This window comes from Polynucleobacter sp. P1-05-14, from assembly GCF_018881675.1.
Lineage (GTDB): Bacteria > Pseudomonadota > Gammaproteobacteria > Burkholderiales > Burkholderiaceae > Polynucleobacter.
The window spans coordinates 230,687-284,676 of the sequence record NZ_JACVPV010000029.1 but is presented as its reverse complement, the minus strand read 5'-3'; the positions used below and the strand labels follow the sequence as shown (position 1 = coordinate 284,676).

The window sequence follows — 53,990 nt, the reverse complement described above, 5'->3', positions numbered from 1 at the left end:
GCTGCTTTCTCAACTATGGATGCAGTGTGCACCTTATTTATTGATCAGTCTAATGAATCATTATGATAGTATTTATCTAATTATTCGATAAAGGAGGGAAAATGGCCTATTTACCGTCTTTAAGGCAGCTGGGGTATTTCGTTGCATTGGCAAAAGAACTCAATTTTACGCGCGCAGCACAGGCTTGTTTTGTTGGCCAGTCCACTTTAAGTGCCGGCCTGAAGGAGTTGGAGGATGCGCTGGGAATCCATTTGGTGGAGCGTGATCGACAGAATGTATCCATCACTCCAATAGGTTTGGAGGTTCTTGAGCGTGCCAAGCTCATCTTGGCGGCATCTGAGGATTTGGTGGAGTATGCAGGCGCAACCGGCAAGCCCATGACTGCCACAATTCGTTTGGGCGTCATACCCACTATTGCACCATTTCTATTGCCAACAGTGCTTCCGGAAATTCGTAGCCGTTTTCCAGAACTTAAAATCACACTCAGAGAAGATCTCACTGCCAATCTCCTTTCCAGATTAGCTGAGCATAAATTGGATTTTGCTCTGATAGCACTTCCATATGATGTTGAGGGTCTTCTCGTTCAGGAATTATTTGACGACCATTTTTGGTTGGTTGCGAAAGAAGGTGATCCCGCCTTGAAGGGAAAAGAAGTGACCTTACCTGCCAAGATGGCCGAACGCCTCTTGCTACTTGAAGAAGGGCATTGTCTACGAGAGCATAGTTTGCAAGCGTGCAGGCGCACTGACATTCGTAAGGCTGAGGGGATGGAAGCCACTAGCTTGTTGACCTTGTTGCAAATGGTGGAGTCTGGACTTGGCATTGCTTTACTTCCCGGAATGGCAGTTAAAAGTAGTCTATTAAATAACTCTGAGTTAGTGGCAAAAGAGTTGGCCTCACCAGCGCCCAAGAGAGTGATTGCCTTAGTTGCAAGACCTTCTACCGCGCACACTCAAGAATTTAATGCGCTGGCAGATTGCATACGCGAACAATTTGGAACCGCATAATCACATGCTCAGCAAAATTTGTTAATCCTTGTTACAGTCAATCCTCTTTTTACTCATTTAAAAGGCAGCAAATGTCAGGCAAAGAAATTATGTTCACCCCGGTAAATCTGGGAGCACTTCATTTAAAAAATCGTTTAGTGATGGCACCGCTCACGCGGATGCGTGCTGTTGGTGGTGATGTTCCTAACCCGTTAGCGAAAACCTATTACGCACAACGTGCGAGTGCTGGACTCATTATTACTGAGGCAACACAGATTTCTCCATTGGGTAAAGGTTACCCAGCGACGCCTGGAATTTATTCGCCCGAGCAAACCGCTGCATGGAAAGAGATTGTTGAGGCAGTTCACGCTAAGGGTGGTGCGATTGTTGCGCAGCTATGGCACGTAGGCCGCATCTCCCATTCTTCCTTGCATCCAGAGCAGGGTGCACCTGAGGCGCCTTCCGCAATTGCTGCGGCTGGTCAAACCTATGGCGCAGACTGGAAGTTGCATGATTATGAGATGCCAACCGCGATGAGTTTGGAAGATATCGCTCGCTTGCTCAAAGAGTTTGAGTTAGCGGCACAAAATGCAAAATCTGCAGGCTTTGATGGTATTGAAATTCACTCGGCTAATGGCTACTTGTTAGATCAGTACTTGCAAGACAAAACCAATCAACGTACGGATGAATATGGCGGTTCGATCGACAATCGTCTACGCCTATTGGGTCAAGTCATTGAAGTTGTAAGTAAAGTATTCCCGAGCGATAAGGTAGGAGTTCGCCTTTCACCATACGGCACTTTTAACGATATGGGTGATAGCGATCCAGTAGCGTTATTCACTGCTGCAATTAAGAAGCTCAATGGCTATAACTTAGCTTACGTGCACATGATTGAGCCACGTTCAACTAGCGCTGGTGGTGGCGATCAGGTCTTGGAAGATGCCCCGATTACTTCAGAGATGTTCCGTGCCGCTTATCAAGGACAATTTATTACTGCTGGTGGCTATGACCAGGCAATGGGTGAAAAGGTGCTAGAAGATAGCTTGGCTGATGCGGTAGCTTATGGCCGTCTCTATATTTCTAATCCAGATCTAGCAGAGAGATTTCAGCAGGGTGCCGCACTAAATCCATATAACCGCGCTACTTTTTATGGTGGCGAGGAAGTGGGCTACACAGATTACCCAACTCTGTAATAGAAGTCCCAGATTCTGGGATGGTTGCTAATAAATCCCGCTCTTAATAAAGCGGGATTATTTTTTGTCTTCAGGGTCTTTAAGAAGACCGTATTGGTTTGCTGCGAGTAAAAAGGCAATAGATGCGCAACCCATAGCAAAAAATTGCCATTGATGCAGCAATGCGGTGCCCACCACCGTCATTAGGACTGTCCAGCCTATTGCCATCTTGGCTTTTTTAGAGAGAGGTTTCATTTTAAGCATCAACTTTATTCAACATACGACGAAGTGTATCGTCCTTTACGACGTAATGTTGCCACAAGCCTGCTAAAGCATGAATGCCAATCAAAAAGTAGAGCGAGTTTCCTAGGAATTCATGGATGCCTTCAACTACTTTTTTCATCTCTGGATTAGGGGTGACTAGTTGAGGCCACACCAGGCCAAAAAAGTAGATTTCTTTGCCGCCATACTGAAAATACAGGATGCCAAAAATAGGCGATATCAAGAGCAGGGCATACAGCAGCCAATGCATGACCTTGGCTAATGAGATGAACAAAGTCTTTGGGTTTGTGGGCTCGGGAACACCATAAGTCAAACGGATGATGAGGCGAAGAGCCATAGCTATAAAAATGAGCTGTCCAATAACGCCATGAATTGATTTGCACAGCTCACGAGGCTCGCTGCCTTTGGGAAATTGTCCTTTGAGCTCAATCACTGCAAAAGCAGCGACAACTAGGAAGAAGACAAGCCAATGGAAGAATATGGAGGCTGGGTGGTATTTGGTTTTAGGCATTACATGAGAATGTTAAGTGGACTCATCACAAATGATAATGAATCTCATTAACAGCATTAATGCCAGGGGCTTTACCCCTTAAAAAGGCAATTCAAGCTCAGTTATTAAGTCTGACTTTAGCGCTAAGCTCATTTACTAAGCCGCGTTTATCTATTTGTGAGAGTCTAAGAGCTTCAACTTCGAAATCTAATTGCCCGGGATGGAATTCCTCGTCATTCTGAAGGTGGATGACATAAGTCCACACCAGTTCACGCCCCCGGTTTTTAAAAACATCGACTACTCGTTTCATTTAGACCGCCTTTGCGCTGAAGCTTATTGATTGCCGATAGATGGACTGGTAATCTTCATCTGCTGGCTTAAGTTAATTTTTAGTGCCACTAAGTTCCTCGCTTCAATGCGAATGACGCCGCCTCGTGGGCTATCAATATCAGCAATCAAAAAGAAAGATACTGAGATAACAAAAGGAAAGATCATAAATAGAGCGATGTTCTTCTCAAAATTCCGAGCGCCAAATCCGACTAAGAGATTGGCGCAAATAGCGATTGCTGCCATCAATGCCCAGGCCGTAAGGGGGATACGATTCCACCAAGCTGCTTGTACATAGCCTTGAGAATTCAAAACATCATTCATACCCGCGGCAACTAGTGCAATAGAGGCAGTGTGTTGCGTGCGAACAGTTGGAAGAATCTCATTCCAGAGGGCAGTTTGCAATTGATCTGTTTTACTGCGAATCTCTTCAATCTTTTCTGGGGTCTGCTTGGAGTAAAACAAAATACGTTGATCTACATATTGAAGCAAGAGACCCTTCGTTGCGTCAGCCGCCTTTGGTGGCAGTAGATCAGCCCTTAAGAATTCGGTGCCAATGGCATTTGCCTCGCCTTCCTCAAAGATCTCTCGCTGATCATGGCGATTGATAGCCATTGAGAAGGTAAAGCCAATAATTAAGGCTAGCAAGGTTAAGGTAGCCGTCTGAATAATGCCAAGATCTGCGGATGTCTCAGTATCTTTTGTGCGGTAGCGACTCAGTGCGGCATATCCAAACCAAACAGAAAAGGCAAACACTATAAGTGAGATGCCAAAGACAGCAAGAGGGTGGTTGAGGATGGGGAAAATTTAAAAGGTTCCTGGATACAAAATATCTTTAGTCACATTCTGAATATCGCGATGGCCTGTGAATGCCATGGTGATATCCAACTCATTGTGAATTAACTCTAAACACTTAGTGACACCAGCTTCACCCATGGCGCCTAAGCCATATAGGAATGGGCGGCCAATCATCGTGCCGCGCGCACCCAAGGCCCATGCTTTTAAAACATCTTGACCCGAGCGAATGCCGCCGTCCATCCACACTTCAATATCTTTGCCAACGGCATTCACAATTCCAGGTAAAGCCTGAATACTAGAAATCGCACCATCTAATTGACGGCCACCATGGTTAGAAACAATTAAAGCATCGGCGCCAGAGTTTGCCGCTAAGCGCGCATCACCTTCATCTAGGATGCCTTTGATAATTAATTTTCCGCCCCAGAGTTTTTTAATCCATTCCACATCACCCCAATTGAGGCCCGGGTCAAATTGTTCTGCAGTCCAAGAGGACAGTGAAGACATATTACCGACACCAGTAGCGTGACCAACAATATTGCGGAAGGTTCTACGTGGTGTCATAGCCATACCCAAGCACCAGCGGGGCTTAGTCGCCATATTGATCATATTGGCAATTGTCAGCTTAGGAGGTGCGGACAGGCCATTCTTTAGGTCCTTATGGCGTTGACCTAAGATTTGCAAATCCAAAGTTAAAACCAGTGCTGAACATTTGGCTGCTTTAGCGCGCTCAATCAAACGCTCAATAAAGCCGCGATCTTTCATGACATAAAGTTGGAACCAAAAGGGTTTTGTAGTGTGCTCTGCTACATCTTCAATTGAGCAAATACTCATAGTAGATAAGCAAAATGGCACACCAAACTTTTCAGCAGCCTTGGCTGCCAAAATTTCACCATCGGCATGTTGCATGCCAGTAAGGCCTGTAGGTGCCAGTGCCACCGGCATGGCAACTTCTTGACCAACCATGGTTGTCTTAGTGGTGCGGTTAGTCATATTGACCGCTACACGCTGACGCAATTTAATCTTTTGAAAATCGGATTCATTGGCGCGGTATGTTGACTCAGTCCACGATCCTGAGTCTGCATAATCGTAGAACATCTTGGGGGTGCGCTTTTGATGGAGGACCCGCAAGTCTTCTATATTGGTAATGATTGCCACAATGTATCCTTCTTTTTGATGCTATTTTGTAGAAGCAAAAGCTTAATTTAAGCTCTATCTTAGCAATACCGGGGATTTGTTTCTACAATGCTAGGTTATCCCTTGCTTGGGGACCTCAAATAACTACTTCCCCATTAAGCCCCTCTGTATGTACCAACTGAATTTCGCCACCATTGCCTACTTGCTCATAGCCACCGCTTTATGGGCGGGTAATGCAATCGCCGGGCGAGTATTGGTTGGAAGTATCTCCCCTATTACCTTAAGTGCGGTCCGCTGGGGATTGGCCGCCTTACTTTTGCTTCCTTTGGGTTGGCGTGTGCTGATGCCGGGAAGTGCCTTATGGCAAAACAAGAAACGTTTCCTTCTCTTGGGTTTATTCGGGGTAGGTAGTTACAACGTACTGTTATATCTCGCTCTTCAAACATCTACCGCTATTAACGTCACCTTGATCGGCGCTAGCATGCCAATCTGGATGCTATTCATTGGTGCAGTGTTTTATCAAGTAAAGCCTAGCATCTTGCAGATGATTGGCGCAGTGGTGAGCTTATTAGGTGTGGGTATTGTGCTTACCCGTGGAGATCTAGCGGCCTTACTGTCTATGCAATTAGTAGTGGGCGATCTTTTAATTATGTTGGCCACAATCTTGTGGGCTTTTTATAGCTGGATGTTGAGTCGTCCGGGTTCTAGTTCAGAGCGTCAATGGCCATGGGCTGAATTTTTAATGGCGCAAGTAACAGTGGGTCTGTTGTGGACGGGATTTTTTGATGGTTTTGAAATTGCAGCTGGGCATGCTTTTCTGGATCTCAATTGGTGGACCGCCTCTTTAATTGTCTTCGTGGCAATTGGCCCGTCCTTAATTGCTTATCGTTGCTGGGGCCTAGGTGTGAATGGGGCGGGGCCTACGGTTGCCGCCTTTTTTGCTAATTTCATACCCTTATTTACTGCGCTGTTATCGGCCGCCATTCTGGGTGAACCCCCCCAACTATTTCATGGGCTCGCCTTTGGTCTGATTGTGGCGGGTATTGTTATTTCCTCGAAAAAGGAAAAGTAAAACTGCCAAAACTGGCAAAAACGCCCTTTTAAGCAGGGTTTTGGACCACAGCCCCCAAGAAAGCCTTAAATCAGTATCATTTAGGGCTAATCACAGAAATCCCTAGGAAATTACTATGCCAGGCTTACTCCCCAATGTTGATCCAGATGGTTTATTAGAGTTCTCGGTTGTTTACACCGACCGCTCCTTAAATCACATGTCTGAAGAGTTCAAGCGCGTGATGGTCGACATTTCGAGTGTCCTTAAGGATGCTTATAACGCTAGCTCTGCAGTCATCGTGCCTGGTAGCGGAACTTTTGGTATGGAGGCGGTAGCTCGCCAATTCGCTAACAATGAAAAATGCTTAGTCTTACGTAATGGCTGGTTTAGCTATCGCTGGACGCAAATCTTTGATTTGGCCAACATTACTAAAGACGTGACGGTTATCAAAGGGCACCAATTAGAAGATTCAACGCAGGGCGTATTTGCACCAGCTCCAATTGAGGAAGTGGTTGCCTATATCAAGAAGGAAAAACCAGCAGTGGTATTCGCGCCGCACGTAGAAACTTCTGCCGGCATTATTCTTCCAGATGATTACCTCAAAGGAGTCGGTGAAGCAGTACGCTCTGTAAATGGTTTGTTTGTATTAGATTGCATTGCCTCTGGCGCAATGTGGGTTGATATGAAGGCTTGTAATGTTGATGTATTAATTACTGCACCTCAAAAAGGTTGGAGCAGCTCCCCTTGCTGCGCATTGATCGCTCTAGGCGACCGAGCACGTGAGCGCATTGATGCAACCCAAAGCAGCAGCTTTTCTATGGATCTCAAAAAGTGGCTTCAGATTATGGAAGCATATGAAAAGGGTGGTCATGTGTATCACACCACCATGCCGACTGATGCCTTAAAGATTCTGCGTAATGTGATGAAAGAGACTCAGTCGCTTGGCTTCGCTGCATTGAAGGATAAGCAAGTAGAGTTGGGTGCAAAAGTGCGCAACCTATTGGTCTCTCAAGGCTATAGCTCTGTAGCCGCCAAGGGCTTTCAGGCCCCTGGCGTGGTCGTAAGCTACACCAAGGACCCTGATATTCAATCTGGTAAGAAGTTTATTGCTCTGGGTATGCAAACAGCTGCAGGCGTTCCCTTGCAGTGTGACGAGCGTGCAGATTTCCGCACCTTCCGTCTTGGATTGTTTGGTTTAGAGAAGTTGGCAAATGTTGATCGCACAGTTGGACATCTTGCTACCGCATTAGAAAAAATTACCGAGACTGAAGCGCAGCCTGCGTAATCAAGCAATATAGTTCAGCATTAAGAAATAAAGGCCATCATCTGATGGCCTTTATTACATTCTAGGGTGATAACTAATTTTATCTAGCTAAGGGATTAGGAGTGGCTTCACCGATCTTATGCAGGGTGTTGTTATCAACGTGATGAAATAACGCTGCTTGATCTTTAATCTTCATCACCGTGTCTTGTTCATAAGACCAAGTGCCATCATCGTGAATTGAAACTTGAATATGAAATTCAACTGTTCTGAAGGCGTAATCTAAAAATGGATTGGATGAGATGCCTGCGCAGCGATCATCTTCCTTTGCATGCAGTTCAAATTGCCTTGCATTTATAGCAGCATTACCAGAGGCCATCGTAATCATGCCCCGAGGAATACTCAGTGTATGAATGATGTTGCCAGTTGCAGGCTCCCATAGCCAATACCCCACTTGATCATGATAGGTCTTTACTTGATCGGGTTTGGTGATGTGGGTGTGGTATCTCAAACCATAAAACAGCTGAGGACCATTAGTTTGGGGGTCAATTGGCTGAAGCTCAATTCTTTCTACATAAGCTTGCTTCTTGGGCCCTTCTGCTTTGGGCTTTACGTCTAACCCACGAATACCTTCCCAAATCCCAGCCATGCCAGTCAAGGGCCCAAGCTGGTCTAGGGTATTGACGGAGTAGCCTTGGGGTTCGGTAAAAATGTCGTTTGGAAAATCACTCATCAGCAACCCTTAAAAAATGAAGCATTTTTCTCAAATTTTTGAGTATTATTAAATTATCCACAAACTATCTTGGAGAATTACATGATTTCTCGTATCGCGCGCTTGAGCCTGGCAACCCTGATTTCTGCTGCTATCGGTATCGCCCCTATCTCCGTGATGGCTGCTGATCCAGCTCCTGCAACTGCACCAGTAGCTGCACCTGCTGCCGCTCCAGTAGCCGCACCTGCCGCCACTCCGGCTGAGAAGTCTGCTGAGAAAAAAGCAAAGAAAAAAGCAAAGAAAGAAAAGAAAGCTGAGAAAAAAGCAAAAAAGAAATCTAAAAAGAAGGCTAAAGCAGCAGCTGACGCCGCAGCTCAGTAATACACTTAAATGAGTCCCTCTTAGTTGAGGGGCTCTGCACCATCGAAGTCATCAGATCTTTTGGGGTCTGGTGACTTTTTTCTTTGCGCATCATTGCGTACTAACAACCACATTGCAGCCATCACCAAAGTCATGCCGCTAATTTGCGTCCAAGTGATTGGTTCCGCAAGAATGAGGTATCCCATGAAGATAGTGGAGACTGGGCCAAGTATTCCAGCTTGAGCTACGAGTGGAGATCCGATGCGATTGATGGCAATAATAATCAGCAGCATTGGAATAACGGTGCATAAGCTGGCATTCAGCAGGCTAAACCAATAAATGGGTAGAGGCTGTTCAAATATAGCCATTGGGTTATGGATGGTTGATTGCGCTATGCTCAAAAATGCCGAGGCTGAACTGGCATAGACAACTAAGCGCACGCTACCAATACGCCTTACCATTTCTCCAGCACCAATCATGTAGGCCGCATAAGAGCAGGCGCTGCCGAACACGAGAGCCATGCCTAACCAGGCATCAATGCCGGTGGAACTCGCATCTTGAATAAAGACGATAAACACTCCAATGTAGCCAACGATGAGTGAGAACCACTGTACTTGAGATACGGGTTTCTTTAAAACAAAATAAGAGATTAATAAAACAATGGTTGGCGTGAGGTAAAGAACAATTCTCTCCAGGCCAACTGAGATGTATTGAAGTCCCAAGAAATCAATATAGCTTGATAAAAAGTAACCTAAAAATCCAAGAAAGAATAATTTTGCGCGATCAAGCCAAGTGATGGGGTCCATTGCCTTACGGCGGGACTCCCACCAGAATATTCCCCAGAACAAGGGAAGTGCCATGAGCATGCGTAAGGCTAGAAGCGTCTCCGCATTTGCACCATAACCAAAAGCGAGCTTGACCAAAATCGCTTTGCCAGAAAACAGCATGGAGCCTACTCCGGCCATCAAAATGCCATAGAGGTAGCGTCGGTGATGATGTGCTGCGCTTACTGAATGCATAACGATTTATAACAGCTTATTGAGTAGCGCTCGCATTTCTAAAATGGTCTCGGAGGGGGTTAGGCCTATAGGCCCAATCCCTTTATTCACTAAGCTATCTGCAGCGCTAGCGTGTAATTCAACTGCAATCCCAGTAGCTTGCCATAAATCCAGTTGATGCCGAATTCCTTGGGCAGCAATGGCAGCAATGCTTCCCGTCAGAATATCCCCCATGCCTCCAGTGCCCATTCCGGGATTTCCAGCAAGGCATTGAACCGGAGGATGTTGTGGAGAGGCAATCAAAGTATGTTGTCCTTTGAGGACAACAATCGATTGAGTGAGCTCAACCAATTGTTTAATTGCGCCCACACGATCTGATTGCACTTCTTCGGTTGTGATCTTCAAAAGTTTGGCTGCTTCACCAGGGTGAGGCGTGAGAACAGTCAGCCCTGGAAGTGCTTGATTGCGAACTTGTAGTTTCTCGAGTAGCTCGGGAGATTCGCTGATTAAGTTGAGGGCATCAGCATCAATTACCAGTGGAATGTCAGGATATGAAAGTGTTGCACCTAGGCATTGAATTGCTAAAGCGGATTTCCCAAGGCCTGGGCCAATAGCAATAACATCGGGCTGTGCAGCATTCAATGTTTCATGAATATTATCTGTCGCAAGGCGAATCATGAGTTCGGGGTGATCGATATCTGCGCGTGCTGAAGCAGGATCTAGAATTTCTAAGATGGTCCACCCGGCGCCAAGATGTAAACAAGCATTGCCCGCCAAAATTAGAGCGCCCGCCATTCCTGGTGCGCCACCTATTAAAACAACTTTTCCTGCATTACCTTTATGTTCTGAAGCCTCACGCTCAAGAAATTGAACCAATTTAAGGGCGTCAAGGGTCGCTGGTTTGATAGTCATATCAATAGTATCGCTCTGATTTCAGGGGCTCTTGAGCAAATTATAGGAAAGAGTATGCTGAGCATATGAAGATCCAATTTCTTGGTGCGGCAGGTGAGGTAACAGGCTCTCGCCATTTGGTTGAGGTCATGTTATCTAGCATGCCAAGGCGTTTCATGGTGGACTATGGCATGTTTCAGGGTGGCCGCGAGGCAACAAATAAGAATCTCGAGCCTTTACCATTTCCACCAAAAGATCTCGATTTTGTAGTGCTAACGCACGCGCATATTGATCACAGTGGTTTATTACCTCGTCTATGTGCACAAGGTTTTGCTGGACCGATTTACTGCACAAATGCCACCCTCGAATTATTGAAAATTCTTTTGCTCGACAGCGCGCATTTGCAGCGCACAGATGTGGAGAGGGCCGAGAGAAAGATCAAGGCAGGAAAGTGGCGTGGAGAGGTGCCCGTTGTGCTGTATTCCAGAGAAGAAGTTGAAATGACTCTAGCCCAGTTTGAGCCCTTGGAATATGGGCAGTCATCAGAGTTGATGCCTGGAATCCAGTTGGAATTTCATAATGCTGGACATATTTTGGGTTCTGCTATTGCTGTAATCGATATTGCAGAAGATGAGCTTGAGAAAAAGCGCTGTGTATTTTCAGGTGACATCGGCATGAAGGGTAAAGTCTTAATGCCTGACCCTGATCTAATTCAAGAGGCTGATGTTGTTGTGGTTGAATCTACTTACGGAGATCGATTACACCGCAGCTTGCAAGATACCGAGGATGAGTTAGTTGAGGTGATTACCTCAACCATGACCGCCCATGGCAATGTAGTAATGCCAGCTTTTGCAGTAGGCCGCACCCAAGAGATTTTATTTCTCTTAATCGACTTAGTGAGAAGAGGACATCTACCCCATTTAAGTATTTGGGTTGATTCGCCTATGGCCACTGCAGCAACACATCTCACACAGCATTTTTTCTCTCAATTAGATGGCCAGTCTCAAGCTACTTTTGAATGGTACAAAAATAACCCAGAGGCTGTGGATCTTCGCTTTATTGCGGATGTGGAAGAGTCAAAAGCCTTAAATAAAATTAAAGGTGGAGCAATCATTATTTCGGCGAGCGGCATGTGTGATGCTGGTCGTATTGTTCATCACTTAGCCAGTAATTTGCCACGTGCTCAAAATGCCATTGTCATAACTGGATTTCAGGCTTATGGAAGTCTGGGTAGACGATTGGTGGATAAGGTGGAGAAGGTTCGACTATTTGGTGAAGAGATTCCGGTTAAGGCCTCGATTCACACAATTGGTGGTTTATCTGCTCACGCTGATCAGGCGGGTTTACTAGACTGGCTTAGAGGATTCAAGCGGGAACCAAGTGCTGTCTTTGTTGTGCATGGTGAACCAGAATCATCATCAGTTTTAGCTCAATGCATCAGGGACGAATTGCATTGGACTAAGGTCATTATTCCTGAACGCTTGCATTCTTATCGGTGCTAACTCAATAATCTTATTTAGTCGGCTACTTTTGCGCCTTGGATATTGTGACGTTTCATAGCGTCCGCCACAAACCCAGACTGCTTGAGTTCCGCGATGACATTGCTTAAATAGGCGTTTGTACTTTCATAATTGGCTCTAGCCTTCGGAATGCCAATCGCTTGATTGATCACCATGAAACGACCGGGCAGCATCCGTAAGCCCCCATAGCGCTTGGCATCACTCTCTAGCTGCTGTTTGACACCTGCTGCAACATTGCCTGTTCCAGACATAAAGTCATCCACTACGGCTTGTGAGCTAGCGGCTCTTAATAGGGCGGCATTTTTAATCTCACGCGTAAGGTAAAGATCATAAGCGCTGCCTTTGCCTACGACAATTTCATTGCCGGCAGCATCTACTTCATCATTCGTCTTTAAAGCAGAGGAGGCCTTCACCATATAGGCGCCTTCAATTTGTATATAGGCTGGGGTATAGCTAATATCAGCGCCACGAACTGGGTCGATCGCCACAAATACCAAATCAATTTCTCCGGTCTTCACTGCATCGACTGTTGCCCCTGCCGTTTTGAATGGGATCAGTTGGACGGGTAATGAAATATGTTTCCCAATCTCATTGGCAATATCAATGGTTACTCCGTATAAGCTTTTGGAGTTTGAATCCTGATTGGCCAGAATCGGATTGCCTAAATTAATGCCGACGCGCAGAACGCCATTTGGCGCAAAAGAAGTTAAGGTGGATTGGTCAATAGTTTTCATAGTCTTAGGTGATTGACTTATAGCGAGTTGTGATAAGCACAAAAGCGTCAGAGATAGGAGTGAGGAAAATATCAGCTTCATTAAAAGATGGAGATAAAAAAACCGCGGCGGACCGCGGCTTTTTGTGCAAAAGAAGGAATTACTTCTTAGCGTCAGCCGCTGGAGCAGCAGTAGGTGCTGTTGGAGCAGCGGCGGGAGCATCTTTCTTAGCTTCTTCCATATGAGTAGCTTCTGCACCATGCTTCTCGCCGCCCATATCCACGTTGCCGTCGCCTTTGAGGAGTAAGTAGGCGGTGGCACCAATTAAGACTAGCACCATGATGATAATTGAACGGTTGCTCATTGCTTTTCCTTCGATTTAGTTGAGATTCAGCCAATCTTAACTCTGCTTAAGTGCTAGGTAAATCCTGATAAGCCCTAAGCCCTCATATCCTTGGTTAATCTAGGTGTTAATACTGATTTAGTTCACAGAGTAAGATGACCCTAAATAGATGTCAAAAGGTTGCAATATGAGTCCAAAACTCCCCATTAATAACTCACAGACGATTACTGAGTTTTTAAATCTACACAAGAATCAAATATCGGAAGAAGATTCCGAGGATTCTTATAAGTTTGCTTTTGGTGACGAGGCTTTTTTGTCGCGCAGGGAAACGATTGGCATTCGTTTTGAATTGGAGTTATTAAAGCCAGAGATCCTACTCAAGGAGCATGGTATCGAACATACGATTACCGTATTTGGGTCGACTCGATTTATCAGTCATGCTGAAGCATTAACTCTGAAGGAAAATGCAAAGACACCAGAGAAGATTGCAGATGCCAACAGAGCGCTTCTGCATAGCAAGTATTACGAGTCAGCCCGAGAGTTCGGCTCATTGGTTGCTCATTACAACGCTACTCAAGAGAATAACTTTAATAAACTTCATATTTGCACAGGCGGCGGCCCCGGAATTATGGAGGCTGCTAATCGAGGTGCATTTGAAGCGGGCGATAAAACCATTGGTTTTAATATCAGTCTACCTAGGGAGCAGCACCCCAATCCTTATGTCAGCCCCGGCTTAAGTTTTCGCTTTCATTACTTCGCGTTGCGCAAGATGCACTTCATGTTGCGTGCTAGAGCGATTGTTGCCTTTCCTGGCGGATTTGGGTCCTGTGACGAGTTATTTGAGGTGTTGACACTGATTCAGACCAAAAAAGTCGTCCCCATCCCCGTGATTCTGGTGGGCAAAGAATATTGGAATGAGATGATTAACTTTGATCACATGGTGGAATTTGGTGTGATTGATCAAGAGGATATGCAAACCATTCACTTCTCAGAGACTGCCCAGGAGGCTTGGCAGGTGATTCAGGATTGGTATCAATTGGGTTAAGAAGTACTCGCCTGTAAAATCCCACTATGAATCCAGCGCAAACTAGCATCGCCACATCTCTAGATCTTCCGGGCTATCTCTTGGGTGGTACCATGCTTTTATTGGTTATGATTTTTCATGGAGTGGTGCTGCTGCAGATTTCGAAGCGCTATGAAGTCAAAACTTTTCTATATTTGGCCGAAAAGAAATACTCTGCCGTAGCTCTCTGTTTTTACGCAAGCATCTTCTGCTTATTCTTAACCCATATCGCTGAAATACTGATTTGGGGTGTTGCTTTGTATGCATTCAAGTTGTTGCCTGCTCTGGGGCAAAGTATTCTATTTAGTGGTAGCACCTATACTGCAATGGGATTTATGGAAGATATCCTTCCTGATGGCTGGAAGATGCTGGCAGTGATCATCGCTTTTTCTGGAATGTTTTCCTTCGCATGGACTGCATCAGCCATGATCTCCATGACTAAGAACTTCCGCCAAGCCTATACCAAGCTTCATATGAGAAAGCTCAATATCTCATCTGACATCATTGATCGTTTTGAGTAATGCATGAGTAAAACTTGGGATGCCATCATTATCGGTGGTGGAGCAGCTGGCTTATTTTGCGCAGGAGTTGCTGGCCAGTTAGGAAAAAAAGTACTTGTACTGGATCATGCTGAGGTATTGGGTGAGAAGATTCGTATTAGCGGTGGCGGCCGTTGTAATTTCACCAATCTTCATTGTAGCCCAGCTAACTTTTTATCTCTCAATCAGCATTTTGTTAAAAGTGCACTCGCTAGATACCCCTCAACAGAATTTATCAAGCTGGTGACATCCTATGGTATTAATTACCATGAGAAACATCAGGGTCAATTATTTTGCGATGAGTCTGCCAAACAAATCATTGATCTATTGTTTGCAGAGTGCGCCAAGGGGAATGTGACTGTTCGTCATCCAGTCTCAGTGCAAGCGATTGAGCAAGAAGGTGATCGATGGTCCATTCAAACGAATGCTGGCACTGAAAAATCTAAGTCAGTCGTTATGGCAACTGGAGGGTTGCCGGTTCCCGCCATCGGAGCCACGGCCTATTCATTGGATATTGCCAAGCAGTTTGGCTTGAATGTGATTGATCCTAGGCCCGCTTTAGTACCGCTCTCATTTACTGCAGATAACTTCGGCGATCTCAGTGAATTAGCTGGTCTAGCTGTCCCAGTCAGAATCGCCTCCGGCTCTAAGGGATATCGATATGGCGCCTGTAGATTCAATGAGGACTTACTTCTGACCCATAAGGGCTTATCTGGTCCCGCAGTTCTTCAGGCTAGCAGTTATTGGGAAGAGGGCGAACCGATTCACATCGATTGGCTTGGCGCAATTGAGCGTCCTGGAGGATTTAACTGCGATGAGCTTTTTAATAATGAAGAGAATCGCTTAAAGCTTACCGAAACGATTTTGGCTTCTGTGCTTCCTCAGCGCTTAGCTAAAGTATTTGCAGAGCAGCGCAATCTAATGGGTCGAAAATGGGCCGAAGTCTCTAAAAAGGATCGTCAAGCTCTCAAGGAGCTGCTCACGAACTGGTCTGTAAAGCCAGCGGGTACCTTGGGTTGGAAAAAAGCTGAGGTCATGTTGGGTGGGGTGGATACAAAAGAGTTGGACGGTCAAACGATGATGTCGCGCAAACACCAAGGGCTATTCTTTATAGGTGAGTGCGTTGATGTCACTGGTCATTTGGGTGGGCAAAATTTCCAATGGGCATGGGCCAGCGGCTATGCTTGTGCGCAATCCCTATAAATTTCTCATCGCACCAGGGCTTACTTCAGTTTTTTCTTCTTTTCACGCGAGCGGATATTTAAAAGCTCAACAGATAAAGAAAATGCCATAGCAACGTAGACATAGCCTTTAGGAATGTGAACGCCCATTCCTTCTGCGATCAATACCACACCAACAACAGTCAAAAATGACAGGGCCAGCACTTTAATAGACGGGTGGCGCTGAACAAAATCCCCGATGGGTTTAGCGGCAATCAGCATGATGAGCACCGAAGCAAGGACTGCTGCGATCATGACGCTAATTTGATCCACCATACCTACAGCTGTAATCACGCTATCTAGGGAAAAAATAATATCTAGCAAGCCAATTTGTAAAACAGAGCCAATAAATAAAGAGAGCATTGACTTGGCGCGGTCTTTCCCCTGAGAGTCAATTTGTTCATCACCATGTTCACCCACCTCTACTTCAATATAAATTTCTTTAGAAGCCTTCCAGATCAGGAAGAAGCCACCAAGCAATAAGATTAAATCTCTGCCGCTAATCAGGTGGTCGGAGATACTTAAGAGGGGATTGGTAAGGCCCATTACCCACGATAGACTTAGCAATAAAAGAATGCGGGTGACAAGCGCAAACAAAAGACCAAAGCGGCGCACCTTCTCCCGAATTTCAGAGGGGAGTCTGTTGGCGATAACGCTAATAAAAATGATGTTATCAATGCCGAGAATAATTTCAAGGGCAGAGAGTGTCAGAAAGGCAATCCAAGTATTGGGATCACTCAGGAGCTGCATCGTGCTTTCGATCATTTTCTACTTTACTAATGTAACTATTGATGAGAGTTTAGCGAATAACACCAACCCCCTATTTCAATTTAATGACCACATCATTAGTTGGGTTGATTTCTCATCCAGTCGGCAGTATTGAAAAAGGATTCTTCTAATTGCTTGGCAACGTTGCCATCAATCCCGCAATCTTCCATGGCCTTATACATGCAAGCAAGCCATTGATCTCGTTCTTTTAAGCCAATCTTGAATGGCAGATGCCGAGCCCTTAGCATGGGGTGGCCATATTTGGGTGAGTAGATATCAGGACCGCCCATCCAGCCGGTGAGGAAGAACTTGAGTTTTTCCCTAGAGCCGGAAAGATCTTGCGGGTGCATGGACCGTAGATCCTCAAAATGGGGTTCTAGGGCCATTAAATCGTAAAAACGATCTACTAACGCGTCAATTTGGTCTATGCCGCCAATGGACTCATAAATGGATATTTTTTCACTCATTTTGTCATTTTAATGCGGTAAATTCGGGGAATTGGCAGTTCTTCTATTTCGGTATAGAGTTAAATGCCAAAGCTTTATTAACCCTTGTTTATAGGAGTGTACAAATGGATGCAAAAGAACTTCAAAAATGGCAGCGTGAAAAAGCAAAAGAATTATTCGATTACTCACATACTTTGCTTGAGGCGGCAAAAAAATTAAGCGAGCATCATATGGCGGAGATTGAGTGGGGCATGAAAAATGCTCTCGATAGCGCCAAGTCAGCCGCTAAGAACGATTTAGCTAAATTAAAAGACTTACAGGAAGAAGCTACAAAAGAAACTGCGAAACGTGCAGCCGCATACCAAAAGAAGGTGAAAGCAGTTTTAAAAGAACTCGGCGAAGGTGCTGCTGATGAAACGGAAAAGCATTTAGAAAAGGTTCGTAGCTCTTTGGTAACATGGCTTGAGGATGCTGAAAATAAAATGCCAGCACATGCTGACAAGTTATCCAAGGTAGTTCATGAAATGTCCACGACAGGACAAAATATGTTCAAAGAAGGGCGTCGTATTGTTAACCAAGTTGCCGAGACTGCGGAAAAGAATATCGATGAACTAGTTAAAAAATCCGGGGGCAAGAAGAAGGCTGATGAATAGGCCTGATTAAGCCAAGGAAAAACAAAGCCGCCTCACAACTGGGGCGGTTTTTTATTTCCAACCTTGTAGCCATAACTCACTGTTGATGAGATCGCGCCATGCGATTTGTGTGGTTTTCTTGGAATAGACTGCTTCAATTTCCACAAACTCAATTTTTTCGTTTGGTGGTTCTGGCAGAATTACTTTACTCACCAAGAAATGCTTTTGTTTAGCAATCGGTTGAACTGCGGTCCATTTGGTGAGGAGTAATTTCTTAGGGCTGAGTCGATTCATCGGTAATACATTCCCATTCTTTTTTATAAGGCAGTGCACTGGAATTCTTGACCATTGATCAAGAGCGCACCTGAGGAGGGTGAGAATACGGTCTTCGATTGATCGGTTTGACCTGAGCATTTTTCATCAAAGTAGCTTTGGGCGCCCAAACTTCCGCAATAATCAAGTGCCACCCCCTTAAATTCCATTTGGGCCTTTCGGAGCACCATGGAAACTTTAGACTCGGAAGGGGCGCTACAACTCCAAGTAGTGTATGTCTCTCGACCACAGGCACTAAGCCCGAGAAGGATCGCAAGGTAGAAGGCTAGACGAATTTGGGGGGGATTCTCAAGGATTGCACCCCTAGAGGATAGCGATATTTCCAATATTTCGCCCAAGAATCAGGTTTGGTATTAATATTTACTGCAGATTGTTTAATAAACAACGCTTAGTCTTAATAAGACATTTAAAAACAAAAATATTGAAGGAGACGCTGTGGATACAAATCGGAGAGATGCGCTTAAATTAGGTGCATCTGCTGCTATTAGCGGTATGTTTATTTCTAATGCCATTGCTGCTACTGATGGTCAGCCGCCGATTGTGGTGGAGCCACTAACCGGTAAAGCAGGTCTTAGAATTGCTAACTATTTGCCAAAAATGGGTGCCACCTCAAGATTGGGATTGGTTACTAATGACGGTATGGTGGTTGATATCCCTGCGGAAGCGGCTCGTCAAAAAGTACAGCTCTCATTCGATCCTACCTCAATGATTTCATTGGCTGCCTCTGGCAACAAAGGCTTGAGTGAGTTGGCAACATTATTTAAAGGTCGTGGAAGTAATTTAGCCAATGTGAATAATGTGGTTTTGCTATCACCTATCCCTAAGCCACAAAGCAATATTTATTGCGTGGGCTGGAATTATCTAGACCATTTTGAAGAAGGCCTCAAGCATCGCGCCGATACTGCTGTGAAGGAGTACCCAAAGGTTCCTGTGCTCTTTACTAAAGGCACGCAAACTATGAATGGCCCATTCGATAACATTCCTTATGATGCCGGCATCTCCACCATGATTGATTGGGAGGCTGAGCTAGCAGTGGTGATTGGTAAAAAAGGCAAGAATATTTCTGAAGAGAATGCAATGGACTATGTCTTTGGCTATTCTGCCTTCAACGATACTACGGCGCGTGATATTCAGCAAAAGCGTCAGTCCGGCCAATGGTTTAAAGGCAAGAGCTTGGATGGTCATGGTCCAATGGGTCCATGGGTTGTTACTGCAGGTGGTGTCAATTTAGATGACACTCGCATTATTTGCCGTGTGAATGGCGTTGAAAAGCAAAACGCTAGTTACAAGCAAATGTATTTCAAGATCCCGGCAATTATTGCTGAGCTATCGCGTGGCTTAACATTATTGCCAGGCGACATTATTGCAACTGGCACTCCTTCTGGGGTAGGCGCAGGCAGAACTCCTCAGGAGTTTATGAAGCCAGGTGATGTTATGGAAACAAACATCACTGGCATTGGCATCATCCGCAACAAGATTGCTTAACTGATTAACTCAGTAAGCTTTCAGAACAACAGCAAGGACCTAGAGAACCCAGAAGTGATGAGTTCCGTCCTTGCCCAGTTGTTCCACTAAACCAAACTCCCAATCAAGATAGGCCTGCATTGCTGCAGGATCTACACTAGTGCCTTCATAAGGGCGCTTATAGCGATCCAGGGGAGGTGAGGCTAAATGACTCGGACCTTTTTCTAGATCTAATCCTGCCCTTACCCAGGCGGCATTACCGCCTGCCAAAACGAGTACCTCAGCTTTAGTCAAGACTTGCACTTCCTGGGCAGCAAAAAGACTTAATTCAGCTGGTGCGCTGGTAATAACATAGCGATCTACCTGAGGAATTTTTTTCATTGCTTCAGTAAGTTGAGAACGGAGTGCATACCAACTTCCAGGGATGTGTCCTTTCACGTAGTTGGCATGTGTGCTGAAATCGATTGCAATGGTATTGCTATCGCTCTTAAGCCAATTGGAGACAGTAGCAGCATCAACACTCTCCATTTTTGGAAGGTCGGGTAGGGGCGCTTTCCAGATTCCTTTTTCCTTGAGATCGGAGGTATTGACTCCATCAAGAACATAAACATCCCAAGCCATTTGCGCCAACCAAGATGCGGGCATATTAGCGCGCACGCCACCACCACTTGGGTCTACCAACACTACACGTGCGCCACGAACTGGAGCAACCATATCCGTTTCTTGTACAAGCTGTCCGCCTGGTACCGATCTAAAGCCAGGAAGATGACCTGCTTCATACTCTTCCGGAGTGCGCGTATCAAAGAAATAAGTCGTTCGATCGGCTTGTGCTTTCCATGTCTGTATATCGCCAAGGCTAGCGCGCTTAACGCCGGCTCGATCAGCAACACTGCGAGCGCGTACTGCTGCTTCATTTCTTGTGTCGTCACTCACTTCCTGAAACTTTCTGCTTTGTCCCTTATCCAATTCTTGGCCGGCAAGCGTCCAGCCAATCGTGCCATTACGTAGCGCATTAACTTTGTTTGGAATGCCGGCATTAATCAGCGACTGAGTGCCAATAATGCTGCGAGTTCTGCCGGCGCAGTTCACAATGACCTTCGTCTTTGGGTTGGGTGCTAACTCTGGAAGGCGCAGAACCAGCTCTGCACCTGGAACGCTAATACCGGTGGGAATGCTCATCGTGTTGTATTCATCAAAGCGGCGTACATCAACAACAACGACATCTTCTTTGTCATCGATTAATTGTTTTACTTCTTGCGCTGATAAAGAGGGGGTATGGACCTTGGATTCTACAAACTCACCAAATGATTTACTGGGAACATTCACATCTTTAAATACTTCACCGCCAGCTACTTTCCAGCCTTGAACACCTCCCTCAAAAACCGATACATCGGTGTACCCAAGATTGATTAAGCGTTGCGCAGCTAATTGAGAAAAACCTTCGCCATCATCAAGGGTGACGATAGGTACATTTTTCTTTGGTAGCTTTGCGTAAGCATCAATCTCTACTCTGGAAAGAGGCAGGTTTGCGGCAAAGAGGGGATGCTCTTGCGCATGAGGATCTTCTTCGCGCACATCTAAGAATGCAATTTCTTCTTTGTTGAGGAGTTTATTGCGAACGAATGAGTGATTTTTAGTTTGAATTGCCATACTGTCTTTTGTATTTTTAATTGAATGATTATCTTTTAGTCTAACTTGGCGCCAGATTTTTTGACTACCTCACCCCAGCGCACAACTTCTTGATTGATATAGGCAGCCAGTTCAGGACGCGTCATTTTTGGTACGCTTGCGCCCATAGATGCCCAGCGTTCCTTAATATCAGGAGAGGCAAGTGCTATTTGTGTTTCTGCGCTCATCTTGTCAACGATGTCTTTGGGTGTTCCCTTGATTGCCCACAGAGCATACCAACTTGATACAATGAAATTAGAGATCCCTAGTTCTTGAGCGGTTGGCACATTTGGAAACGCATCCACTCTTTTGGAGGTTGCAACCGCAACCGCAATAAGCTGCCCATTCTTAATGAATGGTGCTGCACCTGCCAAGGTATCAAACATCATGTCCACTTGACCGGCGACAAGGTCTTGAAGGGCTGGCCCAGTTCCACGATAAGGAATGTGGGTGATAAATAATTTGTTCTGTAACTTAAATAGCTCACCTGTTAAATGCTGCGAAGTCCCATTGCCTGTAGAGGCGTAGTTATATTTTCCTGGATGCTTACGAATCTCTTCCATGATAGATTTCAAATCATTTTTTGGAAACTTGTTTGGGTTTACAACAATGACATGAGGAACGCTACCAATGATCGCGACTGGCTCAAAATCTTTGGTGATGTCATATGAGAGGTTGGTATACATGCTTGGGGCAATAGAGTGATGCACTGCACCAAGAAGCCAGGTATAGCCGTCCGGCGCCATTTTTGCTGCAACTGCAGCACCCAGGGTTCCACCTGCACCACCTCGGTTATCAACCACGATGGCGTCATTCAGTTGGGTTGAAAGCTGCTTTGCTAAGGGGCGCCCAAAAGCGTCCACAGCCCCACCTGGTGGGAAGGGGTTAATAAAAGTAATTGGCTTGTTGGGGCTTGGCCAAGAGCTGGTTTGGGCATTTGCTGAGAGTCCAATTAGGCTGCCAATAAGCAATAGAAGGAAATTTCTAATCATTTTTTGTCTCTAGTTTATTTATAGTATTTGTAGGGCTATTTTGGCTGAAGCCGCCAATATAAGAGTTATCCCTGATTTAGGGGGCGATTTTCTATGGTTTTTATAGGGATATACTGATCCGGCTGTCGGTATAAATATTCATTTGTTAATAGGAGACGAGATGTCACAACACGATACATTGTTGGCTGCTTTTGAAACATACAAAGCTGAAAACGAAAAATTCATTGAAAAAGGTATTAAGGCATCTGCTGCTCGCGCACGCAAGGCCTTGCAAGAAATCGCCGGTGCCTGCAAAGAGCGCCGCAAAGAAATCACTGCCGCTAAAGAGGCAATGGAAGCTAAGAAGTAATTCTCACTTCGGACTGATTGATAAGCCTAGCTTTTGCGAGCTAGGCTTTTTTATTAGTGACTTGCACTTACAGTACTTTGCTTAAATAGCAATGCTAAACAAAGTTAGTTTCATTGCTTTGCTACGAATAGGAACGAGCATTTGATATTCGGGGCTATTGGCCCAAGCATGAACGTCTTGCGCGTTGGGAAACTCGAGCTCCACAAAAGATCTGAAGGACGCAATTCCTAATTCATTCCAGAATAATTCTACAACTGAGCCACGGTTCTTGATAGAGCCCTTGTAGAGCTCAACCGTTTGCCCAACTTGAGAACGGTATTGCTCAAAAGCGCTTTGATCCATTAACTCCATCAGCCCAATGACCTTCACCATCATGACTCCTCATATAGATTACCTAATGCTAAGAGAGTATATCCACGCTATAGTTAGGTCATGAATACAGAGCAATTTCAACGGTTACTTGAGCAGGAAGGATTTCCTGAGCCGGTAGAGGTTGAGCAAGCCCCCAATAGTCAGCTTAGTAATCACGAGCATCTATTTGAAGTAAGGGCGCTAGTGATTCAAGGCAGTATCGATATCACTATTCATGGAAAGAGTAGGGCCTACCAGGCTGGTGATGTGTTTGAGTTGGGATTTAAAGAGGTGCATTCCGAGTCATATGGGCCTGAGGGGGTGAAATACCTAGCCTCTAGAAAACAATAAACAATATTAAGAAATTGAGAGTGATATGAAAATCGGTTTTATTGGACTTGGCAATATGGGCTTACCAATGGCCCTGAACTTATTAAAAGCAGGACACCAAGTTACAGGTTTCGATTTGGTAAAGAATCAGCTTGATGTTTTTGCAGCTGCAGGAGGTAGCGTTGCAGCAAATGCAAACGACACTGCAAAAGATGTCGATGTTTTGATCAGCATGCTGCCCGCCTCTCGTCATGTGGAGGGCTTATATCTTGGTGATGCCGGTTTGTTGGCAAGCGCGAATCCTAAAACATTGCTCATTGATTGCTCAACGATTTCGCCAAAGGTAGCTCAAATAGCTGCCGCTGCCGCCAAAGCAAAAGGCTTTGCCATGATTGATGCGCCAGTCTCGGGCGGAACTGCAGGTGCGCAAGCGGGTACTTTAACGTTTATGGTCGGTGGCGAAACGAGTGCAGTGGAGTGCGCACGTCCTATATTAGAAATGATGGGCAAGAATATCTTTCATGCTGGCGGCAATGGGGCGGGGCAGACCGTTAAAGTTTGTAACAACATGATGTTGGGCATTCAGATGCTGGGAACAAGTGAGGCGCTGCGATTAGGCATCGCAAATGGCCTAGACCCCAAAGTTCTATCTGACATCATGTCTAAGAGTTCAGGGCGAAACTGGGCTTTGGAGCTTTATAACCCATGTCCAGGCGTCATGGAAAATGTCCCATCCTCAAAAGGTTATGCTGGTGGTTTTGGTGTAGATCTCATGCTCAAAGACATGGGGCTGGCAGTTGAGAATGCGGAAGATCTGGATGCTAGTGTTCCCCTTGGGAAATTAGCGCAACAACTCTATGAGAGTCACAGCAAAGCCGGTAATGGCCAACTGGATTTCTCAAGCGTCTTTAATTTAAAAAAATAAATTAAAGACGCTCCGTAGCCCAGACAGATCAACTCTGGAGGGTCTCAAAATCCTAATTGCAGCTTGGTTTAGCGGTTAAAGCTTCTTTTAGGTGGGCTACTACGCTTGGCAGGAGTCTTCTTCGCTGGAGCTCCAACTGTTCCGGCAGGTCTTGGCTTGCGAGATTGCTGGTGTTGCTGACTACGCAGCTGAATCGGTTGCGCCACGGCATTTGGATCTGGTTCAAATCCAGCAATCACTTCTTGAGGCAACTTTTGCTTAATCAGTTTTTCAATATCTCTGAGCATTTGATGCTCATCAACGCACACCAGGGAAACTGCTACGCCATTTGAACCTGCGCGACCAGTACGCCCAATACGATGGACATAATCTTCAGAAACGTTTGGAAGGTCATAGTTCACTACGTGAGGGAGTTGGTCAATATCAATACCGCGTGCAGCAATATCGGTGGCAACCAATGCGGTTAACTTACCTGCCTTGAAATCAGCTAAGGCTTTAGTACGAGCAGATTGGCTTTTATTGCCATGAATGGCCATACTGGTGATGCCATCCTTTTCCAGCTGAGTAACTAACTTATTCGCGCCATGCTTAGTGCGGGTAAAAACTAGTACTTGCTTCCAGTCGTTAGTCTTAATGAGATGGGCTAGCAGGGGATGCTTGTTGGTTCTATCTACTGGATGAATCAATTGGGCAATTGCTTCATTGGCGCTATTGCTACGAGCTACCTCAATCAACTCGGGCGAATTGAGTAAGCCATCTGCTAATTGCTTAATTTCGGTAGAGAATGTTGCTGAGAACAAAAGATTCTGGCGCTTTTTAGGTAAGGCAGCCAAGATCTTTTTAATGTCTCGTAAGAAGCCCATGTCTAACATACGATCGGCTTCATCTAATACGAGAATCTCAATATCGTTGAGTGATACGCAATTTTGTGACATGAGATCAAGCAGTCGACCTGGCGTAGCTACCAATATATCGAGACCGCCAGCAATGGCTTTGATTTGCGGATTAGCGCCAACTCCGCCAAAAATCACAGTAGATTTTAAGCCAGTATATTTTCCATAAGTGACAACAGACTCTTGGACTTGAGCAGCTAACTCACGAGTAGGGGTCAAGATCAAAACTCGTAATAATCTTTTGCCACTAGATTTAGGGGTGCTGCTTAAACGTTGCAGAATTGGAAGCGTGAAGCCAGCTGTTTTTCCTGTGCCGGTTTGTGCGGCAGCTAAAAGATCGCCACCTTTTAAAACGGCAGGAATCGATTTTGCTTGAATTGGGGTAGGGCTGGTGTAGCCTTCTTCAGCAATAGCGCGAAGAATGGGTTCTGATAAACCAAGATCTGTAAATAACATAGGGGCCAATAAAGTATTGACCCGTATTCAATTAAACGACTATCCCGGTCAATGGGGTGAGCTGCCACGCTGGAGCGTTTGCAGTAAGAATCTCTATTTTAAGTCATCAACCTCAAAAGCTCGGTAATTAGAGAATTACGCTGGATTCCAGAGATTTGGCACGACAGTATTGGCATAACCGGAGACGAATGACTTTTCTGCACCGGTTTCAGGGTTAAATACCGAGCGATGAATGCGGCCGATATTGCCACCATACACGTGAATGCTGATTGAAGTTTTGTCGTGCAAACTATTCTCGACCACATGAATGTCGTGAGTATCTGGTGATACGGTATCAACGTGCCCGGGCAGGCTGACACATGCATTGCCTGCTTTGAAGCTGGAATCTGCTTGGCGATAGTAGGGTGTGCCGGTTTCTTGACCGCGCAACTGACCAATCATTCCCCAAACGGTGTGATTATGCAAAGGCGTTTTTTGTCCGGGGCCCCACACAAAACTCACTACAGAGAATCGATCCAATGGGTCTGCATAGAGAAGATATTGCTGGTAGTACTGCGGGTGCGGTTTAGTGAACTCTTCTGGCAACCAATCATCCACTGCAATCAGCTTCTCTAATATTTTCTTGCCTTCAGTAAAAACGATCTCTTCACTTGGCTTTTTCTCGAGTAGCAAACTGAGTTCTTGAATAAAGGTCAGTAATTTTCCGTCAGACATTTTTTGCTCCATTACATACATCACTCATCTTGGAATACACAATCAGGCCATGCCTTAGGTTTGAGTGTGTTGGTATCAACGCAAACGATATGCAGCAAGGCGCTCGCAATAATTTGGAATTCTTCGCTGTCATGAAGCTTTCTTTGCGCAGTCTGTTTAACGCTCACCTGGGTGCGGCCGCGATGTTCAATCACTTGGTCTATGTAAAGCAAGTCATCTAGACGCCCTGGTTTATAGAAGTTCATTGTGAGTTCGCGCAACGGCATCACCATATTAAATTCATTCTCGAGTTTGGTAGGGCTTAAGCCTTTTTGAGCAAGCCACTCTGCACGGCTGCGTTCAAAAATCTCTAGATAACGTCCGTGATAGACAAAACCTGCTGCATCTGTATCTGAGTAACAGACTCGATGGGTATAGATAAAGGCGCTGGTATTTAGATTGGTGTTAGAGGTCATCGGTTATTAAATTTATTTTGACAATACGAGAATCATATTACGATGAGCAATACCAGCCTCATCATAGGTGGGCCCCTGTACCTGAAAGCCTAGTTTTTGATAGAAAGGGATGGCGGCTACTTGGGAGTGCAAAACGATAGACTCTGCCCTTTGAGATTTAGCGAGGTCAATCAGCTTTTCCAGGATCTTCCTTCCAATTCCCTGATTTCTAAATTGCGTCAAGACAGCCATACGTCCAATTTGGGATCGCCCGCCACCCAGATCCACCAGTCTTCCAGTGCCAATACAATGTGACTCCAGATAGGCTAGGGCATGAGCGGCAGAAGGGTCGAATTCATCCAATTCAAGCTCGGCTGGGACTCTTTGCTCTAGGATAAAGACCTCTTGGCGCACCCAAAAGGCGTCTACTTCAGCCTCTTTCCACGGTTTTATTAGTATTTCCAAGATGCCCAGTGCCTCCAAGTGCTGTTTCCATCCAATTTACCAAATAAAGGTAAATATGAGCACAGTTCGAAGCTGTACAAAAAGCGCCTCATTCCATGGTTACAATGAATTGTGGCTCTGGATTGAGCCCATTCGTAACCTTTTACTCAATTAGGAGTTATCTTGAAGAAATCTTTATTAGCTGGTTTATTTGCTGCAGTTGGCATTACCTTTGCAAGCTCTGTTTTTGCACAGCTTCCTGCAAAGATGTTGCCTTTAGCTGCGGACGTTGTCGTTTTGAGTGCAACTGTTGATTCAGTAGATGCAAAGAAGCGCATTGTTGTATTGAAAGATGCTAACGGTAATTTGGCGCAGATGAACGTCGCTAAGTCAGTAAATGATTTAGATAAAGTTAAAAAGGGCGACGTATTCTTGGTTGAGCATGCTCAAGCGGTTGCGGTTGGCTTGACTGCTGTTGGTAAAGGTCAAAAACCAGGCGTCTCAGGTGTGCGTTCTGTAGTGATCGCCGGCAAAGGCGCTACTAAGCCTTTTGAGGAGACAGCAGAAACTGTTTATGCAACTGTAAAGATCTCAACCATTGATCAAAAGACACGTATCGTAAGCTTCACATTACCAAGTGGCGAGAAGCAAAAAGTTAAAGTAGATCCAGCTGTTTTGGGCCTTGAGAAATTCAAAGCTGGTGATGACGTCATGGTTGAGTTTGTTGACGACACAGCAATTGGCTTCGTAACACCAAAGAAATAATCAATACTAAGTAGCCTATAACTGGTCAGTAGGACGGTTGTAAAAAAGCCCGCAAATGCGGGCTTTTTGTTTGATGCGGCTAGATTATTTTTTAGCGTTCGGAAAGAAAAGCTGCTCGCCATCAATCTTGTAGCTAGCAATAACATCTTGACCATTTTTCGAAATGAGCCAATCAATAAATTCTTGACCCTGTGCTTTTTTCACATGAGGGAACTTAGCTGGATTAACCAACATCACACCATATTGATTGAATAGCTTTGGATCGCCTTGCACAAGGATCACGAGGTCACCACGATTCTTAAAGCTGAGCCAAGTAGCGCGATCGGCCAAAATATAGCCATTCATTGCAGAAGCAGTATTCAGAGCAGGCCCCATACCAGAGCCTGTTTCTTTGTACCAAGACTGATTGGAAGAGGGGGTAATGCCTGCACCTTTCCAGTAGCGAAGCTCTGCAGCATGTGTACCGCTTTTATCTGCACGTGATACAAAAGGAGCTTGTGCAGTAGCAATTTTTTGGAGTGCAACTTGAATATCCTTACCACCAGCAATTTTTGCTGGATCTGATTTAGGTCCAATGAGTACGAAATCGTTGTACATCACTTCGTAGCGTTTAGTTGAAAAGCCTTCTTCAACAAACTTCTCTTCAGCAGGTTTGTCATGAACAAACACCACGTCTGCATCACCACGGTGGCCAATATCTAGTGCCTGCCCAGTTCCAACAGCCACAACCTTAACTTCAATACCAGTCTTCATCTTAAAGATAGGGAGCATGTAATTGAAGAGGCCAGATTGCTCTGTGGAGGTAGTGGATGAGACCACAATACTTTTTTCTTGGGCGAAAGCCTGTGAGCCGTTGAGGGCAATGGCCGTTAGGGTCGCTAGAAGTAGGTTGCGGATTGATTTTTTCATAGGCGTGCACTGAGTAATTTATTAAGGTAATATCATCGCATAATTATTACCACTTGAATATGCAATCAATTACATATGCAAATTGAAGTTAGACCAACCTTAGTATTAAATAATCAAGCCAAAGGCGGGGTCCCTATTGATTTGGTTTGGCTGTCTCAGCTGTTAAGGGATATCGGTCGCGGTAACTCGTTAATTTCAGCAAGTAAAAAATCCAGCACCTCTTATCGAAGCGCCTGGGGCAAGATGAATGATGTGGAAGCTGCGCTTGGCATGCCACTCATTACGAGGACTAAAGGACATGGCTCAAAGTTAACAAAACTCGGCGAGTTTTTAATTGAGTTTATTGATGAGATGCAAGCGGGGTATATTGAGCATGGAAGCGCATATCAAGATACCTTACTTAAAGAAATTAAAAAGATTCAAAAGACTGATAGTAGAAAATGGAAGTTTCTCTCTAGCAGTGATTCCATCATTCAAAGGGCCGCCGCAGAGATTAAAGGCTTCGATTTGAAGATTGCTGGTTCGGGAGAGTCCCTTGAAAAGCTTCTGAGTAACGAAGCTCATATTGCCGGATACCATGTATCAGATGAGCGAAGCTCAAAGGCTATTCATCATCGCTTGTCAAAAAATGATATTCAAATATATCCTGTCATGAAGCGCACACAAGGCTTGCTGGTGAAAAAAGGAAACCCCCTCCGCATCTCTGCTCTCTATGATTTGGTGAATCCAAAAATTCGCTTTATTAATCGTCAGATCGGCTCTGGCACAAGACTACTACTTGATGGTCTGCTGATAGAGGAGGGTATTGATCCTTCTGAAGTGAATGGCTATCTGCATGAAGAGTTCACTCATTCAGCGGTTGCGAATGCTATTTTGGCCGACAAGGCTGATGTAGGTTTGGGCGTGAAAAATATTGCTATTGAAAATGGTTTGGGGTTTATACCGCTTAAAGATGAGTTATTTTTCATCGCCATGCATAGGGAGATGGTTGCTCAATCAGAGGCCTCCAAATTAATCAGGAAGATAAGAAGCTATTCGGGAGATACGCCTGGATATAAGGCTGTAGGCCTTAATCGACAAATTGAGGGTTGGTTGTAACGTAAAGAAGTAGCTACTGTGTAGTAAATATAACTATAAATAGGAGGCAACATGTTTCATCTATTAGATAAAGAAAGAACGATTGCAGGACCAGGCTTTAATCGCTGGCTTGTGCCACCGGCAGCGTTAGCTATTCACCTGTGTATTGGTATGGCGTATGGCTTCTCAGTGTTCTGGTTACCGCTATCTAAGGCATTGGGTGTTTCACTAGGCGGTACTGAGGCAATTAAATGTGCTGCCGATGTTGGCTTCTTTGCGCAACTTTTCACAACTACTTGTGACTGGCAAATTTCGACCCTAGGTTGGATGTATACATTATTTTTCGTGTTCCTTGGTATCTCTGCTGCTATTTGGGGCGGCTGGTTAGAGCGCGCGGGTCCACGCAAAGCGGGTGTTGTAGCGGCTTGTTGTTGGGCTGGTGGCATGCTCTTTTCTGCCTGGGGTATTTATCTCCATCAATTCTGGATGATGATTCTCGGCTCAGGTGTGATTGGAGGTATCGGCTTGGGGCTGGGCTACATCTCACCAGTTTCAACCTTGATTAAGTGGTTCCCAGACCGTCGCGGAATGGCAACTGGCATGGCCATTATGGGCTTTGGCGGTGGCGCAATGATTGGCTCACCATTGGCCGCAATGCTCATGAAGAACTTTGCAACGCCTACCAGTGTCGGTGTGGCACAAACATTCGTGGTGATGGGTGTGATCTATTTCATCTACATGATGATTGGCGCAATGAGCTATCGCGTGCCGGCGAGCGATTGGAAGCCTGCTGGTTGGACACCTCCTGTTGCTGATACATCTAAGGCGATGATCACTACACGCAGCGTTAGTGTTAAGAAAATCTGGGGTATTCCTCAATTTTGGTTGGTTTGGATTGTGCTAACTATGAACGTTTCTGCTGGCATTGGTGTGATTGGCATGGCATCTCCAATGCTCCAAGAAATTTTTGCTGGTAGCTTAATTGGTAATGCATTGAAATTTGGCGAGCTCGATAAGGGTCAGTTAGTGGCGATTGCTGGTATTGCCGCTGGCTTTACTGCGCTGCTGAGCTTGTTTAATATTGTCGGCCGTTTCTTCTGGGCCAGCTTGTCAGATAAGTTGGGTCGTAAATTAACTTACAGCATATTTTTCATATTAGGTGGGGTGTTGTATTTCAGCATTCCCTCTAGTGCTGCTGCAGGTAGTTTGGTTCTCTTCGTTGGTGCCTTCTGCATTATCTTAAGTATGTATGGTGGAGCCTTTGCTACTGTCCCTGCTTATCTTGCTGACTTGTTTGGTACTCAAAACGTAGGCGCAATTCATGGTCGATTGTTAACTGCTTGGTCTACAGCAGGTATCCTGGGTCCAGTGATTGTGAACTACATGCGTGACTATCAACTAAGTCTTGGAATTGCGAAGAGTCAGGTGTACAACCAGACGATGTACATCCTTGTAGGTATGTTAGTTATCGGCTTGATTGCTAATTTGATGATTCGCCCAGTTGCAGATAAGTGGTTTATGACTGATGCTGAATTAGCAGAAGAAAAGCGTCTTGCCCATGAAAAGGCAATGGGATCGATTGTTAAAGGGGAAGCTGGCCATGAGCATACCTCTACTTTGACAGTCATTTTGGCGTGGGCATTTGTAGGCATACCACTTGCTTGGGGTGTCTATAAAACCTTCTTAAGCGCTTTAAAGTTGCTTGGTTGATCAGGTTTCTAAGCATCGATAACCACCCTTCGGGGTGGTTTTTTATTTCTATCCGCTAGAATTAACTCAATCATGTTTATTCGCCCGATTTCCCTATTCGCATCGCTGCTTTTATTTACCAATCTTGCCTTTGCACAGACCTCAACTGTTGCCGTTGCTGCCAATATGAAAGATGCTTTTAACGAGATTATGGTTGCCTTTAAGGCTAGCGGTAAAGCAGAGATGAGAGTGGTCTATGGTTCATCCGGTAACTTCGCGGCGCAAATCATGAACGGCGCTCCATTCAATCTTTTTATTGCGGCAGATGAGCATTTTCCGTTGGAGCTATTTAAGAATGGTAAGACGGTAGATGAGGGCGCTACATATGCGATTGGTAAGCTTGCCTTAATTGCCAAAACCTCATCTGGGATTCGTTTGGCTGACAGCAAGACAGAAATTGCTCGGGCAATTGCACAAACAAACAAAGTGGCAATTGCTAAGCCAGAGCTTGCTCCTTATGGTAAAGCTGCGGTTGATTATCTCAAGGCAGAAGGCCTATGGGATCTGGCTAAAGACAAGCTTGTCTATGGAGACAACATTGGCGTAGCTACAACATATGTGGTGAGCGGTGCGGCAGATATTGGTTTTACTGCCTTATCTTTGGCCAAATCTCCAGAGGTCGCAAAAGAAACTAGCCTCCTTTTGGTCGACGCTAAGTTATACGAGCCCATTAAGCAGCGCATGGTGCTAATAAAAGGTGCGCCCCAAGAATCAGTGGATATGTATCGCTTTATGCAGGGACCCCAAGCCAAATCCATTTTGCAAAGGTATGGATACATCACACCTTAGTAGCTAATTACTTGGGTGCTCTCATGTACTTCAGCATCTCTTGTAAAGCTCCTTGCGGCGACTTCTCTAGTTGCTCTACTACTGCGTCATAGTCTTCGGCCGGCCGGTTCTGGCTTAGCTTAAATTTACCCACCAAACTACCGACCTCAATCTCGATGCCAATGATGGCCTTGAGCATCATTTGCACGTATTCTTCTGGGGCGTCGTCTAACTTCCAGTTAGATTGATAGGTTGGTTCGTGAATGTTGGTCATTTGCGATACATGACTTCTTAGCCACTGTGCATCCTCAATCAACTTAATGCTACCTTCTGCATGAACCGCAGCATAGTTCCATGTAGGCACCACTTTCCCACTCTCTTGTTTTGATGGATACCAAGATGGGGTTACATACGCATTCGGTCCATTAAAGATTGCTGTAACTGATGTGTTGCTGCTGCTCGCCACCCTAACAAGCGGATTCATTTTGGCGACATGTCCATAAAGCTTGGTTTTATCTGGGCTCAACATGAGGGGTAGGTGATTGATTTCAAAATGGCTATCCAGATTCACAACAATAGTCGCCAATGGATATTCAGAAATCAGCTGGGCTAATACCGCTTGATCTTCAACTAAAAAATGTTTTGGTATGTACATAAGAGGCTAGGCAGAATGGGTAAAAGGTTGTATTTAATAAGAACATAGCAGAGATTGAGCTCTTGTTCTTAAAATTCGTACTCCACCTGCATTCTGATGGTGTTTTTTGGTGATGCGGTGGTGGTTCCCCAGAGGTAGGCTACGTTGTATTTCAAAGCTTCCTTGCGGCCCAGTTTGGTTTTTCCAAAAATGGCTGGCCCCGCACTAGATTGTTGCTGTTCATTGGTGTTCCAGTTATTAACCTGTCCTAGCCATGAGTAGATCTGTGCTCCAAGCTCCAGCTCTGGCTGAAGGCGATACTTCACCTGGCCCTGGTAGCCGAAATAAGTACCCTGATTTTCGGTGCCCGTGTAATGTCCTTGCATCAAGACGTTGAGATTGGCGACCCACTTTTTCCATTCGCTTTGAAATAAGAAGCCGTACTTGGCTTCATAGCCTTCATTACGATTTTGAGGACGCTCCAACTCAAGCAAGAAGCCGATGTCCACTGGGTATTTTCCAGTCTCCGTTAGTTGAAATTTGTTCTCCCATTCCACTGCATCAAATTGAGAGTTGGTGCCATCCCAAATAGCTTTTCCATAAATCTCAGTGAACCACCAGGAGTTCACGCCATACCCGAAACCAATAGAAGCGCCTGATTGTCTATTGTCTTCACCGCTTCTGGGAGTCTGGGTTCCAAACTTCGTGTCTATCTCTCTTTCACCTTCTTCCACTCTTGGGGTGTAGATGTAATCTGCTGGCCCGCTTAAGTATTCACCAGCATGAACCAAGGGGCTTGCAGAGAGAAGGGCCAGGCAACACAAGCCTTGCATTAAATTGTTTCTCATCATCATTTAACCCTCACCACACCTTGAGCAGTTTCCGGACTAAATTCGCCTTCAAATTTATAGACACCAGGACTTAAGGGTCCGATGTAGAAAGAGGCTTTGCTTTTGGCTTTGATTAATACCTCTCTGTTGAGGTCGTAGCTTTCAAATTCCTCTGGAGTGTCATCCAGGTTTTCAATCGTGAGTTTTACTTTGGTATCGGCGGGGATATCAATCTCTGATGGTAAAAATCGCCCATTTTTAATTGAAATCTGGATATCGTTGCTTGCTCCATAGGCAATATTTGTCAAATTTAACAACAAGAAAATGCTGGTAAGTAACTGTTTTGTATAAGTATTTTTCATAAATGAGTGTATATATAAATGAGAACCATTCTCAAGTATAAGGTATATAATGAGAATCGTTCCTATTTATTGATAAAAGTGACAATCCTCCATGCATTTGGACCAGGTTGATTTGGAAGTTCTTTACCGAGTGAGCGCGGTTAATGCGCCTAAGGGTGCCCCTCAAATTAAGGGGCAGCTGGAAGATATTGGGTTTTTACCCGGTGAACAAGTAGCTGTTTTGCGCAAAGGTTTACTTGGTGAAGGGCCATATATGGTTCGCGTAGGAGCCTCAACATTCGCATTGCGTCAAGCAGAAGCACGCATGATTACGGTCGACGCTATTCCGCATGTCTGAATCTAAAGTTCACTTTTTCTCGAATGAGCCACTCGTAGCTTTATTGGGTAATCCCAATTGTGGCAAAACTGCATTATTCAATTTGTTGACTGGCAGCCGTCAAAAAGTAGCCAACTATTCAGGCGTTACTGTAGAGCGCAAAGAGGGGCGTCTATCGCTCGAGTCTGGCAAAAATATTCGCATACTGGATTTACCTGGCGCCTATAGCTTGTATCCAAGATCCTTAGATGAGCGTGTGACCTGCAATGTGCTGCTTGGTCGAGCCGAAGGTGAAAAGCGTCCCGACCTAGTGATTTGCGTATTGAGCGCCATGAACCTGCGTCGCAACTTGCGCTTGTTACTTGCTGCAAAGCGCTTGGGGCTGCCTTGTATCGTGGTGCTCAATATGCTTGATATTGCTAAGCGTCAAGGCTTGCATATAGACACTGCTGCACTTTCAAGTGAATTGGGTTTGCCGGTGCTCACTAGCATTGGTATTCAGTCTGATGGCGCTGACGAAATCAAGCGGTTCTTATCGAATCTAGACTGGCGTAATCTCAATGGATTACGCACGGGCACTAGTGATGCGACCCTGGAGAATGTCGCTTCTCATATTGCCCATACTGAATCTGACAATATTCAAGTCCAAAGAATTTTGCAAAATCTCAAGCTGGATCAAATCATTCCCGATCAATTGAGCGATCGCTTAGATGCCGTATTACTTCATCCAGTTTTTGGCCCCATCATTTTGGTGGCCTTACTCTTTTGTATTTTTCAGGCCGTATTTAGTTGGGCTACGGTACCCATGGACCTGATTAAATCCGCAGTAGACTTTCTGGGTGCTCAGATCATTGAAGTATTGCCCAATGGATGGCTGCGTAGTTTGTTAATCAATGGAATTTTGGCAGGTTTAGGTGGTGTGGTGATTTTCTTGCCGCAAATTCTAATTTTGTTCTTCTTTATTCTTTTGCTAGAAGAGTCGGGTTATCTTCCAAGGGCTGCCTATCTACTAGATAGGGTAATGGGCTCTGTTGGCTTATCAGGTAGATCCTTCATTCCACTCCTTTCCAGCTTTGCTTGTGCCATCCCCGGAATTATGGCCACCCGAAGCATCTCTAATGCGCGCGATCGCATGGTGACGATTCTGATTGCACCCATGATGACTTGTTCTGCACGTCTGCCGGTATATGCCTTATTGATCTCAGCATTCATTCCAGAGCAAAAGCTATGGGCGGGTATTGATTTGCAAGGCTTGGTTTTATTCTTACTTTATCTCGCTGGAATTTTGGGTGCGATGGCGGTTGCCTGGATTCTGAAGCGCTTTACGAGTGAGCAATTTAGGATGAACGCGCTCATGATGGAGTTGCCTAGCTATCACTTGCCTCGCTTAGGAAATTTAGCTATTAGCTTGTGGCAAAGAGCAGAAATCTTTTTGCGCCGTGTTGGCGGAATTATTTTGCTGATGACTATTGGTTTGTGGGTGTTATCTAGCTTTCCGTTCCCGCCTGAGGGTGCAACAGGATCGCCGATTCAATATAGCTTTGCTGGAATGATGGGGCAGGCCTTAGCGCATGTGTTTTCACCAATTGGATTTAACTGGCAAATCAGCATTGCTCTAGTGCCAGGTATGGCAGCTCGTGAAGTAGTGGTGAGCTCATTGGCAACGGTTTATGCGCTATCCAGCTCGAGTGTCGACGCGGCAGATGCGCTGATTCCTTTGATCTCTAGCGGCTGGTCCTTAGCCACAGCTTTATCTCTACTAGCCTGGTTTGTATTTGCCCCTCAGTGCCTATCTACCATTGCTGCGGTAAAGCGCGAGACGGGCGGCTGGAAGATTCCGATCATCATGCTGAGCTACTTATTTGGCTTGGCCTATATCGCCTCCTTTATTACGTACAGACTCGCTATCTTTTTGGGGCTAGGCTAAAAATTCTTATGAAGCCGTAGTCCAGTCGAGCTGATTTCAACGAGGGTATCTTTTGGTTGCGTTAACAATTCCTGGGAATACCTCAATCCTCAATCATTGTTAAACTCATCCATTATGCGAATACCAGCTCGCCTCTTCAAGACAGCACTTATCCAGGGGCTACTGTTAACTGCATTAATTATCTCGCCATCAATCAGCATGGCGGTTCTGCAGGATGAAATTCAGGTCTACGATGACGAAATTAATGCCAAGGGTGAAGCTAGCCTAGAGGTGCATTTAAACAGTACTCCCCGAGGTATTCAAACCCCTTCCTATCCAGGAGAGGTAATGAACAACAATGGTGTGCGGGTGACCCCAGAGTTTGCTTATGGCTTAGGTCATGATTTAGAGGCAGGCTTATATATCTCTTATGTGAACTACGACAACAAATTTCAATATGCAGCAACGAAATTGCGTATGAAATGGTTGCCAATACGCGAAGATAAGGGCGACTCTTTTTTCGCAGGTGCCAATCTAGAGTTAGCTAACGTGCAACCGCAGTTTGATGAATCTAGATACAACAGTGAAATGCGTTTCATTGTCGGTAAGCATTTTGATGAGTGGCTTTTCTCATTTAATCCGATTGTGGATATGCCGCTTTCACAGCCCTACGTACATCAGTCACCTTATTTTTCCACGGCAACTCGCTTATCTAGAGAGGTAACACCTGAGTTAGCGCTTGGGGTAGAGTATTACTCCAACCTGAATCAACTTGGTCAGCCCATCAATTACCAAAATACCCAGCAATTGGGTTTCTTGATGATGTACTACGAAGGCAAACCACTTTCTTTTCAGGCTGGGGTAGGTAAGGGCTTCTCTAACAGTACGGATTCGTTAACGCTGAAAGCGATTTTTTCCATTCCATTAAATTAGCCTTAATCAGGCTTGATATTGGCGTCTTTAATAACCTTGCTCCACATGGTCATTTCCCGTGTAATGCGCTTGCTGGAATCTGCGGGCGAGAGATAGTTCACGTATACGCCTGCTGCCAACATACGATCTTGCACTTCAGGGCGCTGCAAAATAACCTTGATGTCTGCGCTGAGTTTATCGATGATGGGCTTAGGAGTTCCTGCTGGAGCCAAAATACCAAACATACTTACTACATCAAAGTTAGGCAAGCCCGTGGCTTCAGTGACGGTTGGTACATCCGGCAATTGACTAATGCGTTTAGCGGTTGTCACGGCTAAAGGCCTTAACTGACCGGCTTGAATAAATTGCAGAGCTGCTGGTACGGTTTCAGACATCGTAAGCACTTGACCGCCTACTAGATCAGTCATAGCGGGGCCGCTACCTTTATAGGGTACGTGTAATAAATCTAAACCCAGTTGATAGCGAAACATTTCCATCGCAAGACGTTGTGGTGCACCAGCTCCAGATGATGCGAACGTGAGTTTGCCTGGGTTCGCTTTTGCGTAGGCAATGAACTCTTTCATATTCTTGACGGGGACTGAAGGGTTCACTACAAAAACCAGAGGCACTACTCCTACCACGTCCACTGGTGTGAAATCTTTTTCAAGGTTGTATCGAATCTTATCTTTATCAAGATTCGCGTTGATAGAGTGTGAGGTAAGGGCACCCATTAAGAGTGTATAGCCATCAGCAGGAGATTTTGCAACCATATCCGCACCAATATTGCCGCTATCGCCTGCGCGATTATCAGGAACTACCTGCTGGTTGAGTGACTTGGAGAGTTCTTGCGCCATGATGCGTCCAATCACATCAGTTGCACCACCTGGTGGATATGGAATGACCAACTTAATAGGCTTGTCAGGATAATTTTTAATGGCAGAGCTATTAGTTTGCGCTAGCAGTGGAGCGGTGATCAGACTACTGCAAAGTAGTAGGCCAAAGCCTCGAATTAGATGTTGTCTCATTTTGTATTTTTAATGGTGGGTTGAGTTACGATTTTCTATTATCTACAGATTAAAAATTCATGCGCTGCGTCAATGAACTGTAAATTTCTCTTATTACAATGAAGAAATGAACCTAGAGCCTCACCAAAGAGAGATTATTGGATATTGCGCTGCATTCTTGACTACCGTAGCCTTTTTGCCCCAGGCGATACAGTCTTGGCGCACCAGAGACCTATCGGGCATCTCCTTGGGGATGTATTCCTTATTTACGGTGGGAGTGGGTTTGTGGCTGGTTTATGGCCTCATTATTGAAAAGTGGCCCCTCATCTTAGCCAATGCACTCACTTTTGCCTTGGCGCTCAGCATCCTATTATTGAAATTGCGTCATACTTCTAAACATCAGAAATAAAGCACCCATTCATCAAAATTCCCAGAAAGGTTTTTATGTCTTCAGCATTTGTGATTGATCCACCATCAGTGATTTCATTGCCTGTGACTGGCGATACTCGTCGCTTTGCCGTGAATCGCATTTATTGCGTTGGTAGAAACTATGCAGATCATGCGCGTGAGATGGGTCATGATCCTGATCGTGAGCCACCATTCTTCTTTATGAAGCCTGCTAATTCAATTGTGACTGATGGCAAAGACATGGCTTACCCAAATTTATCAAAGGATGTTCACCATGAAATTGAAATGGTGGTCGCTATTGGTAAAGGCGGCGCAAATATTCCCGCAGAAAAAGCTTTAGAGCATGTCTATGGTTACGGAGTTGGTCTGGATATGACTCGGCGCGATCTTCAAGGTGATGCTAAGAAGATGGGGCGCCCTTGGGATACCGGCAAAGCATTTGATCAATCCGCCCCTTGCGGTGATATCACGCCAGCTAGTCAGTGTGGTCATCCTGCTAAAGGCGCCGTTAAGCTCTTGGTGAATGGTGAAGTTCGTCAAGAGGGCGATCTCAATCAGTTGATTTGGAATGTTCCTGACACGATTGCTTATTTATCCACTCTATTTACTTTAGAGCCAGGCGACTTAATTTTCTCCGGTACGCCAGCAGGTGTTGGCCCAGTGAAAAAAGGGGATGTGCTCGAGGGTAGCGTTGCCGGTTTACCAAACTTAAAAACAAAAATTCTCTAAATCAAAAAGAAGATCTGATTGATGACAAGTTTTCTCAAGAAAGTTTTGCTGATTGGTGCAATGTTAGCTGCACCTATTTTTTTGGTTTCATGCGCCAGTACTGAGAAGACCTCGTCAACTCCGCCTGCCAGTCTTTATGCCGATGCGGCTCCTTTAGATTTACGGATCAGCAAATGGCCTTACCCGTACCCACTCAAAGAATTTAAAACTTCTTTACAAGGGCAGGCAGCAAGCATGATGTATATGGATGTTGCTGCCTTAGGTAAGCAAAAGGGTGTAGTGGTGTTATTTCATGGCAAGAATTTCTCCAGTGATTATTGGTCCTTCACTATTGCGGGCCTTTCAAAGGCCGGCTATCGTGTGATTGCTCCTGATCAGATTGGCTTTGGTAAGTCTTCTAAGCCAGATGTGGCATACCACTTTGATGATTTAGCTGCTAATACGCAAGACTTACTGAAGTCCCTCAATATCAAGCAGGTTTCAGTCATAGCCAACTCAATGGGCGGTATGGTGGGCATTCGTTTTTCCCGACTTTATCCGCAGACTGTCCAAAAGCTTGTGTTGGAGAACCCTTTAGGACTTGAGGACTACAGCAAAGACATCCCTCCGCAGAGGAATGATGATTTGCTCAAGCTAGAGATGGCTCAAACGGAAGTGAGCTATCGCCGCTTTCTGCAAAGTTATTTCCCAAATTGGCAACCTGCTTATGAAAAGTTTGTAGAGGTCTATGTGCGCGTACAAAAAGGTCCAGACTATCCGGCCTATGCAAAGACTTCAGTGCTGACATACCAAATGATTGCTGAAAAACCAGTAGTCAATGATTTGCCTCAATTAAAGATGCCAGTGTTATTGGTGATTGGCCAAAATGACCGTACGGTATTTGGTCGACGCTTTGCGCCACCAGAGGCTGTAAAGTCATTAGGTAACTTTCCGGAGTTAGGTAAGAAAGCGCAAGCAGCTATTCCGAATGCAAAGCTAGTGCCAGTTGAAAATGTGGGGCACGTACCTCACGTTGAGGCGCCCGATCAGTTCCTGAAAATCGTGGTGGAGTTTTTAAACTCTAAAGGCTAGTCCAACAGTCTTACTTATTTCCCAATCCACTGAGGTGGACGACCTTCCAAGAAGGCGTTCACACCCTCTCTAAAGTCCTTGCTGTTATAGGTTTCTCGCATCAGATCTGTGCAGTCTGGAAGATTGTTTTGAAGTAAGTGTGCCAATGTCAGCTTGCTGGCTTTTTGCGTAATAGGAGCAAGGGTTGCTAATTTTTGAGCGAGCAAATTGGTAACGGATTCGATTTCTGCAGACTCTGCCGTTTGATAGAGGTAGCCTGAGGCTAATAATTCCGGCGCCTTAATGAGCTCCGCAGTCAGAAGCATCTTCTTCACTGTTGGAGCTCCTAGGTGAGCTGCAAGCCAAGACAAATTGCTTGGCGATAAACAATTTCCTAAGGTCTTGGCTACTGGTATACCGAAACGTGCATCCGGCGTCGAGATCCGAAAGTCGCAGAAAGTTGCCATCAATAAACCGCTACCTACAGCCAAACCTTCGATCATGGCAATAGTCGGCATGGGTAGTTGTTGCAGCGAGGAGAAAATATAATCGACTGCAACTTCATATGCCTCATCCTCTTTGAGGTCGATAAACTGCTGAATGTCACTTCCAGAGACAAATGCTTTATCTCCTGCCCCTCGAAAAATGACGACTCGAATTTCAGGATTGTTAGCCAGGGAGTCGCAAATCCTTTTGAGTTCTTCATACATTGGCCAAGTCAGCGCATTACGCGCAGCGGGGTTATTAAAGGTAACCCATGCCACATTCCCATCAATCTGTAGATCTAAGCAGGGCGGGGTGGAGCTAGTAGTCATGAGCCCATTTTAAACAAAAAGACCTTTCCCCAAGCCCTGAATATGCAGAATTGACCACAAGCAAAGTGTCCTGCGCTAGAATTCATTTATGTATATGTTTCTACCTTTCCTGACAGCTTTTATCGGACTTGTCTTAGTCTGGTTTGAGAAGCGTCTTGCAGGTTTGACAGTTTTGGCAATTACCGTTGCCATTCTTCTGGTTTGGTTCCGTTTTCATGCAACTGACCATCTCAATATCAGTCTGTAATTGATTGTGAGTAAACATTCTCTACCTTCCCTAGCTGCACTTGGTAATCAGCTTGCATTGCTGGCTGTAGTTAGCATGCTCTCTTATGCTTTTGTAGATCAACTCTACTTTGGTGAGCTACCTTGCCCTTTGTGTTTGATGCAGCGCGTTGGATTTGTGATTATTGGTTTTGCTTTGGTGCTGAATATTCGTTCTGGCGCTTATTCATCTCACTACGGATGGGGCATTATTGGGGGCCTGGTTGGAATGATGGTTTCTCTTCGTCAGGTCTTCTTGCATATTCTGCCGGGCGACAAAGGATTTGGAAAAACATTTTTAGAGTTGCATTTTTATACTTGGGCTTATGTTGGGTATACCGGTTTGTTAATGGGCTTAGCAATTCTCTTAATGCTACCTAATCGTGAGGTCCGCTCACGCTCATGGTTTGCTAATGCACTTGTGATTTCTTTCATTCTCTTGGTTTTGGGCAATCTCGTATCTACACTCTTGGAGTGCGGTATCGGCCCCTGCGCTGATGACCCAGTGAAGTATGAGGGCTGGTTGTGGCTACGCTCTCGCTTTGGTTTCTAATATAGACCGCCTGATCTAGTTTTGCATTTTTGAGCATGCAATTTTCTAAAGTTCTGAAGAGCTTTCTCCTTGCTTCTGTGTTGTTGACCATGGGCTTTACTGTTCTTGCGCAAAGTACTTCCCAGAAAAATGCTACCTGGCCAAAACAACCCATTCGCATCATCGTAACCTTTACGCCAGGCGGTGCTCCAGATATATTAGCGCGCGTTTTAGCAGAAAGTTGGCAGCAAACTTTAGGCGTACCAGTGCTAGTTGAGAATCGCCCAGGCTATGGCGGCAATATTGGCGCTGATCTCGTTGCTAAGAGTGCTCCAGATGGCTATACCTTATTAATTGGTACGGTGGGTATTCATGCGATTAATGGCGCACTGTATGAAAAGATCTCATTTGATCCTGTGAAAGATTTCACACCTATTAGTTTTTTAGCAAGCACACCAAATGTATTGATAGTAAATAAGAAATTAGGCGTTAAAAATCTTCATGAGTTAATTGAATTAGCTAAAGCAAAACCAGATCAACTTACTTTTGGTTCATCAGGTGTTGGCACTTCTTTGCACATGTCAGGTGAATTATTTAAACAAATGGCCGGTGTTCAAATCCGTCATATTCCTTATAAGGGGCGGGCACAATCTTTGCCTGACTTACTCAGTGGTCGCATTTCTATGCTCTTTGATAATCTTTCTTCCTCCTTGGCTTTGATTAAGGCAGGGGAAGTTCAAGCCCTAGGCGTAACCACTTTAAAGCGCTCGCATGCTGCCCCTGAGATTCCGACATTTGCAGAGCAGGGGCTTCCAGGATTTGAGGCGGTTTCTTGGTTCTCTTTAATGGCACCCGCAAACTTGCCACTCCCAATTCAAAAGCGCTTAAATCAGTTGACGCACCGCACCCTAAATAGTCCTGAAGTTAAAGCTCGACTCTTGGCGGGAGGCTTAGAGCCTGCACCCGGAAGCCCCAAAGAACTCTCTAGACTGATTACGCAAGAGTCTGCAAAGTGGAGTAAGGTGGTATTGCAGTCAGGTGCAAAATTGGAACAATAGATGGCCCTAATCGATCTGAATAAATAAGTTATTTTCTTGTCAGCCTGGCCGTATTTGAGGCGTTATTGATAGTAATACTAGAAAAAACTAAAATAGAAATAGAAAGCAGTAAAAGACCAAATATATGGGGGTCGATCATGAAACAAATCAATAAATTCAGCATCTTAGGTGTTGCCTCAGTTGTTTTAGTCACTTTATTGGCTACCACGCCAGTGATTGCTCAAGCAGGCAATGTGGGTTGGAATGTTTCTGTGGGTGGTGGCTATGGCGGTGGTTGGCGTCCAGCGGCCTACGGACCTTATGGCGGTGGCTGGGGTCCAGGATGGCGTGGTAACTGGGCATATGGCAGCGGTTATTACGGCCCCTATGCCGGGTACTATGCACCGCCGGTAGTATATGCACCTCCAGTTGTTTATATGTCTCCACCACAACCAATGGTCTTGGCGGCGCAACCTCAACCTTCAGTTTGGTATTACTGCCAAGCTAGTGGAAAGTATTATCCATACGTACAAGATTGCCCAACTGGCTGGCAAACTCAACCTGCAACTCCGCCAACGAGTAGCACTCAGCCTAGGCAGCCACAGCGCTAAATATTTTTAGAATTTCAGAATAGTTAAAGGTTTTAATATGAATAGATTTACTCGCGTTGTAGTAACAACTATATCCGTTCTTGCTTCATTAACTGCATGCGTATCCGCGCCAACTGGTCCAACCATTGCTGTAATGCCGCGTGAAGGAAAGCCTTTTGAGGTGTTTCAGCAAGAAGATCAAGTATGCCGACAATTTGCTGCAAATGCGGTTAAGGATACAAGCGATGCCGCTCTCAAGGAAGGTGTTACTAGCGCAGCTTTAGCAGCAGCTCTTGGTGCTGCTGCTGGTGCTGTCATTGGTGGGGGCAGTCATACAGGCGTTGGAACTGGTGCGGGCGTAGGGTTGTTAGGCGGGTCTGCAATTGGTGCTATGAATGCATCTGGAAAACAAAATCAAGCGCAAACTCAATACAATATTGCGTATCAACAGTGCATGTACTCCAAGGGTAATCAAGTTCCTAGTTACGCAACACCTGCTCCAGGTCCAGGCTATCGCTAAGCTCTAGAGATGCTACTTTTTAGGTCTCTACCGGCGGATGCGTCTTCTCATAGCGCTCCGCCGTTCTTCTAAATAGATAGAGTAAAAAGCACGCAGCTAAGCCTAGACTTAAGCTGTTACCAGCCCAAAAGCCATTAGCGCCTTGTAGAAATTCTGGTGTATTACCAAATACATTAAAGCCCATGAGGTAGCCACCACCAAGGCCTACGCCCCAGAGTGAGCCTGCATAAATCACCATCGGCAAAAAAGCAATGCGATAGGCCCGCAGAATAAATGCTGCAGTAACTTGAAGAGCATCAAATACTTGATAGAAGGCTATAAATAAGAAGAGGGGAATAGAGAATACCTTCACCTCTGCCGGTGGATCGTATAAATCCAATAGCTGTATTCTGAAAATCCAAACTGCGATACCAATAGTGATGCACAGCGTGGTGGTAAAAAAGACGGATGACCAACCTATCTCTTCGGCACGCTCGGGCTTGTTGGCACCAATAGATTGTGAAACTAAGGTCATGGTCGCAATGGAGAGGGATAGTGGCACCATGTAGATGACAGTTCCCATATTGGCTACGATTTGATGGCCTGCTAATGCCGTAGTTCCAAGGCGGGCAATAAATAGCGACATAAACGTGAAAGAAGTTACTTCAATTAAGTAGCTAAAGCCAATGGGTGCGCCAAGTTTTAATAATGTCCAGATACGATGCCAATCGGGCATGCTAAAGCGAGCAAAGATCTTAAATGGTTTATAAAAGCGATCAAGTAACACAAAGCCTAGAGTCATAAGTAGCCAAGACCAGTTAATGATGACAGTAGCTACAGCGCAGCCTGGCCCACCCATGCCCTCTATGCCTAAGCCTCCATAAATAAAGAGTAGGTTTAAGGGTAGCTTGAGTCCTAAGCCAATAATTTGTACAACGGTGATGACGGTGGGGCGTGAGACTGCATTGTGGAGGGCCATCAATACGCGCATAGCCATGCTGGCTGGTAAGCCAATTGCCAGAATACTCAGATATAGCTTCGCTTTACCTTCAATAGCATCATTGACTCGGGAAATAGCTAACAAGTGATCTGCATTGAGCAAAATGAAACAGCCCAAAATCGTGAGACCTAAAGCAAGCCAAGCTGCTTGCCGCACTTCTTCACCGATTTCTCCAAAACGTTTAGCGCCAAAGAGTTGTCCTGCAATTGGTGCTAGCGCAGAGATCACTCCGGTGAGACCTACGTAAATGCTGATAAAGATGGCTGAAGCCATTGCCAGCGCCGCTAAATCATCGGCTGAATAACGCGCCGTCATCGCAGTATCGAGTACGCCAAATGCAATCACAGCAAGCTGCCCCACTAATAGAGGTCCAGCTAGTTTTAGTAAAGAGGGGATGTCCTCGCGAAGGCGCGATAGTTTAAAGTGCAGCACGAATTATTCCGGGATAACTTCGTAGAGACGTAGGCGTTCATCGCGGTCAGCAGCGCGACGATCTTCCCAGAGCAGTGTGAGCTTTTTGTTATTTAGCTCTGCATATGCCTTTGCTTCGGATTGGCTGTGGGTCAGCATCCATGGGCAATTGGGGTCATCTCGCAAATTGAGCTTGGAGAAATATTCAAAAGAGGCGAGCTGTGCAGAGCCTAAGTTACTAGTGTCAATGCAGCCGCCACCAGTGGGGATCACTTGTGCCAATCGTGCAGAAACCTGACGATAGGTTTTGGCGTAGTTAATCGTTGGCAGCCATAAAGACATCAGTAGTACCCACATCAAAGTGGTTCCCGATGCCGAGATGATGAGGCAGCGCCAAATTTCTTTCGGGGCCCGAGAAGTTCTCCAGCGAACTACTGCAAGCCATACACCCGTAGTAGTAAGAGCCACGATAAAGGCTAAGACATTAAATTGACCAGTAAATCCAGGTAGTAGGCGTGCAATATTGGCGGCCGTAGATTCTGGATAGCCAGTCACTTTTGCGAGCCAAATAATCCAAATAGCCAGAGCGATTAGCGTAAAGCTAAACATTGCAAACCAGTCAATAAAACTAATGACGCTACGCTTGAGAACGGGCAAACTAAATGCGGCAATGATGGAAAGGCTTGGAATCAAAATCATCAAGTCATGTTCATTTGCTTCTAGGCGAAACAAAACATACATGAAGCTGCCGATAAATAAACTCAAAGGAATGCAAAGATGGGGCGCACGCCATGCGCCTGATTCTTTAATGCGACCCCAGTGCGCAAGGGAGACGATTGCGAGCGGCCAGACAGGCCACGCGTAAGCCCAGAAGTTCACACTCAAGAAACCAAGTGATTCAATTGATGGAGTAGCGCGCATTTCCGGTACATTGCGCCAGCCTTCTTCAGCGATGTGACGCCATTGCACTGGCAGATCAGCTAGATACCAAATCAGAGGCCAAATTGCAAAACCGATTAAACCTAAAACAGTACTAGTCAGCGTCCAACGAAAACGCAACTTTGCATTGCTAGCAATGACCGCAATGATGGTGGAGGAGACAATGATTAAGCTCAGCGTGAGATTGCTTGATAGGGCGACGATGGCAATGCCAAGACCAGTCCATAAACCACCTTGCCAAGGTTTATCTAAGCCGCGCACTGTACCGTACAGCACGATGCTGATACCCATGAGCTGCGAAATCATTGGCGTTGTTTCATGAGCGTGTTGCGCTAGACCTACGCACGCCAAGAAAATGAGCAGTGCACCATCAGCTAGGGTCATGCCGTAGCTCTTTAAATCAGGCTGACCACCAACAGCTAATGCCATCGGCTGCACTTCACGACGACGACCTAATAAATAGGTGGCATACCAAATTGCTAATGCAGCAGAGAAAAAGCAGATGGCTGCGTATAGGCGTGCAGCATTAGCGGCGCCAATGAATGGACCGAACCACTCAATAAGTGTGGCGCCCATCCAATAAGGCAACGGCGCGCCAAGAGAAATATCGCGTCCAGCTAAGTGGGGAACCATCCAGTCTAAGGAGTTACCGCGAAAGAGTGTCCACATGCCACCAAAACCTATGGCATCTTCATTCTTCCAGGGGTCCCGAAAGAAGAGGCCAGCGAAACCATAAACTAAGGTCAGCGCAAAAATAATAATGCGCGGAATAGATTTAGTGGCGGCGGCAGTAAGTTTGACCATGTGTGAAGTTCAAAATAAAAAAGGCAGCAAACGCTGCCTTAATTATCTCGCAGAGCAGGTATTTAACATACCCCGCGAATAGAAGTGGTTTAAGCCTTCTTCTTAGATGGCTTTTCAGCAGCTTTAGCCTCTGCAGCAGCAGCTTTTTTCTCAGCTGTTTTAGCAGCGCCATCACCGGTAGCTTTAGCAACAGCTTTGGTGCCGAATTTCTGACGGAATTTCTCAACACGACCAGCGGTATCCATAATTTTCTGGGTACCAGTGTAGAAAGGGTGTGATTCAGATGAAGTCTCGATCTTGGCCAATGGATATTCATTGCCATCTTCCCACTTGATTGTCTCTCTAGTAGACATAGTGGAGCGAGTCTTGAAGCTGAAGTTATTGGAAACGTCTACAAAGACGATTTCGCGATATTCGGGGTGAATGCCAGGTTTCATGTTGAGTCCTATGAGCGGGGAGCCGTTTGAGCCAAATTGGCTGAAATACTTTCCCAGGTTTTAAAAGCGGTAAAGGCGAAATTATGCCATGAAATCAACAACAAAGCGCTGTTTGGGTGTGCAAAAGGGGCTAAAACAGCCCCTTTTTACCTTTAAATAGCCCCTGAGGGCATCTAAGTTAGCCTCCGCGACGCATTAAGTCGAAGAATTCACCATTATTTTTGGTCGATTTGAGCTTATCTACGATGAAGTTCATCGCCTCGATATCGTCCATGTCGGCCAGCAATTTACGCAATACCCAAATCTTCTGGAGGTTCTCAGCTTTTACCAGGAGCTCCTCACGGCGGGTGCCAGACTTGTTGAGGTTAATCGATGGGTAAACACGTCTCTCAGCCAAACGACGCTCAAGGTGAACTTCCATATTGCCAGTTCCTTTGAACTCTTCGTAAATGAGGTCATCCATACGGCTGCCGGTTTCAATCAGGGCAGTTGCGATGATCGTCAATGAGCCGCCTTCTTCAATATTACGGGCGGCACCAAAGAAACGTTTTGGACGTTGCAATGCATTGGCATCCACACCACCAGAGAGTACTTTGCCTGACGAAGGAACAACAGTGTTGTATGCGCGTGCAAGACGAGTAATGGAATCTAACAAGATGATCACATCTTTGCCCATCTCAACCAAGCGCTTGGCTTTTTCAATCACCATCTCGGCAACTTGAACGTGACGCACTGCTGGCTCATCAAAGGTAGAGGCAACAACTTCACCGCGAACGGAGCGTTGCATCTCAGTTACCTCTTCAGGACGCTCGTCAACGAGTAATACGATCAAAATTGCTTCAGGATTATTGGCGGCAATCGCGTGAGCAATGTGCTGCATCATCACGGTCTTACCGGATTTTGGTGAGGCCACAATCAAGCCACGTTGGCCGTAACCAATCGGGGAGATCATATCGATGATGCGGCCAGTGAGGTTCTCTTCGGCCTTGATGTCACGCTCTAAGCTGATCACGCGATTTGGGTGCAATGGGGTTAAGTTCTCGAACATGATGCGGTTCTTGAGGGCTTCTGGAGCCAAACCATTGATCTTGTCTACTTTTACCAAAGCAAAGTAACGCTCACCATCTTTAGGTGTGCGTACTTCACCTTCAACGCTATCACCAGTGTGCAAGTTAAAACGACGAATCTGCGCAGGAGAGATATAGATATCGTCAGGAGAAGCCATATAAGAGGCTTCAGGGGAGCGCAAGAAGCCAAAGCCATCAGGCAGCACTTCCAAAGTGCCGTCACCGAAAACGGTTTCACCAGCCTTCGCACGCTTTTTTAGAATGGCAAACATTAATTCTTGTTTGCGCATGCGTTGTGTATTTTCAATCTCCAAGCTAGCTGCCATTTCAAGCAGAGCGGATACGTGGAGGACTTTGAGTTCAGTTAGTTGCATGTGGTTCTCGGGTGTTGATGAATTTGAATTTGGGAATTTTTTTGGGGTATCGCTGCGCTGATTTAGATCACGCAGATGTGGAAAAACAGAATTTTGGAATTTGCTAAAAGAAGGGGGAGGTAAATTGCTGAAAATCGGAGCACTGATAAGTGCGTTTGAGTAATACTACACCAAAAAATGGGTGTGACAAGCGTTTAAAGCGGTAAAAGCCACAGGCTCAGCTGGTGAACCTGTGGTCTGAGACTATTTACAGATGACTATCAATAAATGCAGTCAACTGGGATTTGGCCAAAGCGCCTACTTTTTGGGCAGCCACGGTGCCATTTTTGAAGAGAATCAAAGTAGGAATGCCGCGAATATTGAACTGGGCAGGAACGCCTTGGTTCTCATCCACGTTCATTTTTGCGATCTGTATCTTGTCGCCGTACTCGCCAGCGAGCTCTTCCAGGATCGGACCAATCATTTTGCAAGGACCGCACCATTCAGCCCAGAAGTCGAGCAGGACAGGTTTATCGGACTTGAGGACGTCTTGTTCGAAAGAGGCGTCAGTTACATATTTAATGCCGGCACTCATGAAAATTCCTTATTTAGACTTATTTAGCGAGTTATTTAATTATGTCGTTACAACGCTTATATTAGCAATAAGCGGAACGTTCTGCTCAAAATAGATAAATTACTCCATTCATGTCCCAGCCTTTCCCAGTTCTTTCTGACCAAAAGCAAGTACAACGGTGGGCGATTACGCCCAATAGCCAAGCGCTTGCTCAATTGGCAAAAGGGATTTGGGATTGTGCAGTGCAAACCAATCAGCGTCCGCTAGTGGTTCTGAGTACTGCGGGACCATTAATCGGGGTTAGAGCAGCCCTTGAATTAAACCGACCTAAAGATCTTCCTAGCAACATCGCATTCTTGCCTCAAGTCATCAGCTTTACAGATTGGCTGGAAGCTGCGCCAGGGGCATGGAAATTTCCAAAGAAGCAAAGTGATTTAGAGAGGTGGTTGGGGGTCTATGCCACTTTGCGCAAACACAAAGATTTGCAGTCATGGTTTAAAGCGGAAACGGAATCTGGTGCGTGGGGTCTAGCACAAGCAATCGTTAAAGCATGTGACACCTTATCAACTGCAGTGAGTCCACAACTACAAAAACAGATTCATGAATTCATTCAAGATAATCGGAGTCTACAAAGCAATCTCGGAGAGATATATCTGAGTCAAGCGCAAGGTTTGCTCGATAGTACCGTTGCTAAAGTCTATGCGGGAATGGCGCGTAAGGTGGTTGATCAAGAGACCAAGGTCTTGCTCACATTTTGGCGTTACACCGCGAGCGTGAGTGATCCAGCATTTCGTAATCAGTTTGCAATGGCGGCTTATCTTGAAGCTGCTAAGAATGCAAATCCCGCAAGACCTCTGATTTGGGTGGAGACTGCTGATCCAACCCCCATCGATCAAGATATCATCGGAACTCTGCTGGCCGAGTATGCCCAACATGCACCTGCGGTAGAGGCAAGGATGAGTTGGGGTGATGTGGGCTTATGGGCAGAGGCTATTGGTACTAGTGATGCGCAGGCAGGGGCGCTCAGAAATGTCAAACAAGCCCATAGCAGGGGTTGGCGCCTGGTTGCAGCTAAACGCTTTGAAGAGCTTGCGTGGGCTGCTGCCAAAACAATAGAGCAGCATCTGATTGATGGCAAAACTCAGTTGGCGCTTGTTGCGCAAGATCGCTTGGTGGCCAGAAGGGTGCGTGCACTGCTTTCGCGATTAGGTCCAGCACTCAACATTCGAGATGAAACTGGTTGGAAGTTATCTACAACGCGCGCCGCAGCTGCACTCAATAGTTGGCTAGAAATTATTAAGGCGCCAAAAGATGGGCCTAGCGCAAAAAACTTGCTTGAGTTTTTGCAGAATCCTTTTTTAGATCTTGGAAAGCTTTTGAATCGAGATGCAGAAGCTTGTATTGGACTGATTGCAGAGCTTGAAGACATCCTGGTTGGTAGCAGGGCAGAGTCTGGTTGGAAAACTTTTTATCTAGCCATCGAGGGTGCACAAGAAAATGCTGCAAAAACATCTAGCGCATTACCCAGTGCTGCATTATTTGAGTTACTACAGTTTGTCAGAGAGCGCCATCATGAGTGGTTAACACTCAAGGTGGATTGCAGCAAAGCGTATGCTCACCTGCAGGCGAATCTCCAGGCGACTGGCATGGTTCACAGCCTTGAGAAAGATTCAGCCGGTAAGCAATTGCTAGATGTCCTCAAGACATTTGATTTAAGTAAGACGCAGTATCAGGAGGCGCCTATTCGCCTGAGTGAATGGCTCAGTTTGCTTAAAACCGTCATTGAGGGCGCTAGTTATCAAGAGGCCGGCAAAGAGGCTAAAGCGACGCTGAGTATTTTGCCGCTGAGTTCTACGCGGATGCGTGACTTCGAGGCGGTAGTGGTAGTGGGTTGCGACGAACAACAGTTACCAGCGTATTCCGAGCCACCATTATTTTTTTCAGATGCACTAAATCAGCTATTGAAGACCTCGACGATTGCAATGCAGTTTGTACAGCAGGCTAGGGATCTCTCGCAGCTACTGGTGTCGTGCACCAATGTCGATTTACTTTGGCAAAGTAAAAGCAATAATGGGGAGCCGCTGAGACCTTCCGCTTGGATACAGCGTTTGCAAAATCAAATTGAGTGGGAGGCGAAAACAACTCAATTGAGCAGGCGCGCTTTTGAAGCTGCACCAATGAAGATGGCGGTTGCACATTTTGAAGAAGATCTACCTATGCCGCTATCGATGAGCCCCAGCGCCTATAAGGCTCTGCGGGATTGCCCATATCGCTATTACGTCCGCAGCCTGCTAGGTTTACGCAAGAATAATGAGTTTGATGAGGGCTTTGACGCTTCGTTAGCAGGACAGACATTGCATAAACTGCTCAAGCGTTTCTACCAAGCACTCAAAACCCAAGAACATACTAATTCTGCGCTGAAAACCAATTCAGATCAAAGACGTGCTTGGATGGAACAAGTCTTAAGCGTGTATTCGGAGCAAGAGTTTGCCTCTTTGATTGAGGGTGACGCAAGAGTGATGGGCGCGTTGAGGGATTGGCAAAAACAAATCCCTAGTTTTGTAGATTGGCAGTTGCAACGTGAGTTAGCGGGTTGGCAATATTTCGATGGCGAAGTCAAAGTTGGCTTTGATTTGCCATTTAAGGATGTAGATGGCAATCCCAAGATCATTCGTATTGAAGGTTATGCCGATCGTTATGACGTCAATGTAGATAACAACAAGCTTGCCTCAGTGATTGACTACAAAAATCAACGTTTTGAGAGAGTTACAGTAAGGGCTGAGCATATTCTGGATGACCCACAGCTATTGATCTATGCACGTGCCGCCAATGAGGGGCAAGAGAGCCATAAGCTAACTGGACATCGGGTGCAGCAAGCGGAGTGGGTAGCCTTGAAGGCGGATATCTCTAAGGGCGAGCAAAAAGCACTGCGTAGCCAAGAGGTAGTTGATATGCCAGAAATGATGCAACAGTTTTCTGAGCAAATTACAGAAGATATAGAGCAGCTTTGGGCTAAAAAGCCCATGCAAGCATTTGCTCCAGAGGGAGTTTGCCAATACTGCGAAGCAAGAGGCATTTGCAGGAAGGGGATTTGGTGAGTGATCAGATGAATGTGTTGCCAAAGAAGCAGCCCTATTCAGAGAGGCTTGCTTGTGATCCACAGCGCTCGGTCATTGTGTCGGCTTGCGCAGGAAGCGGCAAGACCTGGTTATTGGTGGCGCGGATGGTGCGACTATTGCTTGATGATGTGAAGCCACAAGAGATCCTCGCATTAACGTTTACACGCAAAGCAGCGCAAGAAATGCGTGACCGGCTATATGGATTGCTTGAACAATTTTCCAAAAGTGATGACGTCTCTTTGATGAAAGAGCTAACCGCTCGGGGCATGGAAAAAGAGCGGGCTGAAAAATACCTGCCCAAGGCTAAAGCACTTTATGAGCAGGTACTGGCAAACCCACAACCGATTGTGATTGAAACCTTTCATGGTTGGTTTGGCAGGCTGCTGGGCGCGGCTCCAGTATCTATGGGCATTCAGCCTGGGTTTAAGCTGCGTGAAGATGCTAAGCGGTTGCAAGAGGAGTGTCTTGATGATTGGTGGGGTGATCTCACTCCAGAATTGAAAGCGCATTACGATGTTTTACTGAAGTATTTGGGCTCACATGAGGCCCAAAAACTCTTAATGGGTAAAAGTAGTCTCTTTAAACAAAGAGGTGCATGGACTTTTTTTGCAAAGCAATGCATTCAAACGGACATCACTCCAATAGATCGCCTAAAGCAATCCCTAAATAAACTGAATCTACCCAATCCCCTACTAGCTCAGTGGAATGCACCTAATGCGCTAGCAGACTTACAGTTTTTAGCGCGCTGTTTTGAAAATAGCAGCGTAAAAGATGGTGATCTTCTGAAATACTTGCTTCCTGCAATCGCCTGCAAAGAGAATGCTGGCGATGTAATGGAGGTTGCGGTTAATTTTCAAACCACCTTCTTAACCAAAGAACCAAAATATCGTAGCAATAACGACAAGGCTTTAGGTGAGGCGAAAAAATATCTTGAGAGGATAGGTGAGGCTCATCGTATTGATGAGCACATTGCCATTAAGCAGAATTGGGGTCATGCTTTTGAGGAATATCTGCTATGGCAAGCAGAGCAGGATATCTTTGTAATCAATGAAGCCTGGTTTGCTCTCAATC

At 45.5% G+C, this 53,990-nt stretch carries 63 protein-coding genes (1 of these 63 cut by a window edge); 31 read left to right on the top strand and 32 right to left on the bottom strand.

The genetic code is table 11. From position 1 onward, the window contains the following. Nucleotides 1-101: 101 nt before the first annotated feature. On the top strand, nucleotides 102-1,007 hold the full coding sequence (locus ICN37_RS09920) for a hydrogen peroxide-inducible genes activator (RefSeq protein ID WP_216157161.1): 906 nt from the start codon (nucleotides 102-104) through the stop codon (nucleotides 1,005-1,007). Nucleotides 1,008-1,078: 71 nt separating this feature from the next. Continuing rightward, entirely contained in the window at nucleotides 1,079-2,179 is a 1,101-nt protein-coding gene (locus ICN37_RS09915; protein WP_216157159.1) for an alkene reductase, read from the top strand. Between the two features lie 57 nt (nucleotides 2,180-2,236). On the opposite strand, the gene ICN37_RS09910 is transcribed toward ICN37_RS09915, so the two are convergent. The 5 genes from ICN37_RS09910 to ICN37_RS09890 all read right to left on the bottom strand — a co-directional run bounded on the left by ICN37_RS09910 (nucleotide 2,237) and on the right by ICN37_RS09890 (nucleotide 5,210). Continuing rightward, a complete protein-coding gene (locus ICN37_RS09910) occupies nucleotides 2,237-2,413 on the bottom strand; it encodes a hypothetical protein (protein ID WP_216157156.1) in 177 nt (58 codons plus the stop codon). 1 nt (nucleotide 2,414) lies between these two features. Next, nucleotides 2,415-2,951, bottom strand: a complete 537-nt coding sequence (locus ICN37_RS09905) for a cytochrome b (protein WP_215321766.1) — start codon at nucleotides 2,949-2,951, stop codon at nucleotides 2,415-2,417. Between the two features lie 97 nt (nucleotides 2,952-3,048). After that, a complete protein-coding gene (locus ICN37_RS09900; RefSeq protein WP_072582957.1) occupies nucleotides 3,049-3,240 on the bottom strand; it encodes a hypothetical protein in 192 nt (63 codons plus the stop codon). Between the two features lie 23 nt (nucleotides 3,241-3,263). Beyond that, nucleotides 3,264-4,013 (bottom strand): hypothetical protein, encoded by a 750-nt coding sequence (locus tag ICN37_RS09895; RefSeq protein WP_251368528.1) that lies wholly within the window; start codon nucleotides 4,011-4,013, stop codon nucleotides 3,264-3,266. 51 nt (nucleotides 4,014-4,064) lie between these two features. Next, nucleotides 4,065-5,210 (bottom strand): alpha-hydroxy acid oxidase, encoded by a 1,146-nt coding sequence (locus tag ICN37_RS09890; RefSeq protein ID WP_215321767.1) that lies wholly within the window; start codon nucleotides 5,208-5,210, stop codon nucleotides 4,065-4,067. Nucleotides 5,211-5,358: 148 nt separating this feature from the next. Here ICN37_RS09890 and ICN37_RS09885 point away from each other — a divergent pair, with 148 nt between their 5' ends. Then, complete coding sequence (locus ICN37_RS09885; protein ID WP_215321768.1) at nucleotides 5,359-6,261, top strand: DMT family transporter; 903 nt, start codon at nucleotides 5,359-5,361, stop codon at nucleotides 6,259-6,261. Nucleotides 6,262-6,376: 115 nt separating this feature from the next. Further along, nucleotides 6,377-7,525 carry an aminotransferase class V-fold PLP-dependent enzyme gene (locus tag ICN37_RS09880; RefSeq protein ID WP_216157153.1) on the top strand — a complete coding sequence of 383 codons (1,149 nt, stop codon included), beginning with the start codon at nucleotides 6,377-6,379 and terminating at the stop codon, nucleotides 7,523-7,525. A gap of 79 nt (nucleotides 7,526-7,604) precedes the next feature. Here ICN37_RS09880 and ICN37_RS09875 read toward each other — a convergent pair whose 3' ends face one another. Continuing rightward, on the bottom strand, nucleotides 7,605-8,234 hold the full coding sequence (locus ICN37_RS09875; protein WP_216157150.1) for an FABP family protein: 630 nt from the start codon (nucleotides 8,232-8,234) through the stop codon (nucleotides 7,605-7,607). A gap of 81 nt (nucleotides 8,235-8,315) precedes the next feature. On the opposite strand from ICN37_RS09875, the gene ICN37_RS09870 reads away from it, so the two are divergent. Then, entirely contained in the window at nucleotides 8,316-8,594 is a 279-nt protein-coding gene (locus ICN37_RS09870; RefSeq protein ID WP_216157147.1) for a protein tyrosine phosphatase, read from the top strand. Between the two features lie 20 nt (nucleotides 8,595-8,614). Here ICN37_RS09870 and ICN37_RS09865 read toward each other — a convergent pair whose 3' ends face one another. Both ICN37_RS09865 and ICN37_RS09860 read right to left on the bottom strand, forming a co-directional pair. Further along, complete coding sequence (locus ICN37_RS09865; RefSeq protein WP_216157145.1) at nucleotides 8,615-9,592, bottom strand: DMT family transporter; 978 nt, start codon at nucleotides 9,590-9,592, stop codon at nucleotides 8,615-8,617. Nucleotides 9,593-9,598: 6 nt separating this feature from the next. Further along, nucleotides 9,599-10,483 (bottom strand): NAD(P)H-hydrate dehydratase, encoded by an 885-nt coding sequence (locus ICN37_RS09860; RefSeq protein WP_216157142.1) that lies wholly within the window; start codon nucleotides 10,481-10,483, stop codon nucleotides 9,599-9,601. 65 nt (nucleotides 10,484-10,548) lie between these two features. On the opposite strand from ICN37_RS09860, the gene ICN37_RS09855 reads away from it, so the two are divergent. Beyond that, entirely contained in the window at nucleotides 10,549-11,964 is a 1,416-nt protein-coding gene (locus ICN37_RS09855; RefSeq protein ID WP_216157139.1) for an MBL fold metallo-hydrolase RNA specificity domain-containing protein, read from the top strand. Nucleotides 11,965-11,978: 14 nt separating this feature from the next. On the opposite strand, the gene ICN37_RS09850 is transcribed toward ICN37_RS09855, so the two are convergent. Then, entirely contained in the window at nucleotides 11,979-12,716 is a 738-nt protein-coding gene (locus ICN37_RS09850; protein WP_215321775.1) for an ABC transporter substrate-binding protein, read from the bottom strand. A gap of 139 nt (nucleotides 12,717-12,855) precedes the next feature. Then, on the bottom strand, nucleotides 12,856-13,059 hold the full coding sequence (locus ICN37_RS09845) for a hypothetical protein (protein WP_216157136.1): 204 nt from the start codon (nucleotides 13,057-13,059) through the stop codon (nucleotides 12,856-12,858). A 166-nt stretch (nucleotides 13,060-13,225) separates the two neighbouring features. Here ICN37_RS09845 and ICN37_RS09840 point away from each other — a divergent pair, with 166 nt between their 5' ends. The 3 genes from ICN37_RS09840 to ICN37_RS09830 are packed head-to-tail and all read left to right on the top strand — an operon-like array spanning nucleotide 13,226 to nucleotide 15,843. Beyond that, nucleotides 13,226-14,083: an LOG family protein gene (locus ICN37_RS09840; RefSeq protein ID WP_216157133.1), complete on the top strand. Its 858-nt coding sequence runs from the start codon at nucleotides 13,226-13,228 to the stop codon at nucleotides 14,081-14,083. A gap of 26 nt (nucleotides 14,084-14,109) precedes the next feature. Continuing rightward, nucleotides 14,110-14,622 carry a hypothetical protein gene (locus tag ICN37_RS09835; RefSeq protein ID WP_216157130.1) on the top strand — a complete coding sequence of 171 codons (513 nt, stop codon included), beginning with the start codon at nucleotides 14,110-14,112 and terminating at the stop codon, nucleotides 14,620-14,622. A 3-nt stretch (nucleotides 14,623-14,625) separates the two neighbouring features. Next, a complete protein-coding gene (locus ICN37_RS09830) occupies nucleotides 14,626-15,843 on the top strand; it encodes an aminoacetone oxidase family FAD-binding enzyme (protein ID WP_216157127.1) in 1,218 nt (405 codons plus the stop codon). A gap of 20 nt (nucleotides 15,844-15,863) precedes the next feature. Here the strand turns inward: ICN37_RS09830 and ICN37_RS09825 are convergent, their stop codons facing one another. Then, nucleotides 15,864-16,625, bottom strand: coding sequence for a TerC family protein (locus tag ICN37_RS09825; RefSeq protein ID WP_216157124.1), 762 nt, complete (start codon nucleotides 16,623-16,625; stop codon nucleotides 15,864-15,866). Nucleotides 16,626-16,705: 80 nt separating this feature from the next. Then, complete coding sequence (locus ICN37_RS09820; RefSeq protein ID WP_215321780.1) at nucleotides 16,706-17,095, bottom strand: group II truncated hemoglobin; 390 nt, start codon at nucleotides 17,093-17,095, stop codon at nucleotides 16,706-16,708. Nucleotides 17,096-17,199: 104 nt separating this feature from the next. Here ICN37_RS09820 and ICN37_RS09815 point away from each other — a divergent pair, with 104 nt between their 5' ends. Continuing rightward, on the top strand, nucleotides 17,200-17,727 hold the full coding sequence (locus ICN37_RS09815) for a hypothetical protein (protein WP_215321781.1): 528 nt from the start codon (nucleotides 17,200-17,202) through the stop codon (nucleotides 17,725-17,727). 51 nt (nucleotides 17,728-17,778) lie between these two features. Here the strand turns inward: ICN37_RS09815 and ICN37_RS09810 are convergent, their stop codons facing one another. Both ICN37_RS09810 and ICN37_RS09805 read right to left on the bottom strand, forming a co-directional pair. Next, complete coding sequence (locus ICN37_RS09810) at nucleotides 17,779-18,000, bottom strand: TIGR02450 family Trp-rich protein (protein ID WP_216157121.1); 222 nt, start codon at nucleotides 17,998-18,000, stop codon at nucleotides 17,779-17,781. A gap of 23 nt (nucleotides 18,001-18,023) precedes the next feature. Further along, the gene (locus ICN37_RS09805; RefSeq protein WP_215321783.1) at nucleotides 18,024-18,209 is read right to left on the bottom strand and encodes a hypothetical protein; all 186 of its coding nucleotides are present in this window, start codon (nucleotides 18,207-18,209) and stop codon (nucleotides 18,024-18,026) included. 265 nt (nucleotides 18,210-18,474) lie between these two features. Here ICN37_RS09805 and ICN37_RS09800 point away from each other — a divergent pair, with 265 nt between their 5' ends. After that, nucleotides 18,475-19,524, top strand: a complete 1,050-nt coding sequence (locus ICN37_RS09800; RefSeq protein WP_216157118.1) for a fumarylacetoacetate hydrolase family protein — start codon at nucleotides 18,475-18,477, stop codon at nucleotides 19,522-19,524. Nucleotides 19,525-19,563: 39 nt separating this feature from the next. On the opposite strand, the gene ICN37_RS09795 is transcribed toward ICN37_RS09800, so the two are convergent. Both ICN37_RS09795 and ICN37_RS09790 read right to left on the bottom strand, forming a co-directional pair. After that, entirely contained in the window at nucleotides 19,564-21,153 is a 1,590-nt protein-coding gene (locus ICN37_RS09795) for a rhodanese homology domain-containing protein (RefSeq protein ID WP_216157115.1), read from the bottom strand. A 35-nt stretch (nucleotides 21,154-21,188) separates the two neighbouring features. Further along, nucleotides 21,189-22,163: a tripartite tricarboxylate transporter substrate binding protein gene (locus ICN37_RS09790; protein ID WP_215321786.1), complete on the bottom strand. Its 975-nt coding sequence runs from the start codon at nucleotides 22,161-22,163 to the stop codon at nucleotides 21,189-21,191. Nucleotides 22,164-22,323: 160 nt separating this feature from the next. Between ICN37_RS09790 and ICN37_RS09785 the strand changes: the two genes are divergently transcribed. Next, nucleotides 22,324-22,512: a hypothetical protein gene (locus ICN37_RS09785; RefSeq protein ID WP_028819023.1), complete on the top strand. Its 189-nt coding sequence runs from the start codon at nucleotides 22,324-22,326 to the stop codon at nucleotides 22,510-22,512. An 81-nt stretch (nucleotides 22,513-22,593) separates the two neighbouring features. Here the strand turns inward: ICN37_RS09785 and ICN37_RS09780 are convergent, their stop codons facing one another. Next, on the bottom strand, nucleotides 22,594-22,887 hold the full coding sequence (locus ICN37_RS09780; RefSeq protein ID WP_251368529.1) for a DUF1330 domain-containing protein: 294 nt from the start codon (nucleotides 22,885-22,887) through the stop codon (nucleotides 22,594-22,596). A gap of 57 nt (nucleotides 22,888-22,944) precedes the next feature. Here ICN37_RS09780 and ICN37_RS09775 point away from each other — a divergent pair, with 57 nt between their 5' ends. Together ICN37_RS09775 and mmsB are read left to right on the top strand one after the other, a co-directional pair. Further along, on the top strand, nucleotides 22,945-23,214 hold the full coding sequence (locus ICN37_RS09775; protein ID WP_216157112.1) for a cupin: 270 nt from the start codon (nucleotides 22,945-22,947) through the stop codon (nucleotides 23,212-23,214). Between the two features lie 25 nt (nucleotides 23,215-23,239). Further along, nucleotides 23,240-24,118, top strand: a complete 879-nt coding sequence (gene mmsB, locus ICN37_RS09770; RefSeq protein WP_216157108.1) for a 3-hydroxyisobutyrate dehydrogenase — start codon at nucleotides 23,240-23,242, stop codon at nucleotides 24,116-24,118. 68 nt (nucleotides 24,119-24,186) lie between these two features. On the opposite strand, the gene ICN37_RS09765 is transcribed toward mmsB, so the two are convergent. From ICN37_RS09765 to ICN37_RS09750, 4 genes are all read right to left on the bottom strand, one after another. Next, the gene (locus ICN37_RS09765; RefSeq protein WP_216157105.1) at nucleotides 24,187-25,467 is read right to left on the bottom strand and encodes a DEAD/DEAH box helicase; all 1,281 of its coding nucleotides are present in this window, start codon (nucleotides 25,465-25,467) and stop codon (nucleotides 24,187-24,189) included. Between the two features lie 135 nt (nucleotides 25,468-25,602). Further along, nucleotides 25,603-26,181 carry a hypothetical protein gene (locus tag ICN37_RS09760; protein WP_215321790.1) on the bottom strand — a complete coding sequence of 193 codons (579 nt, stop codon included), beginning with the start codon at nucleotides 26,179-26,181 and terminating at the stop codon, nucleotides 25,603-25,605. Between the two features lie 20 nt (nucleotides 26,182-26,201). Then, complete coding sequence (locus ICN37_RS09755; RefSeq protein ID WP_215321791.1) at nucleotides 26,202-26,636, bottom strand: YbgC/FadM family acyl-CoA thioesterase; 435 nt, start codon at nucleotides 26,634-26,636, stop codon at nucleotides 26,202-26,204. A 12-nt stretch (nucleotides 26,637-26,648) separates the two neighbouring features. Continuing rightward, complete coding sequence (locus tag ICN37_RS09750) at nucleotides 26,649-27,080, bottom strand: GNAT family N-acetyltransferase (protein ID WP_251368530.1); 432 nt, start codon at nucleotides 27,078-27,080, stop codon at nucleotides 26,649-26,651. Between the two features lie 162 nt (nucleotides 27,081-27,242). On the opposite strand from ICN37_RS09750, the gene ICN37_RS09745 reads away from it, so the two are divergent. Continuing rightward, nucleotides 27,243-27,824, top strand: coding sequence for a hypothetical protein (locus ICN37_RS09745; protein ID WP_255533292.1), 582 nt, complete (start codon nucleotides 27,243-27,245; stop codon nucleotides 27,822-27,824). A gap of 84 nt (nucleotides 27,825-27,908) precedes the next feature. Here the strand turns inward: ICN37_RS09745 and ICN37_RS09740 are convergent, their stop codons facing one another. Further along, nucleotides 27,909-28,733 carry a substrate-binding domain-containing protein gene (locus ICN37_RS09740; RefSeq protein ID WP_215321792.1) on the bottom strand — a complete coding sequence of 275 codons (825 nt, stop codon included), beginning with the start codon at nucleotides 28,731-28,733 and terminating at the stop codon, nucleotides 27,909-27,911. Nucleotides 28,734-28,808: 75 nt separating this feature from the next. Between ICN37_RS09740 and ICN37_RS09735 the strand changes: the two genes are divergently transcribed. The 3 genes from ICN37_RS09735 (at nucleotide 28,809) to modA (ending at nucleotide 32,348) form a co-directional block, all read left to right on the top strand. Further along, entirely contained in the window at nucleotides 28,809-29,831 is a 1,023-nt protein-coding gene (locus ICN37_RS09735; RefSeq protein WP_216157102.1) for a substrate-binding domain-containing protein, read from the top strand. Between the two features lie 51 nt (nucleotides 29,832-29,882). Continuing rightward, the gene (locus ICN37_RS09730) at nucleotides 29,883-31,520 is read left to right on the top strand and encodes an OFA family MFS transporter (RefSeq protein WP_215321794.1); all 1,638 of its coding nucleotides are present in this window, start codon (nucleotides 29,883-29,885) and stop codon (nucleotides 31,518-31,520) included. Nucleotides 31,521-31,592: 72 nt separating this feature from the next. Further along, nucleotides 31,593-32,348 (top strand): molybdate ABC transporter substrate-binding protein, encoded by a 756-nt coding sequence (gene modA / locus ICN37_RS09725; protein WP_215321795.1) that lies wholly within the window; start codon nucleotides 31,593-31,595, stop codon nucleotides 32,346-32,348. A 7-nt stretch (nucleotides 32,349-32,355) separates the two neighbouring features. On the opposite strand, the gene ICN37_RS09720 is transcribed toward modA, so the two are convergent. The 3 genes from ICN37_RS09720 to ICN37_RS09710 form a co-directional block, all read right to left on the bottom strand. After that, nucleotides 32,356-32,982 (bottom strand): FMN-binding negative transcriptional regulator, encoded by a 627-nt coding sequence (locus tag ICN37_RS09720; RefSeq protein WP_216157099.1) that lies wholly within the window; start codon nucleotides 32,980-32,982, stop codon nucleotides 32,356-32,358. A 68-nt stretch (nucleotides 32,983-33,050) separates the two neighbouring features. Further along, a complete protein-coding gene (locus tag ICN37_RS09715) occupies nucleotides 33,051-33,815 on the bottom strand; it encodes a hypothetical protein (protein WP_216157096.1) in 765 nt (254 codons plus the stop codon). Beyond that, nucleotides 33,812-34,153: a cupredoxin domain-containing protein gene (locus tag ICN37_RS09710; RefSeq protein ID WP_216157093.1), complete on the bottom strand. Its 342-nt coding sequence runs from the start codon at nucleotides 34,151-34,153 to the stop codon at nucleotides 33,812-33,814. The genes ICN37_RS09715 and ICN37_RS09710 overlap by 4 nt, the downstream gene beginning before the upstream one ends. Nucleotides 34,154-34,244: 91 nt before the next feature. Between ICN37_RS09710 and ICN37_RS09705 the strand changes: the two genes are divergently transcribed. The 3 genes from ICN37_RS09705 to ICN37_RS09695 all read left to right on the top strand — a co-directional run bounded on the left by ICN37_RS09705 (nucleotide 34,245) and on the right by ICN37_RS09695 (nucleotide 37,308). Further along, nucleotides 34,245-34,490 (top strand): FeoA family protein, encoded by a 246-nt coding sequence (locus tag ICN37_RS09705; RefSeq protein WP_216157090.1) that lies wholly within the window; start codon nucleotides 34,245-34,247, stop codon nucleotides 34,488-34,490. Next, nucleotides 34,483-36,396, top strand: a complete 1,914-nt coding sequence (gene feoB / locus ICN37_RS09700) for a ferrous iron transport protein B (RefSeq protein ID WP_216157087.1) — start codon at nucleotides 34,483-34,485, stop codon at nucleotides 36,394-36,396. The genes ICN37_RS09705 and feoB overlap by 8 nt, the downstream gene beginning before the upstream one ends. Nucleotides 36,397-36,510: 114 nt before the next feature. Continuing rightward, a complete protein-coding gene (locus tag ICN37_RS09695) occupies nucleotides 36,511-37,308 on the top strand; it encodes a transporter (RefSeq protein ID WP_216157084.1) in 798 nt (265 codons plus the stop codon). Nucleotides 37,309-37,310: 2 nt separating this feature from the next. Here the strand turns inward: ICN37_RS09695 and ICN37_RS09690 are convergent, their stop codons facing one another. Continuing rightward, nucleotides 37,311-38,312 (bottom strand): tripartite tricarboxylate transporter substrate binding protein, encoded by a 1,002-nt coding sequence (locus ICN37_RS09690; RefSeq protein ID WP_215321805.1) that lies wholly within the window; start codon nucleotides 38,310-38,312, stop codon nucleotides 37,311-37,313. Nucleotides 38,313-38,418: 106 nt separating this feature from the next. Between ICN37_RS09690 and ICN37_RS09685 the strand changes: the two genes are divergently transcribed. From ICN37_RS09685 to ICN37_RS09675, 3 genes are read left to right on the top strand one after another with little or no spacing between them, the layout of a single operon-like run. Further along, nucleotides 38,419-38,700, top strand: a complete 282-nt coding sequence (locus ICN37_RS09685; RefSeq protein ID WP_216157081.1) for a SemiSWEET transporter — start codon at nucleotides 38,419-38,421, stop codon at nucleotides 38,698-38,700. 35 nt (nucleotides 38,701-38,735) lie between these two features. Continuing rightward, complete coding sequence (locus ICN37_RS09680; RefSeq protein ID WP_216157078.1) at nucleotides 38,736-39,428, top strand: fumarylacetoacetate hydrolase family protein; 693 nt, start codon at nucleotides 38,736-38,738, stop codon at nucleotides 39,426-39,428. Nucleotides 39,429-39,449: 21 nt separating this feature from the next. Continuing rightward, a complete protein-coding gene (locus ICN37_RS09675; RefSeq protein WP_215321808.1) occupies nucleotides 39,450-40,499 on the top strand; it encodes an alpha/beta fold hydrolase in 1,050 nt (349 codons plus the stop codon). A gap of 14 nt (nucleotides 40,500-40,513) precedes the next feature. Here ICN37_RS09675 and ICN37_RS09670 read toward each other — a convergent pair whose 3' ends face one another. Beyond that, a complete protein-coding gene (locus tag ICN37_RS09670) occupies nucleotides 40,514-41,293 on the bottom strand; it encodes an enoyl-CoA hydratase/isomerase family protein (protein ID WP_216157075.1) in 780 nt (259 codons plus the stop codon). Nucleotides 41,294-41,381: 88 nt separating this feature from the next. Here ICN37_RS09670 and ICN37_RS09665 point away from each other — a divergent pair, with 88 nt between their 5' ends. The 5 genes from ICN37_RS09665 (at nucleotide 41,382) to ICN37_RS09645 (ending at nucleotide 44,236) form a co-directional block, all read left to right on the top strand. Further along, a complete protein-coding gene (locus ICN37_RS09665) occupies nucleotides 41,382-41,540 on the top strand; it encodes a DUF5993 family protein (protein ID WP_158009030.1) in 159 nt (52 codons plus the stop codon). A gap of 6 nt (nucleotides 41,541-41,546) precedes the next feature. Next, nucleotides 41,547-42,110, top strand: a complete 564-nt coding sequence (locus tag ICN37_RS09660; protein ID WP_216157072.1) for a disulfide bond formation protein B — start codon at nucleotides 41,547-41,549, stop codon at nucleotides 42,108-42,110. A 35-nt stretch (nucleotides 42,111-42,145) separates the two neighbouring features. Continuing rightward, nucleotides 42,146-43,147: a tripartite tricarboxylate transporter substrate binding protein gene (locus tag ICN37_RS09655; protein ID WP_251368533.1), complete on the top strand. Its 1,002-nt coding sequence runs from the start codon at nucleotides 42,146-42,148 to the stop codon at nucleotides 43,145-43,147. Between the two features lie 137 nt (nucleotides 43,148-43,284). Further along, nucleotides 43,285-43,737: a hypothetical protein gene (locus tag ICN37_RS09650; protein ID WP_216157070.1), complete on the top strand. Its 453-nt coding sequence runs from the start codon at nucleotides 43,285-43,287 to the stop codon at nucleotides 43,735-43,737. Between the two features lie 37 nt (nucleotides 43,738-43,774). Then, entirely contained in the window at nucleotides 43,775-44,236 is a 462-nt protein-coding gene (locus tag ICN37_RS09645) for a glycine zipper family protein (protein WP_215321812.1), read from the top strand. Between the two features lie 19 nt (nucleotides 44,237-44,255). Here ICN37_RS09645 and ICN37_RS09640 read toward each other — a convergent pair whose 3' ends face one another. From ICN37_RS09640 to trxA, 5 genes are all read right to left on the bottom strand, one after another. Continuing rightward, on the bottom strand, nucleotides 44,256-45,647 hold the full coding sequence (locus ICN37_RS09640) for an MATE family efflux transporter (protein ID WP_215321813.1): 1,392 nt from the start codon (nucleotides 45,645-45,647) through the stop codon (nucleotides 44,256-44,258). A 3-nt stretch (nucleotides 45,648-45,650) separates the two neighbouring features. After that, nucleotides 45,651-47,369, bottom strand: coding sequence for a glycosyltransferase family 39 protein (locus ICN37_RS09635; RefSeq protein WP_215321814.1), 1,719 nt, complete (start codon nucleotides 47,367-47,369; stop codon nucleotides 45,651-45,653). Nucleotides 47,370-47,458: 89 nt separating this feature from the next. Then, nucleotides 47,459-47,806: a type B 50S ribosomal protein L31 gene (locus ICN37_RS09630; RefSeq protein WP_215321815.1), complete on the bottom strand. Its 348-nt coding sequence runs from the start codon at nucleotides 47,804-47,806 to the stop codon at nucleotides 47,459-47,461. 178 nt (nucleotides 47,807-47,984) lie between these two features. After that, nucleotides 47,985-49,247, bottom strand: a complete 1,263-nt coding sequence (gene rho, locus ICN37_RS09625; protein WP_011903147.1) for a transcription termination factor Rho — start codon at nucleotides 49,245-49,247, stop codon at nucleotides 47,985-47,987. 247 nt (nucleotides 49,248-49,494) lie between these two features. Beyond that, nucleotides 49,495-49,821, bottom strand: a complete 327-nt coding sequence (trxA, locus tag ICN37_RS09620; protein WP_062309025.1) for a thioredoxin TrxA — start codon at nucleotides 49,819-49,821, stop codon at nucleotides 49,495-49,497. 110 nt (nucleotides 49,822-49,931) lie between these two features. Between trxA and ICN37_RS09615 the strand changes: the two genes are divergently transcribed. Further along, nucleotides 49,932-52,898: a PD-(D/E)XK nuclease family protein gene (locus tag ICN37_RS09615; RefSeq protein ID WP_216157067.1), complete on the top strand. Its 2,967-nt coding sequence runs from the start codon at nucleotides 49,932-49,934 to the stop codon at nucleotides 52,896-52,898. Then, nucleotides 52,895-53,990 carry the 5' end (the start) of a UvrD-helicase domain-containing protein gene (locus ICN37_RS09610; protein ID WP_370623838.1) on the top strand. 2,438 nt of this gene lie beyond the right edge of the window, so 1,096 of the gene's 3,534 nt are visible here — the first part of the coding sequence; the start codon lies at nucleotides 52,895-52,897; the stop codon falls past the right edge of the window. Before ICN37_RS09615 ends, ICN37_RS09610 begins: the two co-directional genes overlap by 4 nt.

What these genes read in the sequence shown, in the direction of transcription:
- ICN37_RS09865 (WP_216157145.1), bottom strand. Translation starts at nt 9,592, where the DNA reads ATGCATTCAGTAAGCGCAGCACATCATCACCGACGCTACCTCTATGGC.
- ICN37_RS09655 (WP_251368533.1), top strand. Translation starts at nt 42,146, where the DNA reads ATGCAATTTTCTAAAGTTCTGAAGAGCTTTCTCCTTGCTTCTGTGTTG.
- ICN37_RS09765 (WP_216157105.1), bottom strand. Translation starts at nt 25,467, where the DNA reads ATGTTATTTACAGATCTTGGTTTATCAGAACCCATTCTTCGCGCTATT.
- ICN37_RS09740 (WP_215321792.1), bottom strand. Translation starts at nt 28,733, where the DNA reads ATGAAAAAATCAATCCGCAACCTACTTCTAGCGACCCTAACGGCCATT.
- mmsB (WP_216157108.1), top strand. Translation starts at nt 23,240, where the DNA reads ATGAAAATCGGTTTTATTGGACTTGGCAATATGGGCTTACCAATGGCC.
- ICN37_RS09820 (WP_215321780.1), bottom strand. Translation starts at nt 17,095, where the DNA reads ATGAGTGAAAAAATATCCATTTATGAGTCCATTGGCGGCATAGACCAA.
- ICN37_RS09665 (WP_158009030.1), top strand. Translation starts at nt 41,382, where the DNA reads ATGTATATGTTTCTACCTTTCCTGACAGCTTTTATCGGACTTGTCTTA.
- ICN37_RS09720 (WP_216157099.1), bottom strand. Translation starts at nt 32,982, where the DNA reads ATGTACATACCAAAACATTTTTTAGTTGAAGATCAAGCGGTATTAGCC.
- ICN37_RS09690 (WP_215321805.1), bottom strand. Translation starts at nt 38,312, where the DNA reads ATGAGACAACATCTAATTCGAGGCTTTGGCCTACTACTTTGCAGTAGT.
- trxA (WP_062309025.1), bottom strand. Translation starts at nt 49,821, where the DNA reads ATGAGTGCCGGCATTAAATATGTAACTGACGCCTCTTTCGAACAAGAC.
- ICN37_RS09790 (WP_215321786.1), bottom strand. Translation starts at nt 22,163, where the DNA reads ATGATTAGAAATTTCCTTCTATTGCTTATTGGCAGCCTAATTGGACTC.
- ICN37_RS09730 (WP_215321794.1), top strand. Translation starts at nt 29,883, where the DNA reads ATGTTTCATCTATTAGATAAAGAAAGAACGATTGCAGGACCAGGCTTT.
- ICN37_RS09825 (WP_216157124.1), bottom strand. Translation starts at nt 16,625, where the DNA reads ATGATCGAAAGCACGATGCAGCTCCTGAGTGATCCCAATACTTGGATT.
- ICN37_RS09855 (WP_216157139.1), top strand. Translation starts at nt 10,549, where the DNA reads ATGAAGATCCAATTTCTTGGTGCGGCAGGTGAGGTAACAGGCTCTCGC.
- ICN37_RS09910 (WP_216157156.1), bottom strand. Translation starts at nt 2,413, where the DNA reads ATGAAACCTCTCTCTAAAAAAGCCAAGATGGCAATAGGCTGGACAGTC.
- ICN37_RS09635 (WP_215321814.1), bottom strand. Translation starts at nt 47,369, where the DNA reads ATGGTCAAACTTACTGCCGCCGCCACTAAATCTATTCCGCGCATTATT.
- ICN37_RS09870 (WP_216157147.1), top strand. Translation starts at nt 8,316, where the DNA reads ATGATTTCTCGTATCGCGCGCTTGAGCCTGGCAACCCTGATTTCTGCT.
- ICN37_RS09840 (WP_216157133.1), top strand. Translation starts at nt 13,226, where the DNA reads ATGAGTCCAAAACTCCCCATTAATAACTCACAGACGATTACTGAGTTT.
- feoB (WP_216157087.1), top strand. Translation starts at nt 34,483, where the DNA reads ATGTCTGAATCTAAAGTTCACTTTTTCTCGAATGAGCCACTCGTAGCT.
- ICN37_RS09755 (WP_215321791.1), bottom strand. Translation starts at nt 26,636, where the DNA reads ATGACCTCTAACACCAATCTAAATACCAGCGCCTTTATCTATACCCAT.
- ICN37_RS09685 (WP_216157081.1), top strand. Translation starts at nt 38,419, where the DNA reads ATGAACCTAGAGCCTCACCAAAGAGAGATTATTGGATATTGCGCTGCA.
- ICN37_RS09860 (WP_216157142.1), bottom strand. Translation starts at nt 10,483, where the DNA reads ATGACTATCAAACCAGCGACCCTTGACGCCCTTAAATTGGTTCAATTT.
- ICN37_RS09810 (WP_216157121.1), bottom strand. Translation starts at nt 18,000, where the DNA reads ATGAATCGACTCAGCCCTAAGAAATTACTCCTCACCAAATGGACCGCA.
- ICN37_RS09615 (WP_216157067.1), top strand. Translation starts at nt 49,932, where the DNA reads ATGTCCCAGCCTTTCCCAGTTCTTTCTGACCAAAAGCAAGTACAACGG.
- ICN37_RS09680 (WP_216157078.1), top strand. Translation starts at nt 38,736, where the DNA reads ATGTCTTCAGCATTTGTGATTGATCCACCATCAGTGATTTCATTGCCT.
- ICN37_RS09900 (WP_072582957.1), bottom strand. Translation starts at nt 3,240, where the DNA reads ATGAAACGAGTAGTCGATGTTTTTAAAAACCGGGGGCGTGAACTGGTG.
- ICN37_RS09670 (WP_216157075.1), bottom strand. Translation starts at nt 41,293, where the DNA reads ATGACTACTAGCTCCACCCCGCCCTGCTTAGATCTACAGATTGATGGG.
- rho (WP_011903147.1), bottom strand. Translation starts at nt 49,247, where the DNA reads ATGCAACTAACTGAACTCAAAGTCCTCCACGTATCCGCTCTGCTTGAA.
- ICN37_RS09715 (WP_216157096.1), bottom strand. Translation starts at nt 33,815, where the DNA reads ATGATGATGAGAAACAATTTAATGCAAGGCTTGTGTTGCCTGGCCCTT.
- ICN37_RS09850 (WP_215321775.1), bottom strand. Translation starts at nt 12,716, where the DNA reads ATGAAAACTATTGACCAATCCACCTTAACTTCTTTTGCGCCAAATGGC.
- ICN37_RS09675 (WP_215321808.1), top strand. Translation starts at nt 39,450, where the DNA reads ATGACAAGTTTTCTCAAGAAAGTTTTGCTGATTGGTGCAATGTTAGCT.
- ICN37_RS09885 (WP_215321768.1), top strand. Translation starts at nt 5,359, where the DNA reads ATGTACCAACTGAATTTCGCCACCATTGCCTACTTGCTCATAGCCACC.
- ICN37_RS09695 (WP_216157084.1), top strand. Translation starts at nt 36,511, where the DNA reads ATGCGAATACCAGCTCGCCTCTTCAAGACAGCACTTATCCAGGGGCTA.
- ICN37_RS09780 (WP_251368529.1), bottom strand. Translation starts at nt 22,887, where the DNA reads ATGATGGTGAAGGTCATTGGGCTGATGGAGTTAATGGATCAAAGCGCT.
- ICN37_RS09645 (WP_215321812.1), top strand. Translation starts at nt 43,775, where the DNA reads ATGAATAGATTTACTCGCGTTGTAGTAACAACTATATCCGTTCTTGCT.
- ICN37_RS09650 (WP_216157070.1), top strand. Translation starts at nt 43,285, where the DNA reads ATGAAACAAATCAATAAATTCAGCATCTTAGGTGTTGCCTCAGTTGTT.
- ICN37_RS09830 (WP_216157127.1), top strand. Translation starts at nt 14,626, where the DNA reads ATGAGTAAAACTTGGGATGCCATCATTATCGGTGGTGGAGCAGCTGGC.
- ICN37_RS09760 (WP_215321790.1), bottom strand. Translation starts at nt 26,181, where the DNA reads ATGTCTGACGGAAAATTACTGACCTTTATTCAAGAACTCAGTTTGCTA.
- ICN37_RS09915 (WP_216157159.1), top strand. Translation starts at nt 1,079, where the DNA reads ATGTCAGGCAAAGAAATTATGTTCACCCCGGTAAATCTGGGAGCACTT.
- ICN37_RS09880 (WP_216157153.1), top strand. Translation starts at nt 6,377, where the DNA reads ATGCCAGGCTTACTCCCCAATGTTGATCCAGATGGTTTATTAGAGTTC.
- ICN37_RS09795 (WP_216157115.1), bottom strand. Translation starts at nt 21,153, where the DNA reads ATGGCAATTCAAACTAAAAATCACTCATTCGTTCGCAATAAACTCCTC.
- ICN37_RS09815 (WP_215321781.1), top strand. Translation starts at nt 17,200, where the DNA reads ATGGATGCAAAAGAACTTCAAAAATGGCAGCGTGAAAAAGCAAAAGAA.
- ICN37_RS09775 (WP_216157112.1), top strand. Translation starts at nt 22,945, where the DNA reads ATGAATACAGAGCAATTTCAACGGTTACTTGAGCAGGAAGGATTTCCT.
- ICN37_RS09845 (WP_216157136.1), bottom strand. Translation starts at nt 13,059, where the DNA reads ATGAGCAACCGTTCAATTATCATCATGGTGCTAGTCTTAATTGGTGCC.
- ICN37_RS09875 (WP_216157150.1), bottom strand. Translation starts at nt 8,234, where the DNA reads ATGAGTGATTTTCCAAACGACATTTTTACCGAACCCCAAGGCTACTCC.
- ICN37_RS09705 (WP_216157090.1), top strand. Translation starts at nt 34,245, where the DNA reads ATGCATTTGGACCAGGTTGATTTGGAAGTTCTTTACCGAGTGAGCGCG.
- ICN37_RS09835 (WP_216157130.1), top strand. Translation starts at nt 14,110, where the DNA reads ATGAATCCAGCGCAAACTAGCATCGCCACATCTCTAGATCTTCCGGGC.
- ICN37_RS09920 (WP_216157161.1), top strand. Translation starts at nt 102, where the DNA reads ATGGCCTATTTACCGTCTTTAAGGCAGCTGGGGTATTTCGTTGCATTG.
- ICN37_RS09805 (WP_215321783.1), bottom strand. Translation starts at nt 18,209, where the DNA reads ATGGTGCTCCGAAAGGCCCAAATGGAATTTAAGGGGGTGGCACTTGAT.
- ICN37_RS09630 (WP_215321815.1), bottom strand. Translation starts at nt 47,806, where the DNA reads ATGAAACCTGGCATTCACCCCGAATATCGCGAAATCGTCTTTGTAGAC.
- ICN37_RS09905 (WP_215321766.1), bottom strand. Translation starts at nt 2,951, where the DNA reads ATGCCTAAAACCAAATACCACCCAGCCTCCATATTCTTCCATTGGCTT.
- ICN37_RS09785 (WP_028819023.1), top strand. Translation starts at nt 22,324, where the DNA reads ATGTCACAACACGATACATTGTTGGCTGCTTTTGAAACATACAAAGCT.
- modA (WP_215321795.1), top strand. Translation starts at nt 31,593, where the DNA reads ATGTTTATTCGCCCGATTTCCCTATTCGCATCGCTGCTTTTATTTACC.
- ICN37_RS09710 (WP_216157093.1), bottom strand. Translation starts at nt 34,153, where the DNA reads ATGAAAAATACTTATACAAAACAGTTACTTACCAGCATTTTCTTGTTG.
- ICN37_RS09735 (WP_216157102.1), top strand. Translation starts at nt 28,809, where the DNA reads ATGCAAATTGAAGTTAGACCAACCTTAGTATTAAATAATCAAGCCAAA.